The organism is Enterococcus xiangfangensis, from assembly GCF_005405365.1.
In the GTDB taxonomy this organism is placed as follows: Bacteria; Bacillota; Bacilli; order Lactobacillales; family Enterococcaceae; genus Enterococcus_A; species Enterococcus_A xiangfangensis.
The window spans coordinates 1-57,671 of sequence record NZ_BJDX01000012.1 but is presented as its reverse complement, the minus strand read 5'-3'; the positions used below and the strand labels follow the sequence as shown (position 1 = coordinate 57,671).

52 protein-coding genes, 1 tRNA gene and 1 other RNA gene (1 of these 54 running past the window's edge) are annotated in these 57,671 nt (G+C 37.7%); 17 read left to right on the top strand and 37 right to left on the bottom strand.

The window, feature by feature from the left end:
• From gnd to FFM68_RS12120, 6 genes are all read right to left on the bottom strand, one after another.
• Nucleotides 1-815: the 5' portion of an NADP-dependent phosphogluconate dehydrogenase gene (gnd, locus tag FFM68_RS12145; RefSeq protein ID WP_137619574.1), read on the bottom strand. 607 nt of this gene lie to the left of the window's left edge; only the first 815 of its 1,422 coding nucleotides appear in the window; it begins with the start codon at nt 813-815; its stop codon lies off the left edge, out of view.
• A gap of 250 nt (nt 816-1,065) precedes the next feature.
• The gene (gene rpmF / locus FFM68_RS12140; protein WP_010740070.1) at nt 1,066-1,245 is read right to left on the bottom strand and encodes a 50S ribosomal protein L32; all 180 of its coding nucleotides are present in this window, start codon (nt 1,243-1,245) and stop codon (nt 1,066-1,068) included.
• A 59-nt stretch (nt 1,246-1,304) separates the two neighbouring features.
• A complete protein-coding gene (locus tag FFM68_RS12135; RefSeq protein WP_137619573.1) occupies nt 1,305-1,856 on the bottom strand; it encodes a YceD family protein in 552 nt (183 codons plus the stop codon).
• A 206-nt stretch (nt 1,857-2,062) separates the two neighbouring features.
• Complete coding sequence (gene pyk, locus FFM68_RS12130) at nt 2,063-3,847, bottom strand: pyruvate kinase (protein ID WP_137619572.1); 1,785 nt, start codon at nt 3,845-3,847, stop codon at nt 2,063-2,065.
• Nucleotides 3,848-3,907: 60 nt separating this feature from the next.
• Complete coding sequence (gene pfkA, locus FFM68_RS12125) at nt 3,908-4,870, bottom strand: 6-phosphofructokinase (protein ID WP_137619571.1); 963 nt, start codon at nt 4,868-4,870, stop codon at nt 3,908-3,910.
• A gap of 138 nt (nt 4,871-5,008) precedes the next feature.
• On the bottom strand, nt 5,009-8,266 hold the full coding sequence (locus tag FFM68_RS12120; protein WP_137619570.1) for a DNA polymerase III subunit alpha: 3,258 nt from the start codon (nt 8,264-8,266) through the stop codon (nt 5,009-5,011).
• A 118-nt stretch (nt 8,267-8,384) separates the two neighbouring features.
• On the opposite strand from FFM68_RS12120, the gene FFM68_RS12115 reads away from it, so the two are divergent.
• Nucleotides 8,385-8,564 carry a DUF2929 family protein gene (locus FFM68_RS12115; RefSeq protein ID WP_137619569.1) on the top strand — a complete coding sequence of 60 codons (180 nt, stop codon included), beginning with the start codon at nt 8,385-8,387 and terminating at the stop codon, nt 8,562-8,564.
• A 50-nt stretch (nt 8,565-8,614) separates the two neighbouring features.
• Here the strand turns inward: FFM68_RS12115 and FFM68_RS12110 are convergent, their stop codons facing one another.
• On the bottom strand, nt 8,615-9,817 hold the full coding sequence (locus tag FFM68_RS12110; RefSeq protein WP_137619568.1) for a multidrug efflux MFS transporter: 1,203 nt from the start codon (nt 9,815-9,817) through the stop codon (nt 8,615-8,617).
• A gap of 178 nt (nt 9,818-9,995) precedes the next feature.
• Between FFM68_RS12110 and FFM68_RS12105 the strand changes: the two genes are divergently transcribed.
• Nucleotides 9,996-10,802, top strand: a complete 807-nt coding sequence (locus FFM68_RS12105; RefSeq protein WP_137619567.1) for a Cof-type HAD-IIB family hydrolase — start codon at nt 9,996-9,998, stop codon at nt 10,800-10,802.
• A 112-nt stretch (nt 10,803-10,914) separates the two neighbouring features.
• Here FFM68_RS12105 and FFM68_RS12100 read toward each other — a convergent pair whose 3' ends face one another.
• The 4 genes from FFM68_RS12100 to FFM68_RS12085 form a co-directional block, all read right to left on the bottom strand.
• On the bottom strand, nt 10,915-11,697 hold the full coding sequence (locus FFM68_RS12100; RefSeq protein WP_137619566.1) for a hypothetical protein: 783 nt from the start codon (nt 11,695-11,697) through the stop codon (nt 10,915-10,917).
• Nucleotides 11,698-11,894: 197 nt separating this feature from the next.
• Nucleotides 11,895-12,119 carry a hypothetical protein gene (locus FFM68_RS12095; protein ID WP_137619565.1) on the bottom strand — a complete coding sequence of 75 codons (225 nt, stop codon included), beginning with the start codon at nt 12,117-12,119 and terminating at the stop codon, nt 11,895-11,897.
• A 255-nt stretch (nt 12,120-12,374) separates the two neighbouring features.
• A tRNA-Ser gene (locus FFM68_RS12090) sits at nt 12,375-12,462 on the bottom strand.
• A gap of 41 nt (nt 12,463-12,503) precedes the next feature.
• Nucleotides 12,504-13,076: a TetR/AcrR family transcriptional regulator gene (locus FFM68_RS12085; protein WP_137619564.1), complete on the bottom strand. Its 573-nt coding sequence runs from the start codon at nt 13,074-13,076 to the stop codon at nt 12,504-12,506.
• A 392-nt stretch (nt 13,077-13,468) separates the two neighbouring features.
• On the opposite strand from FFM68_RS12085, the gene FFM68_RS12080 reads away from it, so the two are divergent.
• The 4 genes from FFM68_RS12080 (at nt 13,469) to FFM68_RS12065 (ending at nt 17,121) form a co-directional block, all read left to right on the top strand.
• The gene (locus FFM68_RS12080; protein ID WP_137619563.1) at nt 13,469-14,221 is read left to right on the top strand and encodes a threonine/serine exporter family protein; all 753 of its coding nucleotides are present in this window, start codon (nt 13,469-13,471) and stop codon (nt 14,219-14,221) included.
• A 73-nt stretch (nt 14,222-14,294) separates the two neighbouring features.
• Entirely contained in the window at nt 14,295-14,744 is a 450-nt protein-coding gene (locus FFM68_RS12075) for a threonine/serine exporter family protein (RefSeq protein ID WP_137619562.1), read from the top strand.
• A gap of 181 nt (nt 14,745-14,925) precedes the next feature.
• On the top strand, nt 14,926-15,525 hold the full coding sequence (locus FFM68_RS12070) for a TVP38/TMEM64 family protein (protein WP_137619561.1): 600 nt from the start codon (nt 14,926-14,928) through the stop codon (nt 15,523-15,525).
• A gap of 141 nt (nt 15,526-15,666) precedes the next feature.
• Nucleotides 15,667-17,121, top strand: a complete 1,455-nt coding sequence (locus tag FFM68_RS12065; protein WP_239585172.1) for a glycerophosphodiester phosphodiesterase family protein — start codon at nt 15,667-15,669, stop codon at nt 17,119-17,121.
• A gap of 140 nt (nt 17,122-17,261) precedes the next feature.
• On the opposite strand, the gene FFM68_RS12060 is transcribed toward FFM68_RS12065, so the two are convergent.
• The 3 genes from FFM68_RS12060 to gdhA form a co-directional block, all read right to left on the bottom strand.
• A complete protein-coding gene (locus tag FFM68_RS12060) occupies nt 17,262-17,480 on the bottom strand; it encodes a hypothetical protein (RefSeq protein ID WP_137619559.1) in 219 nt (72 codons plus the stop codon).
• A 693-nt stretch (nt 17,481-18,173) separates the two neighbouring features.
• The gene (locus FFM68_RS12055) at nt 18,174-19,520 is read right to left on the bottom strand and encodes a glucose-6-phosphate isomerase (RefSeq protein ID WP_137619558.1); all 1,347 of its coding nucleotides are present in this window, start codon (nt 19,518-19,520) and stop codon (nt 18,174-18,176) included.
• An 85-nt stretch (nt 19,521-19,605) separates the two neighbouring features.
• A complete protein-coding gene (gdhA, locus tag FFM68_RS12050) occupies nt 19,606-20,949 on the bottom strand; it encodes an NADP-specific glutamate dehydrogenase (RefSeq protein WP_137619557.1) in 1,344 nt (447 codons plus the stop codon).
• Between the two features lie 157 nt (nt 20,950-21,106).
• On the opposite strand from gdhA, the gene FFM68_RS12045 reads away from it, so the two are divergent.
• A complete protein-coding gene (locus tag FFM68_RS12045; protein WP_137619556.1) occupies nt 21,107-22,360 on the top strand; it encodes a BaiN/RdsA family NAD(P)/FAD-dependent oxidoreductase in 1,254 nt (417 codons plus the stop codon).
• Here the strand turns inward: FFM68_RS12045 and ybaK are convergent.
• The 3 genes from ybaK to FFM68_RS12030 form a co-directional block, all read right to left on the bottom strand.
• Nucleotides 22,357-22,845 (bottom strand): Cys-tRNA(Pro) deacylase, encoded by a 489-nt coding sequence (gene ybaK, locus FFM68_RS12040; RefSeq protein WP_137619555.1) that lies wholly within the window; start codon nt 22,843-22,845, stop codon nt 22,357-22,359. The two genes, FFM68_RS12045 and ybaK, sit on opposite strands and share 4 nt — an antisense overlap.
• Nucleotides 22,846-23,020: 175 nt before the next feature.
• Complete coding sequence (aroD, locus tag FFM68_RS12035; RefSeq protein WP_137619554.1) at nt 23,021-23,770, bottom strand: type I 3-dehydroquinate dehydratase; 750 nt, start codon at nt 23,768-23,770, stop codon at nt 23,021-23,023.
• Nucleotides 23,771-23,793: 23 nt separating this feature from the next.
• Nucleotides 23,794-24,963, bottom strand: coding sequence for a class I SAM-dependent rRNA methyltransferase (locus FFM68_RS12030; protein ID WP_371852025.1), 1,170 nt, complete (start codon nt 24,961-24,963; stop codon nt 23,794-23,796).
• 177 nt (nt 24,964-25,140) lie between these two features.
• Between FFM68_RS12030 and FFM68_RS12025 the strand changes: the two genes are divergently transcribed.
• From FFM68_RS12025 to FFM68_RS12015, 3 genes are all read left to right on the top strand, one after another.
• Nucleotides 25,141-27,249 (top strand): LTA synthase family protein, encoded by a 2,109-nt coding sequence (locus FFM68_RS12025; protein ID WP_137619552.1) that lies wholly within the window; start codon nt 25,141-25,143, stop codon nt 27,247-27,249.
• Nucleotides 27,250-27,370: 121 nt separating this feature from the next.
• Entirely contained in the window at nt 27,371-28,027 is a 657-nt protein-coding gene (locus tag FFM68_RS12020; protein ID WP_137619551.1) for a hypothetical protein, read from the top strand.
• Between the two features lie 134 nt (nt 28,028-28,161).
• The gene (locus FFM68_RS12015; RefSeq protein WP_137619550.1) at nt 28,162-29,601 is read left to right on the top strand and encodes an NCS2 family permease; all 1,440 of its coding nucleotides are present in this window, start codon (nt 28,162-28,164) and stop codon (nt 29,599-29,601) included.
• 51 nt (nt 29,602-29,652) lie between these two features.
• On the opposite strand, the gene FFM68_RS12010 is transcribed toward FFM68_RS12015, so the two are convergent.
• Together FFM68_RS12010 and FFM68_RS12005 are read right to left on the bottom strand one after the other, a co-directional pair.
• On the bottom strand, nt 29,653-31,122 hold the full coding sequence (locus FFM68_RS12010) for an ATP-binding protein (protein WP_137619549.1): 1,470 nt from the start codon (nt 31,120-31,122) through the stop codon (nt 29,653-29,655).
• Nucleotides 31,119-31,841 (bottom strand): winged helix-turn-helix domain-containing protein, encoded by a 723-nt coding sequence (locus tag FFM68_RS12005; RefSeq protein WP_137619548.1) that lies wholly within the window; start codon nt 31,839-31,841, stop codon nt 31,119-31,121. The genes FFM68_RS12010 and FFM68_RS12005 overlap by 4 nt, the downstream gene beginning before the upstream one ends.
• Before the next feature lie 207 nt (nt 31,842-32,048).
• On the opposite strand from FFM68_RS12005, the gene ssrA reads away from it, so the two are divergent.
• Nucleotides 32,049-32,415: a transfer-messenger RNA gene (gene ssrA / locus FFM68_RS12000) on the top strand.
• A gap of 219 nt (nt 32,416-32,634) precedes the next feature.
• On the opposite strand, the gene FFM68_RS11995 is transcribed toward ssrA, so the two are convergent.
• Nucleotides 32,635-33,078, bottom strand: coding sequence for a MarR family winged helix-turn-helix transcriptional regulator (locus FFM68_RS11995; RefSeq protein ID WP_137619547.1), 444 nt, complete (start codon nt 33,076-33,078; stop codon nt 32,635-32,637).
• Nucleotides 33,079-33,158: 80 nt separating this feature from the next.
• The gene (locus FFM68_RS11990) at nt 33,159-33,926 is read right to left on the bottom strand and encodes an SDR family oxidoreductase (RefSeq protein ID WP_137619546.1); all 768 of its coding nucleotides are present in this window, start codon (nt 33,924-33,926) and stop codon (nt 33,159-33,161) included.
• 120 nt (nt 33,927-34,046) lie between these two features.
• Here FFM68_RS11990 and FFM68_RS11985 point away from each other — a divergent pair, with 120 nt between their 5' ends.
• Entirely contained in the window at nt 34,047-34,895 is an 849-nt protein-coding gene (locus FFM68_RS11985) for an SDR family oxidoreductase (protein ID WP_137619545.1), read from the top strand.
• A gap of 716 nt (nt 34,896-35,611) precedes the next feature.
• Nucleotides 35,612-35,761: a hypothetical protein gene (locus FFM68_RS13145; RefSeq protein WP_167483493.1), complete on the top strand. Its 150-nt coding sequence runs from the start codon at nt 35,612-35,614 to the stop codon at nt 35,759-35,761.
• Nucleotides 35,762-35,830: 69 nt separating this feature from the next.
• Here FFM68_RS13145 and FFM68_RS11980 read toward each other — a convergent pair whose 3' ends face one another.
• On the bottom strand, nt 35,831-36,223 hold the full coding sequence (locus FFM68_RS11980) for a DUF1398 family protein (protein WP_137619544.1): 393 nt from the start codon (nt 36,221-36,223) through the stop codon (nt 35,831-35,833).
• 200 nt (nt 36,224-36,423) lie between these two features.
• Here FFM68_RS11980 and FFM68_RS11975 point away from each other — a divergent pair, with 200 nt between their 5' ends.
• On the top strand, nt 36,424-36,726 hold the full coding sequence (locus tag FFM68_RS11975; RefSeq protein WP_137619543.1) for a nucleoside triphosphate pyrophosphohydrolase family protein: 303 nt from the start codon (nt 36,424-36,426) through the stop codon (nt 36,724-36,726).
• Between the two features lie 259 nt (nt 36,727-36,985).
• Nucleotides 36,986-37,702, top strand: coding sequence for a DUF975 family protein (locus FFM68_RS11970; RefSeq protein ID WP_137619542.1), 717 nt, complete (start codon nt 36,986-36,988; stop codon nt 37,700-37,702).
• A 138-nt stretch (nt 37,703-37,840) separates the two neighbouring features.
• On the opposite strand, the gene FFM68_RS11965 is transcribed toward FFM68_RS11970, so the two are convergent.
• From FFM68_RS11965 to FFM68_RS11950, 3 genes are all read right to left on the bottom strand, one after another.
• The gene (locus tag FFM68_RS11965; RefSeq protein WP_137619541.1) at nt 37,841-38,179 is read right to left on the bottom strand and encodes a hypothetical protein; all 339 of its coding nucleotides are present in this window, start codon (nt 38,177-38,179) and stop codon (nt 37,841-37,843) included.
• Nucleotides 38,180-39,241: 1,062 nt separating this feature from the next.
• Nucleotides 39,242-40,102 carry an NmrA family NAD(P)-binding protein gene (locus FFM68_RS11955; protein WP_137619539.1) on the bottom strand — a complete coding sequence of 287 codons (861 nt, stop codon included), beginning with the start codon at nt 40,100-40,102 and terminating at the stop codon, nt 39,242-39,244.
• Between the two features lie 179 nt (nt 40,103-40,281).
• On the bottom strand, nt 40,282-40,860 hold the full coding sequence (locus tag FFM68_RS11950; RefSeq protein WP_137619538.1) for a TetR/AcrR family transcriptional regulator: 579 nt from the start codon (nt 40,858-40,860) through the stop codon (nt 40,282-40,284).
• 195 nt (nt 40,861-41,055) lie between these two features.
• On the opposite strand from FFM68_RS11950, the gene FFM68_RS11945 reads away from it, so the two are divergent.
• Nucleotides 41,056-43,056 carry an ABC transporter ATP-binding protein/permease gene (locus FFM68_RS11945; RefSeq protein ID WP_137619537.1) on the top strand — a complete coding sequence of 667 codons (2,001 nt, stop codon included), beginning with the start codon at nt 41,056-41,058 and terminating at the stop codon, nt 43,054-43,056.
• Between the two features lie 210 nt (nt 43,057-43,266).
• Here FFM68_RS11945 and FFM68_RS11940 read toward each other — a convergent pair whose 3' ends face one another.
• From FFM68_RS11940 to FFM68_RS11925, 4 genes are all read right to left on the bottom strand, one after another.
• The gene (locus tag FFM68_RS11940; protein WP_137619536.1) at nt 43,267-44,097 is read right to left on the bottom strand and encodes a histidinol-phosphatase HisJ family protein; all 831 of its coding nucleotides are present in this window, start codon (nt 44,095-44,097) and stop codon (nt 43,267-43,269) included.
• Nucleotides 44,098-44,112: 15 nt separating this feature from the next.
• Nucleotides 44,113-44,742: a sugar O-acetyltransferase gene (locus tag FFM68_RS11935; RefSeq protein WP_137619535.1), complete on the bottom strand. Its 630-nt coding sequence runs from the start codon at nt 44,740-44,742 to the stop codon at nt 44,113-44,115.
• A 27-nt stretch (nt 44,743-44,769) separates the two neighbouring features.
• Nucleotides 44,770-45,150 (bottom strand): VOC family protein, encoded by a 381-nt coding sequence (locus tag FFM68_RS11930; protein WP_137619534.1) that lies wholly within the window; start codon nt 45,148-45,150, stop codon nt 44,770-44,772.
• Between the two features lie 63 nt (nt 45,151-45,213).
• Entirely contained in the window at nt 45,214-46,359 is a 1,146-nt protein-coding gene (locus FFM68_RS11925; protein WP_137619533.1) for an MFS transporter, read from the bottom strand.
• A gap of 129 nt (nt 46,360-46,488) precedes the next feature.
• Between FFM68_RS11925 and FFM68_RS11920 the strand changes: the two genes are divergently transcribed.
• Complete coding sequence (locus FFM68_RS11920) at nt 46,489-47,478, top strand: ROK family protein (RefSeq protein ID WP_137619532.1); 990 nt, start codon at nt 46,489-46,491, stop codon at nt 47,476-47,478.
• A 190-nt stretch (nt 47,479-47,668) separates the two neighbouring features.
• Here the strand turns inward: FFM68_RS11920 and FFM68_RS11915 are convergent, their stop codons facing one another.
• The 8 genes from FFM68_RS11915 to FFM68_RS11880 form a co-directional block, all read right to left on the bottom strand.
• Nucleotides 47,669-48,469 (bottom strand): ABC transporter permease subunit, encoded by an 801-nt coding sequence (locus FFM68_RS11915; protein WP_137619531.1) that lies wholly within the window; start codon nt 48,467-48,469, stop codon nt 47,669-47,671.
• The gene (locus tag FFM68_RS11910) at nt 48,466-49,347 is read right to left on the bottom strand and encodes an ABC transporter ATP-binding protein (protein ID WP_137619530.1); all 882 of its coding nucleotides are present in this window, start codon (nt 49,345-49,347) and stop codon (nt 48,466-48,468) included. The genes FFM68_RS11915 and FFM68_RS11910 overlap by 4 nt, the downstream gene beginning before the upstream one ends.
• Nucleotides 49,348-49,953: 606 nt before the next feature.
• Complete coding sequence (locus tag FFM68_RS11905) at nt 49,954-51,165, bottom strand: glycosyltransferase family 4 protein (RefSeq protein WP_137619529.1); 1,212 nt, start codon at nt 51,163-51,165, stop codon at nt 49,954-49,956.
• A complete protein-coding gene (locus FFM68_RS11900) occupies nt 51,162-52,121 on the bottom strand; it encodes an ABC transporter ATP-binding protein (RefSeq protein ID WP_137619528.1) in 960 nt (319 codons plus the stop codon). The genes FFM68_RS11905 and FFM68_RS11900 overlap by 4 nt, the downstream gene beginning before the upstream one ends.
• Complete coding sequence (locus FFM68_RS11895; RefSeq protein WP_137619527.1) at nt 52,111-53,736, bottom strand: ABC transporter permease; 1,626 nt, start codon at nt 53,734-53,736, stop codon at nt 52,111-52,113. Before FFM68_RS11895 ends, FFM68_RS11900 begins: the two co-directional genes overlap by 11 nt.
• Nucleotides 53,737-53,900: 164 nt before the next feature.
• Nucleotides 53,901-54,995, bottom strand: a complete 1,095-nt coding sequence (locus FFM68_RS11890) for an ABC transporter substrate-binding protein (RefSeq protein WP_137619526.1) — start codon at nt 54,993-54,995, stop codon at nt 53,901-53,903.
• Nucleotides 54,996-55,339: 344 nt separating this feature from the next.
• Complete coding sequence (gene nox, locus FFM68_RS11885; RefSeq protein WP_137619525.1) at nt 55,340-56,674, bottom strand: H2O-forming NADH oxidase; 1,335 nt, start codon at nt 56,672-56,674, stop codon at nt 55,340-55,342.
• Nucleotides 56,675-57,191: 517 nt separating this feature from the next.
• On the bottom strand, nt 57,192-57,629 hold the full coding sequence (locus FFM68_RS11880) for a hypothetical protein (protein ID WP_167483492.1): 438 nt from the start codon (nt 57,627-57,629) through the stop codon (nt 57,192-57,194).
• Nucleotides 57,630-57,671: the final 42 nt, after the last annotated feature.

Here is a 57,671-nt window from a genome sequence, read left to right as displayed (position 1 = left end):
GCACTTTGTGACGTCCATTTACCTGTTCCTTTGTTGCCGGCAGCATCTTTGATCACGTCAACAATTGGTGCGTCCGTTCCTTCGTCATCTTTACGTGTTAAGATATCCGCTGTGATCTCGATCAAGTAGCTGTCTAGTTCCCCTTTGTTCCATTCAGAGAAGACATCTGCCATTTCTTCTACTGAAAGACCTAATAACCGTTGCATCAAGTCATAAGATTCTGCGATCAATTGCATATCGCCGTATTCAATCCCATTATGGACCATTTTCACATAGTGGCCTGCACCATTGGCACCGATATACGTGACACAAGGTTCTCCATCTTCTGCTTTAGCAGCGATTTGTTCAAAAATCGGTGCTACTAAGTCATACGCTTCTTTTTGTCCACCTGGCATCATAGAAGGACCTTCTAACGCGCCTTTTTCACCACCAGAAACACCGGTACCGATAAAGTTGATACCCGAATTAGCTAATTCTTCGTTCCGACGAATCGTATCTTTAAAGAAAGTATTTCCTCCATCAATCAAAATATCGCCTTTATCTAAGTGCGGCAGTAATGATTGGATTGTGGCATCAGTTGCCGGCCCAGCTTTCACCATCAACATGATACGGCGTGGTTTTTCGATTGTGTCAACAAATTCCTCGATTGAAAAAGTCGCTTTTAAATTGCGATCAGGATGTTCTGCGACGACCTCTTCCGTTTTTGATCCAGTCCGATTATACAAAGCCACTGAGTAGCCGCGGCTTTCGATATTCAGTGCTAAGTTTTTCCCCATCACAGCCATACCTACGACGCCGAATTGTTGTTTTGACATAATTTGTCCTCCTAGTTCATATTAATGATCTTATTTTCTGATAGAAAAATAAGGTGGATTCTCACCACGTATACACTCCCAATGATCCTATTAAAATAAAATCAGCAGAATTGATACTCTAAATATTCAATACGTTTCTCATTATATCCTAAGAAAGTAAGAATGGAAAATGAATAGTGTTTTTCTAAGAAAAAAACCTCAAGACTCCATGGTTAGTCTCGAGGTTTTGACTTTCTCTATTAAAAAGTGCTTATGCTTCTTTAGACATAACATCTTTTCCATCATAGTAGCCGCAGTTGGCACATACGTGATGGCTCTTCTTCATTTCGCCACAGTTAGGACATTCATTCAATCCTTTAATGGTCAATTTGTAGTGAGTACGACGTTTGTTCTTTTTAGCTTTTGATGTTTTTCTAGCTGGTACTGCCATTGGGTGTTACACCTCCTTGTAAAATGAAGTATCATTTTCTGATACATTTTATTCCAATCTTACTTGTCATCCTCTGATTCATTGAACAGTTCAGATAATTTCGCAAGACGAGGATCAATTGTTTCAGCTGATTCTTTTCTTTGCAAATACTCTTCTTCGCTGACAACTTCCCAATCGTTTCCTTTTGGTAAATCCGTTGTCTGCAATTCTTCTTCAGAAAAGACTTGCAATGGAATCGCTAATAAAATGTTATCTTCGATAGAATCTGTCAAGTCGATCGTATCACTGTCTAAGACAAGAATCTCTTCGTCTCGGTCGGCTTCCATTGAAGACCATTGCTCCCTTGTCATGAATACTTCGTCCACTGAAAGATCAAGCGGCAGATCAACTGGTTCTAAAGAACGAGCTGAAGGAACAGTTACAACAGTTTTCAGTTGATAATGTAAAATATATTCATTTTTCCCGACAGATAAGATTCCTGTTACAGTAACCGGAGCTACAGCTAAGATTTCATTATCACGGGCCGTTAATGCGTCATTCACATCGATCGTTTCTGAAAAGTTCAGGGTTTCTTCTTTATAGCGGCGTAATTCGCCAATCGACCATTTCATTATTCATCACCTCTAAGCAACAATCGCTATTATACAGGTGTAAAAAATCTTTGTCAATGAAATTTTCTTGACACCTGTAAAAAACGTTAGAATGCAGTTTGTTATAAAAAGTTTCAGTTTCCGTTCAAACTTAAGGCACTCTGTGGCGTACATTTGATAAAAAAAGCGAACCAATGAACTGGTCCGCTTTCCTGACAATCCAAAGGTTAGATTGCTGTTGTTTGTCCGCGGTAAACGATGCCGCGACGAGGATCGATAGTGACTAATTCACCATCAACAACAGTTGAAGTCGCTTCTTTTGCGCCAACAACTACTGGGATATCTTGAGCGATACCGACAACAGCTGCATGAGAAGTTAATCCTCCATCTTCAACGATCAAAGCAGCAGCTTTTTCGATTGCAGGCATGTAGTCTTTGTCAGTTGTTGGTACAACTAAAACCATACCGTCTTTAGCGTTTTTGATTGCTTCTTCAGCTGATTTTGCGACAACGGCATGAGCAACGACTGTTGTTTCGCCGATACCTTGAGCTTCTAATAATTTAGAACCGATCATTTGAACTTTCATTACGTTTGTTGTTCCACGTTCGCCGACAGGAACACCCGCAGTGATCAAGATCAAGTCGCCTTCTTTAGCAAAGCCTAATTCAACTGCTTTTTGAGCAGCCAAGTCAAACATTTCATCTGTTGTTGATGGTTTTTCAGCAACTGTTGGGTAAACACCCCAGTTAACCATCAAGCTGCGTTTTGTATTTTCGTCAAACGTTACAGCTAAGATGTCAGCATCTGGACGGTATTTAGAGATCATACGTGCAGTGTGACCAGATTCAGTTGCCGCAACGATTGTTTTAACACCTAAGTTTTTCGCAGCGCGAGCAACAGATAAACCGATTGTTTCTGTTACGTTTGATTTATCAAATTCGTTGATTTGGAATGAGCCTAATTCTGATAATGCAGATTCAGCTTCCATATCGATCCGAGCCATTGTGCCAACAGCTTCAACTGGGTATTTACCATTTGCAGATTCACCAGAAAGCATTGTAGCATCTGTTCCGTCAAATACGGCGTTAGCAACGTCAGAAGCTTCAGCGCGTGTTGGACGTGGGTTTTCTTGCATTGATTCTAACATTTGAGTTGCTGTAATAACTGCTTTACCAGCATAATTACATTTTTTGATGATTCGTTTTTGAACCATTGGTACTAATTCAGGAACGATTTCAACACCCATGTCCCCACGAGCAATCATGATTCCATCAGAAACTTTAATGATTTCATCGATGTTATCGATTCCTTCTTGTGATTCAATTTTAGGGAAGATATGAACGTGTGTCATATTTTTTTCTTCAAGAATTTCACGAATATCAAGAACGTCTTGTGCTTTACGAACAAAACTTGCAGCGATGAAGTTGATGTTGTTGTCTAAACCAAAACGGATATCGTCTGCATCTTTTTCAGTGATCCCTGGCAAGTTGATTGAGATACCAGGAGCATTTACGCCTTTACGAGAACCTAGCATACCTGCATTTTTAACAAGCATAACTAATTCGCGGTTTTCTGCGTCTTTTTCGATGATTTCCATATCGATCAAACCATCATCGAATAAGATGTGTCCGCCGATGTGTGCATCGTCGAATAAACCTGGGTAAGTAACAGCGATTTTTTCTTTAGTTCCTTTATGTTCAGGGTCCATTGAGATACGAGTTTTGTCGCCGACGTTAAATTCGATATAGCCTGCACGACCGTAATCTGCTTCAGTAGTGTTTTGAACAGTTGTACGGATTTCCGCACCTTTAGTATCTAAAAGAATACCTACATCTTTACCAGTTTTTTCTACTGCTTCACGAACCATGTTCATACGTGCAAGTTGTTCTTCGTGATCTCCGTGTGAGAAGTTGAAACGGAACACGTTAGCACCAGCTTCAATTAATTGAGAGATTGTTTCAACCGTGTTGCTTGCCGGTCCTAATGTACTAACGATTTTCGTTTTTTTCATTACGTAATACGCTCCATTCTTGATTGTTTTAATATATAGTATTTACTATTATTAACGAGATTAAAATGAGATTTGGTTGTTCAAATCATATAAAGATAAATCAGGTTTATGTTTGTTGTTTTCCAAAGTATCAACGATATCAGCGGCAGTGACTTTATTGTCTTCAAGGCCAATACATAATCCGCCTTTGCCTTCCATCAATAGATCAACGGCATATGAACCGAATTTACTTGCTAACACACGGTCGCGGGCACTTGGTGAACCACCACGAACAACGTGACCTAATACGCTGACACGAGTATGGAAATCGCCATATTCAGCCAATTTTTCAGCAAATTCATTTCCGCCCATCACACCTTCAGCAAGGATGATCAAGCAATGTTTTTTACCGCGGTCGCGGCCTGCACGGATTTTCTTAGCAATTCGTTCCATATCAAAATCATGTTCAGGAATGACGATTTCATCTGCTCCGCCTGCAACACCAGACCATAAAGCGATATCGCCGGCATTACGTCCCATTACTTCGATAACAAATGTACGAACGTGCGAAGTCGCTGTATCACGAATGCGGTCAATTGATTCCAACACGGTATTGATTGCTGTATCAAAACCAACCGTAAAGTCTGTTCCTGGAATATCATTATCGATCGTACCTGGGATCCCAACAGCTGGATAGCCATGTTTGGTCAACGCCATCGCACCATGATACGATCCGTCGCCGCCGATAACAACTAAACCTTCGATACCGAATTTTTTCAATTGTTCGATTCCTTTTAATTGACCTTCTTCAGTAGCAAATTCTGGGTAACGAGCTGAATATAGGAAAGTTCCGCCTCGTTGGATTTTATCACCAACATCAGCAACATCCAAACGACGAATATCACCAGCAACTAGACCAGCAAAACCATAATTGATGCCATAGACTTCCATGCCTTCAAAAATCGCTTTACGTACGACTGCACGAACAGCAGCGTTCATTCCGGGAGCGTCTCCTCCACTTGTTAAAATTCCAATGCGTTTCATTTTCTCACCTCATAAATATTCTCAAAAACATACATCGTTTAATCCATGGTACATTCTATCAAAAAAAAATCTAAAAGTCTTGGGAAGTCCCTGGGAAAAGCCCATTTTTTGAAAAAAGTTTTTGAAAGTTACAAGAAATCATCTTATTACGACATTTTGTTCCCCTAATATGTCGCTTAAAGCCGCTAAGAGGGGGTCATTAATCCCTATCCAAAACTTTTTATCCAGCGCAATCTTTCGGCGGCTTTTTTCATAATAGATTACAACTGGTACTTTTCCTGGTGACAATTGAAGAGTTTGGGCAATCTCTTTTTGGATAGCTGAAGTATCTTGATTTGCTTGGACCCGTAAGAATAGTGTTTTATCGCTGATACCCTCTTCGGCAGATTGAGCCGGTATTAAAGATTCAACTAATAGCTGCAGCGTTTGATCATAACGGCTACGTTCAACTTTCCCTTGAACCAAATAAACTTGTTCTAACTCAAGTTCATTGCGTAAGCGGCGATAATTTTGCGGAAAGATTGTTAAAGAAATTTCACCGCTTTGATCGTTCCCCGTCAAGAAAGCCATCTGCTCGCCTTTTTTCGTTCGAATCTCACGAATGTCTTTTAAATAGAAGAGAATCCTCCCCTGCTTGCCTACGACCAGTTCTGTAATCGGCTGCAGATCCTTTTGCTTCAATAGTTTTGGATAGTTTTCAGTCGGATGACCAGAGACATATAAGCCAAGATATTGCTCTTCATAATTCAAGCGTTCAGCTAATGAATAGTCCGCTATTTCCCGTTCCTTCAAACTCATCACGTCCAGTAATGTCTCACTGCCTCCGCTATATTGAACATTTTGGATTTTTCCTTCCAGTCCATCAGCTAATTCTCGTCGATTGGGATGAAGTTCGTCAAACGCTCCAATGAGGATCAGTGGTTGGATATAGTCCGTTTTTAACCAACGTGTTTCGATTCGCAATAAAAACTGATCCAATGACTCAAAAGGGCCACCTTCTTTGCGCGTTTTTAAAATATCGCCGACAAAATCACGCCGCATTCCTTTTATTGCATCTAAGCCAAAGCGAATCAACTCTTTTTCTACTAATGTAAAACTATAACTGCTGCGATTGATTGCGGGCGCTAATAATTTTACACCGGCCCGATTGGCTTCAGCGATGTATTCCCGTAATTTTTTCGGATCATTTCTCACTGACTGCATCAAAGCTGTATAAAAAGCTCCTGGATAGTGAACTTTCATATAGGCCATCTGATAGCCAACAAAACTGTATGCCACTGAATGTGACCGGTTGAAACCATAGTTAGCAAACCGTTCAATATAGTCATATACTTCTTCGGCACTCTTTTGGCTATGCCCGCGGCCAACAGCTCCAGCAACAAAATGACGCCTTTCTTCATCTAACAGATCTTTTTTCTTTTTGCTGACTGCACGCCGTAAGATATCGGCTTCCCCTAAACTAAACCCAGCCATTTGAGCGGCGACTTGCATGATTTGTTCTTGATAAACAATAAATCCATACGTTGGTGCTAAAATCTGTTGAACAGAAGGATCGGGAAAGGTTACTTGCTCTGTGCCGTTTTTACGTGCAACAAAACGATCAATGATTTGCATAGGACCTGGACGATACAACGCATTGACTGCCACGATATCTTCAAATGAAGTTGGATGCAGATTGCGCAAGACTTTGCGGATACCCGCTGATTCAAATTGAAAGACACCACTTGTTTCACCTCGTTGGAACAAAGCCAATGTTTTCGGATCATCTAATGGAACATTTTTCAAATCCAAGTCTTCGTGATAAACCCGTCGAATCGCTTGTTGTGCATTATCGATGATGGAAAGATTGCGCAGACCTAGGAAATCCATTTTTAATAATCCGATTGCTTCCACGTCAGTCATAGTAAATTGTGTCAGTAAAATATCTTCCGAACCTTTTTGGAGTGGCACGATACTCAGCAAGTTCTGATCGCTGATGACGATCCCCCCCGCATGTGTTGAAACATGGCGTGGCAAACCTTCTAAGGTCAATGCTGTTTGAAAAAGCAGTCGACTTCGTTCATCATGGCTAACTAACCGCTTCAAAGACTCCGATTTATCATAAGCTTCCTGTAACGTGATCTTCAATTGACTCGGGATCGCCTTTGACCAGCTGTTTGCCTCGCTTTGCGACAGTCCAAAGACACGACCGACATCTCGCAAGACCATTTTAGCGGCCATCGTACCGAACGTCGCGATTTGCGAGACGTGGAAATGACCATATTTTTCATGGACATAATGCAAAACTTGGTTTCGACGATTATCTGGTATATCTAAGTCAATATCGGGCATGCTATTTCGTTCGGGATTCAAAAAACGTTCAAATAGCAATTCATATTTGATTGGATCCACATCGGTAATGCTTAAGACATAAGCAACTAATGATCCTGCGGCAGATCCACGGCCAGCTCCAGAAACGATTTTGCTGCGATGAACATAATCCATGACATCCCAGACGATCAAAAAGTAATCATCAAATCCCATGTTATGGATAATCGCTAATTCACGATTCAGTCGTTGACGATATTCCTCAGTTACTTCAGAAATTCTTTCCGGCAATTTTTGCCAACAAAGTTCTTGTAAATAAGCATCGGCACTTTGTTTTGTTGGTACTGGGTAATGGGGCAACAACTTTTGGTGCAGCGGCAAATCAAATTGACACGCTTCAACTAATTGCTGAGCATTCGTCAAAGCCGCTTCGTCTGTAAATTCGGTAATCAGCTGTTCCATCTCGACTAAATAGTTCTTACCTTGCTGATTCGTCAATTCTTCTCTTGGAAGCAGGCTGCCATTTTGAATGTGATTCATGATCTTGACTGCAAAAGCTTGATCAGCTTCTAAATAGGCTACTTCATGAATAGCAATTTTTGAATAACTTGCCGGCAAATCATCCGTTTTCGTTGCTGGCGAGATTCCTAAATAAAATTCTCCAGCAATCGTTGCTTCAATCTCTGGCAAAATCACTTTGATTGAGCCGCTTAATTGATCTACAGGTAAAATAGTGATTAGATTTTGAGCATCAATTTTATAATCCGCTAGTGTCAACGGTGCTTCTGCCAACATACGTGTGCTAGATAAACGCATCAATTCTTGATAACCGGCAACATTTTTAGCATAAAATAAAATGCTCTCAACAGCTTCTCCAAAAGAAAATTCCAACGCTAGGCCGATAATCCCGATCATTTGATTGTTTCGACACGTTTGAAAAAACTCAACTGCCCCATACAACACATTCTCATCAGTAATCGCGATAGCAGAATATCCACGAGCTTTTGCTGCTGCTACGTATTCTTCAATCGTTAATGTACTTTTCAATAATGAATAGGAAGTTTTCGTATAAAGTTGTGGTAATTGCATAGTTTTCCTCCTATGTGGTTCTTTCTTTACTCTGTTTAAACTTTGGGGGCTTCTCTTTACATTTTCAAAAAGAATGCTAAACTGTACCTAAATATTATTGCGAAAAGAGGTGCTCTTGATGAAATATTTAATTACACTATTTTGGGCTTTCGCAATTGGACAAGCCGTTTGTTATTTAGGCGGCGCTCTGCAGATTGGCACATATAACTTTGAATTCTCTACGATTGTTTCGTTGATTATTGGCGTTATCGTGATCATTGCTGCGCAGTTTGTTTCACCCAAAAAAGCCAAAGCATAGAAAAAACCAGTTACTTTATTGTAACTGGTTTTTTGTTTATTTCAAATCAATTATATCTTTGTTTTTGTTACTAACAATTTGCGGAAATTGAAGAGACTTAAAATGATATTTCCAAAAACACAGGCACTAGTCACTAAAAATACTGCTGGGTACCCCATCGTATGTGCAACCGTCGAGCCAAGCATCGGACCGATCACTTGTCCAAAATTATTAAACATTTGATTATAACTGAAGATTCGGCTGACTCCTTCTGGCGGACTGATCTTGCTGATAAGCGTATTGATCGACGGCATCAACGCCCCAGTTGAAAACCCTAAGAAGAAACGCAACACCCCTAGTTGAAAGGGAGTCTTTACAAAAGCCATCGGAATGAAACAGAACAACGATAAGACTAAACCAGCTAATAAAACTTTATGATTCCCGATTCGATCGCCGATTTTCCCCAGCGTCGGTGAAGAAACGATCGCCGATATTCCAGCAACTGAAACGATAAACCCACTGACGACTAATGCATTGCTGCTATTCCCGCTTAAATCACGAATGTACAATGTTAAAATCGGACTGATGCTGGTCGCACCCACTTGTAAAATCAAAGAACTCACAAATAGTCCCACCAAAATCGGCATGTAGTTGATCCGTTTGCGCAACTCCGACATACTGATCACATCTGCTTTTTCGATAGGTTTAAAATCTTCTTTGACCATAAAGACCGTTAAAACAGTACAAATCAGTAAAATGATCCCGGTGATAATAAAAACATTTCGTAATCCAAACCATTGCGCCAACATCCCGCCGATCAACGGACCAATCAAATTTCCAGCCACACTGCCGGTCGCAAGCGTCCCCAAAGCCCAACCGCTTTTTTGTTTAGGAACTTGCGAAGCGATCATCGCCGTAGCGTTTGGAATATAACCGGACAAAACTCCCGTCATCAGCCGCATGAGCAATAGCCAATAGACATTCGGGACAAATGCCAAAGACCCCATCGTGACTGTCATACCAGCTGCTGCTCGGATCATCATCAGACGTCTTCCCTTACGATCAGCTAAATTTCCCCATAGCGGCGAAACGATTGCCGCTGCAAATGCTGTTACAGAAATTGCCAGACCTGAGAATAAATCGACCTGCGATCGAGCCGTCCCCAACTGTTCAATATAGACTGGCAAAAAAGGCATCACTAAACTGAAGCTTGCACCAGTAAAAAAACAACCGATCCAAGAAATCAATAGATTTCTTCGCCAATTGATCTTCATTCTCCGTTTCCCCTTTCTCACCATTTTCAATTCTATACTAACAGATTCTGATAAAAAAAACTTTTCTCTTCTCTCGATTCTCTTGACAAGTTCTTAATACTTTTATCTTTTTTAAGCGCTACAGTTGCGTTTTTTGATGAATATGCTAGACTAAAACAAATCGAAATGAGGAATTTTTATGAAGAAATTAATCGCAATTGATTTAGACGGGACAACGCTAAATCAAGAATCTAAAATTAGTGATAAAACGGCAAGGACTTTGCATCGCGCGATTGAGGATGGTCATTCCGTTGTGATTGCTACTGGTCGTCCCTATCGTATGAGCAAGAATTTTTATCACCAGTTGCAGCTAACGACGCCGATGATTAATTTTAACGGCGCACTTGTCCACCTTCCAGGAAAAAAATGGGCGGGAGAACAGGAAACCTCCTTCAATCGAAAAATCGTATTTGACTTGATTTCAGAAAAGAAAAATCTAAAATTAGATTTCATTGCGGCTGAAAATCGTGAAACTTTTTTTATCGACGATCTTAACTTTTTTGATCAGCATTTTTTTGCTAGTGATTTTGCGACGAATGACAATTTATTGACGGTCAACACGTTGAAAACCAATCCAACTTCTGTACTGTTGCGCAGCCAACCGGAAAATGTTGACGGTGTTTCCGAAGAATTGAAACAACAATTCGGTCACGAAGTTGAAGTCAATACATGGGGCGGGCCTAATCCGATTTTAGAAGTCGTTGCCAAGGGTATCCAAAAAGCCCATGGGTTAAAACGTGTAATCGAAAATCTTAACTTGAACAGTGAAGATATCATTGCATTCGGCGACGAACACAACGATGTAGACATGTTGAAATTCGCCGGCTGGGGTGTCGCGATGGCAAATGGTACAGATCAATTAAAATCAGTAGCTAATGCTATCACTGAAAAGCCTAATACCGAAGATGGTTTGGCTGACTATCTGACCAAATATTTAGACCTATAAAACATTGCGGCTTCGAACTATTACTGCCGTGTTTGCTAAATAAAAAAACTGAGGCATTGGATCAACTTGGATCCTTTGTCTCAGTTTTTTTAACGGTTACACACTACATTGCTTACTTCACAACGGTGTATTCATCAATCGTTTTGCCATCTTTGTCTTTTAACACTAACCAACCATTCGTCCCAGCATAATAAAGAAAGATTCCGACCTCATTCACACTTTTCAACACAATATCTTCAGTTGTAGTAAAATCTGAAATCTTGTCTGCGTGATCAGCCCGCAACTTTTCTGTAAACCGCGCGCTGAATCCCACCGAACCATCTTTATTCAGCGGCACCTCTTGCTTGAGTTTTGCGCCTGCTTTCAATACCATCTCATTGCGTTTTTGCCAAAGGACCTCACCTTTTGAATCGTTGTAATCGATATAAAAAGGAATCTCGCTGACTTTCTTATTCCAGCGATGTTGTGCCTTAGCTGGTGCTTTCTTGATTTTTTTATTTTCATAGCCGAAAGTAGTCAGAATCTCAAATAACTCCTTTTGATAACTCGCTACGATTGGAAAGTGATTGGCCGCAATTTTTTGAGCTTCAAAAAGCCCCATCGTTTTAAGCGAATTTCCGTTCCAAGCTTCTAACATTTGCTGTGCCAGTTCCTTTGGTTCAATATCCCACGGAACACTGACAGTAATCAGACTCTCAGATTCTTTTAAAACTTTCGAATCAATTTTTTGCCCATAATCAATCGCGTAAGCTTCTCGTCCCTTAAAGTATAAGAGTAACTCATCTTGGCTCAACACTGGTGCTTTTTTTAAATCCCGATAAACCACCATCGTGCCTTGCTCACCGAATCTGATTTTCGTTACCTCTTGATCAATCTCAACCATTAATTTAATCATTGGATTCCCCTCGAATCTTTTTTCCTTAGCTTATAAAAAAAGTGTTACTGAGTCGAACAATACGCCTCAGAAATTCCCTCACAGTTTTTGAAAAAAGCGGAGCATAAAAATAATTGGCTGTCTTTTATTCTTCTTCGCTAATTTTTTGTACTAGTCAAAAAGAAAGACCTTCTATTTGCACAAGAAGGTCTTTCTTTTTAATCGATGATTTTTTTTATTTTAAATGGCTGGGTATTTTTGGAAGACTCCTCTTGATCTGCTAAATCAAATAAAATAAGTGTCTCGCCGTCATCTTCCACAATTACTAATTTACCTTGTGGATCACGTTTGCCCTTAACAATCTGAGCTTCTTTGATCAATTCTTTAGGATCACGTTTAGCAGCAATCGCATTTCCTAAATTAAAAAAGACTGTCTCTTCCATCTCTATCCACTCCTTTAAAAACTTACCTTTAGTATAGCAGAACCGTAAATAAAGCCTTACTAATACGCACGGCCTTTTCACTTGTTTTTACTATTTAACTGCAAATAAATAAATCAAATCTGTATAGTATGGGAACAAAAACGACTAGGTTGCTGATGGATTTTCTAGTATTGTGTCCAGGGAACGTCAAAAATAAAACAGACGAAAAAGCACAAAAAAAACGTGGCCGAAACCACGTCACACGGTTGATAAATAAGGAAGGTACAGGATTTGAACCTGCGCGCCGGTATTAGCCGGTTCGCCGGATTTCGAGTCCGGTGCATTACCACTCTGCCAACCTTCCGCATTATTTATCTTACCTTTTTTATTTCAAATGTCAAGATTTTATAGTGTATCTAAAACAGAAGTATCTTCTTCTTCTAAAATATTGTCGATTGTACGATTAATCAAATGAACGATCTCATCTTGAGTAGGCTCAATGATTCCTGAAGACATCAACGTTGCGATCCCGGTAACACAGATCCACGTACCGACATGCAAAGCATTGATATGATTTTCAGACAGTTGGCCGTATTTAGGGTGCTCGACGATTAATTGATGGAAGTAATCGTAAGAAAAGTCATGCATTTTTTTCCCGCCACCGTATTCTTGAGCAAACAATGCGTTGTAAAGATTGCTTTGTTCTTTTGCAAAATAAACATAGTTCAAACCTAAATCAATGATCGTATCACCTGTGCGAACTTCTGGGAAAATATCGTAATATAAGTGATTGCAAATTTCATCTAATAAGGTATTTTTAAGATCACTCATGTTTTTAAACTCTAAATAAATCGGTTGTGTGCTGATTCCCATTTTTTTGGCAATATTGCGTGCTGTAAATCCTGAGAACCCTTCACTTTCGACAACTTCATAGGCAGCTTTTAGAATCTGATCCTTAGTATAAACTTTTCTTCTCATTTTAATTCCTCCCAGAATGTTATTATTTTTCTCGTCATTTTATTTTAATCAAAAACCGATTAGTTTTGCAACCCTTATCCAACATGTTATCTAAAATTACATATTTTTTTTAAAATAAAAAAAATTATTTTTATATTTTTTCTTACAAAGGGAGTGGAACCGTTTTATTATCTTATTAAGATTTAATCAACTTTTTTTAAAAATAAAAAAACCGTTATGCATGTGAAGCCGATTTTGTTTCTTTATCCTGAAAATAAAATCTCTCAAAACAAATTTTGCTGTTACTTTATTATACTTTCTCTAACAGTTGGTGACAATCTTTATTCTTTTTCTTGTCTATTTTATTTATTTTCTCTACTATAGTAATGAAATAGATAAAGGTGGTTAGCTTGATGGAACAGCAAAACTATACACAACTTGTTTTAAATACCTGTTTAAAAGCAGGAAAAATCATGATGGAGTCTGGCTCAGAAGTTTATCGTGTGGAAGACACGATGAAACGAATTGCTCTTAATGCTGGTTTTGACGATATCCAGACTTATGTGACCGCCACGGGTTTGATTATCGGCTTTCCTTCTGAGCAAAATAGCCAAGTAGTTCAGATTACTCAACAGGCGATCAATCTAGAGAAAGTGACTGCCGTCAATCTGGGCTCTCGTCAATTTGCGGATGGCGAATTGTCATTGCCGGATTTTTATCTTTACTTGGAAGAAGTCGATCAAGCAACACCCGATTTTCCTTATTTATGGAAAATCATTGCCGCTGGGATCGTCAGCAGTACATTAATGATCATCTTAAATGGTACTTGGTTTGATTTCATTCCTACATTTATTATTGGAATGATTGGTTTTGCAGTCCACACTTTTTTCGGCGGAAAATTACGGATGAATTTTCTAAATGATTTTGTCGCCGCTTTGATCATCGGCTATCTGTCACTGCTTGCAGTATCTTTTTCAGTTGCAAGAGATGTGAACAGTCTGATCATCGGTTCGATCATGCCTTTGGTTCCAGGATTAGCAATCACTAACGCCTTTCGCGATATCATGGCAGGGCATTTGATCAGTGGTGTTGCTCGAGGAACGGAAGCCTTATTCATCGCAGGTGCGATCGGCGGCGGGATCATTATTGCTTTTAACTTTTTTTAAGCAATACGCGCGGTATAATCCCTAACAATCAATTGCCATTAAAAAATCTTGATAGCAATTAAGGAGGTCACTCATGAATTTTATTGTCAACTTTCTATTCAGCATGTTTAGCACGATTGCTTTTAGCGTCATCACAAATATTCCTAGACGCGCCTTTTTAGCCTGTGGTTTCACTGGTGCTGCCGGTTGGATGACTTTTTGGATTTTGCATACTTATTTCCATCAAAATATCGGTATCTCTAATTTTTCAGGTGCTTTAATGATTGGGCTGATCAGTATCTTTTTTTCGCGGATCCGGCATATGCCAGTGATTGTTTTTAATGTCCCTAGCCTAGTTCCATTAGTTCCTGGAGGCCCGGCCTATATGGCTGTACGTCATATGATGAATCAACAGTTCACTGAATCAATGGAAGCCGTCGTTACGGTGTTAGTCACTTCTGGAGCGATCGCGATCGGTTTTATGTTCACAAATTTAATTGAACGGGCCTTAAAACGAACCCGCACCAATTTCCAAATTAAATAGCGGCTCACTAAGCAGGAACATACTTCCTGTTTTTTTTGACCCCACTATGTAAACGCAGTCATTTAATTTCTAAAAAAATTTAAAGTTTCACACAAAATTCAAAATTTACAACCTTAGACCTATGCATTTTTCAAATGAATTCGCTATACTTCATTTTAGAAAGACAAAGGAGCTGAATCTAATGAGTGTTGTTCAATCTAGAAGATTATTAAATATCATTTCGTTGACAGGAATCATCCTAACGATCAGTGCGACGATTTATTTCTATCACTTAGGGGTATTTAATGACATGAATTCATTGCGGCAACTCATCGGGCATTCACCGATTGCCGGACCACTCATTTTTATTTTGATTCAAATCGTTCAAGTGGTTATTCCAATCATCCCCGGCGGAATCAGTCTTGCAGCTGGTGTTTTGATTTTTGGTCCCTATTGGGGATTTATCTATAATTATGTTGGAATCGTAATTGGTTCTTTAATTCTTTTCTTGATGGGAAGACACTTTGGCAAACCCTTGATTATGCACCTTGTAAGTGATAAGGTATATCAAAAGTATATTCATTGCCTTGATGATCAATCTCGCTTTGAGAAAATATTCGCTTGGGCGATTTTCCTGCCTATCGCACCAGACGATGCCTTATGTTTAATGGCTAGCCTGACAAATATCTCTTTTAAAAAATACAGCGCGATTATCTTGTTAGCAAAACCTGCTTCAATCTTTTTATACAGTTGGGCTTTACTACAAGGAGGCAGCTTGTTATCTAACTTACTTATCCACTAATTTTTAGTGGATTTTTTAATTGGAGGAACTATGAAGTCGATTCGTCAACCACTCACCCATTTTTTCAGCACCTTTTCGCTAAATAATTTCTTTCTGCTTGCTTTTGGTCTCCCGTTTTTAACGGAGGGACTCCTTTTATTTTTGCGACAACGCTTTTTAGCTGACCTTTACCAGCCTTTTCACTTGTTGTTGTTTTTTGCCTTGATTCTTCTTTACAGTATTTTTTTCGCGCAAGTGCAAGCAAAGGAAAAAGCTTTGCAAAATTTCTCGTTGAAGGCAGCAATAGTTAGTTTCATTTTCTGGTTGCTGCTTTCTCCTATCTTTTTCTTTCGCTTTTATCAATTGCTGCTAGTGTGGCAACCACTGCCAGCGGATCTGCTCTCTTTCTTTTTTTTACATCGCTGGAAAATCTTGCCGGTAATCATTTTGTTCTATTTAGCCATTCTTTATCTCTTATATCGTATTATTTTGACGCCTCACTATCTCAAACAAGGATACCGTTTGAAAACAAGTCTGCTTTTTAGTTGGATGAACACAAAAAAAGGGATCATTAAGCAATTCGTTTTCTTTTTACTCATTCCTCTCGCTTTTTTTATCATCAGCTTATTGATTAAAAGTAGTTTTATCTGGTCGACTCAGTTATTAAGCGACTCAAATACAGCGATGATTTTATTGTTGTTGCATCGCGTGATCCAGAATATACTGCGGACACTTTTTTTCCTTTACTTAGCTACGAATCCAGCTACTGCCGATACTGACACTCAAACACCCGTCTCGAAAATTTGGTTGGGCTTAACAGTCATCGCTTGCCTTAGCCTTTATTTCCTACACTATACCCAGGTCACCCAGGGGCAGCGTGCCGTAACTCCTTTGGCGATCTCTCATCGAGGCGTTTCTAATCACAATGGCGTTCAAAACTCAGTTGAGGCGCTGAAAAAGACAAATAAAACAATGCAACCTGATCTCATCGAAATAGACGTTCAAGAAACAGCTGATCATCAGCTAGTTGTGATCCACGACGAAGATTTAAAAACACTTGCTAATAAAGATTTACGAATTGATGAAACAGCTTGGAAAGACTTAAAAGGACTCCCCTTAAAAGAAAATAGCTATGTTAGTAAAATTCCACTATTTTCCGATTATTTAGCAACTGCGAATCGATTGAAGCAGCCATTATTGATTGAATTAAAAGTTACTGCCAAAACAAAAGCGACGATTATTCACCAACTACTTCCTTTAAAAGAACAGCTAGCTGGTCATCAATTACAAAGTATGGATCTAGATACCGCCAATCACATGAAAAAAATTTTTCCGACATTGGCAGTGGGCTATATCTTACCTTTTGATCTATTGGGCGCTCCAAAAACCTCATTAGATTTCATCAATATCGAAGCAAAAACAGCAAATGGTGATTTGATCCAATACTTGCGCCAGCAAAAACAAAAAATTTACGTTTGGTCGATCAACTCAAAACAGCAAGCCGCAGTTTTTCGCTTTCAACGAGTAAACGGCTTATTATCTGATGATCTAACTGTCCTTTCAGGTCATTTAGATGATATACGGTCTCAGACTGCCAGCATTTTACAATTTGATTAAAAGCCCAGCAACGATCCGTTAAAAGAGATCGGTGCTGGGCTTTTATTTTTTGTTAGATTCAATATATGATTTCTAGGAAGGACGTTTCCCTTTTTCCATTTTATAAACTAAAAGAAGCGAATTTTTTCCTTCATTATTTATTACGCGGTACATTCGACTTCAATACACGAAAGAACATCTTCATACTTCACTAACAATCGATTCTGCAATTCGATGACGGTCGCACGATCTGCTTGATTACAGTTGAGTACATTAATAAGAATCGTATTGTTGTAAAGTTGTTCAACGATCCCCACAACTTCTTTTTTTATTCCAATTGCTCGACATTCATAAGCAAGACCAATTTCAATAGTTTCCATAATAATCCCCCTTTATTTCTACGTTTTTATAATAACATAATGACTGCAAATTGAAAACGTTTTTATTTGTTTTTTTAGCTATAAATAAGGACTAATATATTGTTTTTAGAAAATTTCGAAAACACCGACGCAAACAACTACGGTTATTTTTAATCTTTTATTCATTTTATATTTATTCATTTTCGGTTTTTTTATTCTCTTTTGATTATATTTTTATCATTAATTGAATCAACTAACAGATATTCTACCTATACCAATAAAACAGTATTTCTTATTCGTGCACACGTCTATTAGGTTGCGCAAACAAAAGGGATAAAAAAACTCTCAGCTATTTTAAACTGAAAGTTTTTTATACTATATTAAACAATTATTTAATAGTTATAGCTTTTCTGATCCAGCGTATAAAAATTGATTTATCACTATATATTTAGTCAAAAGATGAATTATAGCTACTTAAAAAAATGAAATGATTGCCGCTAAAAACGCCATATAACTGACTAAGGGGATAACAAAAAATAATAGAACCAATAAAACCAGCACGATTTCATCCTTTTAGTTCATCAGGGATACTATTATTCGACTGTTCATCCATTTGTAGTTCTCTTCTTAATTACTAAAAAACCCCTAAGTTAGATTTTTAGTCTAATTTAGGGGCACACTTTCATTTAAGTGCTTAATTAATTACATTTTATTTTATAGACGATCGTTCAATTCTTTTGCTAAGTCTTCGAATCCTGGTTTTCCAAGTAAAGCGAACATATTTTTCTTGTAAGCTTCTACACCTGGTTGGTTGAATGGGTTTACGCCCAATAAGTAACCAGAAATACCTACAGCAATTTCAAAGAAGTACATTGCATAACCCAAAGTATAAGCATCCATTGTTGGGATGTTCAATACAAAGTTAGGCACTCCACCATCTGTGTGCGCTAATAATGTTCCTTGGTAGGCTTTAGAGTTAACGAAATCTACATCTTTGCCTTCTAAGTAACCTAAACCGTCTAAGTCAGATTCTTGTGAAGGAATCGCAACAGATTTACGAGGTTTCTCAACTTTTACGATTGTTTCGAAAATATTGCGACGGCCTTCTTGGATATATTGTCCAAATGAATGCAAGTCAGTTGAGAAGTTGGCACTTGATGGGTAAATTCCTTTCAAGTCTTTCCCTTCTGATTCGCCGTACAATTGTTTCCACCATTCGTTAAAATATTGCATACCTGGTTCATAGTTAACTAAAATTTCAGTTACTTTACCCTTACGGTATAAAATATTACGAAGTGCTGCGTATTGATACGCTTCGTTTTCGTCTAAGTTCTCGCTTGAATAAGCTTCACGGGCATCTGCTGCACCTTTCATCAGTGCATCGATGTCTGCGCCGCTGGCTGCGATTGGCAATAAACCAACTGCTGTAAGAACTGAGAAACGTCCGCCAACATCATCAGGGATAACAAAAGTTTCCCAACCTGCTGCATCTGCTTCGACTTTTACCGCTCCGCGAGCTTTATCTGTTGTTGCATAGATTCGTTTGTTTGCTTCTTCTTGACCATATTTTTTGATCAATAGTTCTTTGAAGACACGGAAGGCGATTGCTGGTTCAGTTGTCGTTCCTGATTTAGAAATCACGTTAACTGAAAAATCACGGTCACCGATCACTTCGATCAAATCAGCGATATATGTTGAGCTGATTGAATTTCCTGCGAAGAATACTTGTGGTGCTTTGCGGTCTTCTTTATCCAAGACATTAAAGAAACTTTGATGTAAAAATTCGATTGCTGCACGGGCTCCAAGGTATGAACCACCGATTCCGATTACCACTAATACTTCAGAATCAGATTGAATTTTTTCGGCTGCTTTTTTGATACGAGCAAATTCGTCTTTGTCGTAGTTTACTGGAAGATCGATCCAGCCAAGAAAATCATTTCCTGCGCCAGTCCCTTTGCGTAATGATTTGTGAGCTAATGCTACTTCAGATTTGATGTAGTCCATTTCATGTTCGCTCACGAACGGTGCTACTTTCGAATAATCGAAATGAATGTGTGCCATTGTTTTTCCTCCTTGAAAGTCACTTCATACAATCTATACTTTACGTTTCTTTTAATATTTTTTCAAGTTTAAACCTTTTAAAAAATTAAACTGTTCCTTGAGCCGCCATTGCAGCAGCAACTTTTGCGAAGCCTGCAATGTTTGCTCCAGCTGCAAAATTGTCTTTTTCAGCATATTTTTCTGCTGTATCACGGCAAGTTTCATAAATATTTTTCATGATTCCATCTAATTTGCTGTCGACTTCTTCAGCTGACCAGGCCAAACGTTGTGAATTTTGGCTCATTTCTAACGCTGAGACTGCAACTCCGCCAGCATTTGCTGCTTTCCCTGGTCCATAAAGTACGCCATTTTCATGATACAATTTGACTGCCTCGTTTGTACTTGGCATATTTGCGCCTTCAGCGACTACTTTCACACCATTTTTGACTAAGATCTCAGCTTTTTTATCATCGATCTCATTTTGAGTCGCACATGGTAATGCGATGTCCGCCGCTGTTTCAAGATCCCAAACAGAACCTTCATGGTATTCTGCAGATGGGCGTTCTTTTGCATATTCAGTTAAACGAGCTCGACGAACTTCTTTGATTTCTTTTAGAAGCTCAACATCAATTCCATTTTCATCGTAAATATAACCATTTGAATCAGAACAAGTTAGAGCAGTTGCGCCTAATGCTTGTGCTTTTTCGATTGCGTAGATTGCTACATTCCCGCTACCTGAAACAATCACTTTTTTGCCTTCGAAAGAATCTTTGCGATCTTCTAATAAATGTTTGACAAAGTAAACTGCACCATAACCAGTAGCTTCTGTCCGTACTAGACTTCCGTTGAAGCCTAATGGTTTACCTGTCAATACACCCATATCGTATTCACGCAACCGTTTGTATTGACCAAATAGGTACCCAATCTCACGACCGCCGACACCAATGTCGCCTGCTGGTACATCTAAATTCGGTCCAATATGTCTAGCTAATTCAGTCATGAAACTTTGGCAATAACGCATAATTTCAGCATCAGACTTACCTTTTGGATCAAAATCAGAACCGCCTTTTCCGCCGCCGATTGGAAGACCAGTTAAACTATTTTTGAAGATTTGTTCGAAGCCTAAAAATTTCAAGATACTTAGGTTCACACTTGGATGGAAACGCAATCCACCTTTATATGGCCCAATCGCTGAATTAAATTGTACTCGATAGCCGCGATTCACTTGCCAGTTGCCTTTATCATCTTGCCAAGGGACACGAAATTGAATCAAACGTTCCGGTTCTAGGATCATGCCTAAAATATTTTTCTCCACGTATTCTGGATGTTCCTCTAGAAAAGGAATGACTGTTGGTAAAAATTCTTCCACCGCTTGTAAAAATTCTTCTTGATTAGGATCTTTTTTCACCAGTTCTTTTTGAATCTGCTCTACATATTGTTTTACTTCCATCAAATTCCTCCTCACATTTAATACACATATTTTACATCATTTTCTAATAAAAGTGAAAATTTTTTTGTATTTCATTACAAATTGAATGCCAATCGTTCGTATTTACAGTATGATTAGACCGACTTATAAGTAAATTCGTGGATAAGGAGAAAATAAAATGAAGAAATTTGATGTAATCGTGGTTGGTGGAGGACCATCTGGAATGATGGCGGCGATTACCGCAGCACTGAATGGTGCCAAGGTCGCTTTATTTGAAAAAAATAAACGGTTAGGAAAAAAGTTGCTCATGACAGGCGGCGGTCGCTGCAATGTCACAAACAATCGGCCAGTTGATGACTTGATCACTCACATTCCTGGCAATGGTCGGTTTTTATATAGTACCTTCTCACAATTTGACAACCAAGATGTTATGCGCTTTTTCAGTGAGCGAGGAGTTGCTTTAAAAGAAGAAGATCACGGACGTATCTTTCCAGTTTCTGATAAATCGGCAACGATCGTGAACACATTAAAAGAGGAGCTGGAAAAATTAGCTGTTACCCTTTTCTTTAAAGAACCGATTGAAAAAATTATTACCGATGGCACAGTCATTCAAGGGGTCCGAACTGCAGAAGGCGATTATTCTGCAAAAAGTGTCATAATAACAACTGGCGGAATCACTTATCCTTCGACTGGATCACAAGGCGACGGCTATCGCTTTGCTAAATCCCTTGGACATCATGTCACTCCTTTGTATCCGACAGAATCACCGATTTTTTTAACAGATGATTTTATTGCGGATAAAATTTTGCAGGGTCTTTCTTTGCAAGATGTTAAATTAACTGTTGTCGATGAAAAAAATAAAACAATTGCTAGTCACGAAATGGACTTGCTCTTTACTCATTTTGGAATCTCCGGCCCAGCGGCTTTGCGCTGTTCAAGTTTTGTCAATCAATTGTTGCGCACTCAAAAAACAGCAACTTTAGTGTTAGATTGTTTTCCGAATAAAACCGATCGTGAATTATTGACAGAAATCACTGACTATTCAGCAACTTCGACTAAACAATTAAAAAATGCTTTAACTGGCTTCTTACCAGAACGATTGTTGCTGTACTTCTTATCAAAAGTTGGGATCAGCGACCAAACTTATAATCAAACGTCCAAAGAACAATTAGATGCCTTTGTTTCCTACTGTAAAAACTGGTCATTGACTGCGAATAAAACATTTGGTTTGGAAAAGTCATTTGTGACTGGTGGCGGTGTCGAACTAAAAGAGGTCAATCCGAAAGAATTGGCTAGCAAAAAAATCCCCGGACTTTACTTTGCCGGGGAAGTACTAGATGTCAATGGATATACAGGCGGTTATAATATTACTACTGCTTTTTGTACCGGCTATGTTGCGGGCACACACGCTGCCTACCATACGTTTTCTTAATCTTGCGTCAACTCCGTAAATCGTCCCCGCGTCAATTCTACAATGGCGTTGGGGGCGATTTCCATTTGCAGTCCTCTTTTGCCTGCTGAAATCGCAATCTGTTCAAAGTTTTTTGCTGAATCATCCACAAAAGTCGGGAAAAGCTTTTTCATCCCAATCGGTGAACACCCGCCGCGAATATAACCTGTCGTGGCTTCCAAGTCTTTCAAATGAAGCATCTCAACTTTTTTATTGCCGCTGGCTTTCGCGATTTTTTTCAAATCTAGTTCGTGGTCGCTAGGAATAACCGCTACAACTGGACCGGTTTTATTGCCTACTGCAACTAATGTTTTAAAAATCCTTGCAGCCTCGATCCCAACTTGTTCAGAAACATGTCCTGCACCTAAATCATCGTCGCTCCATGAATATTCATGTTCACTATAAGCAATCTTTTTTTGTTCGACTAAACGAATCGCATTGGTCTTTTGAATTTTTTTCTTAGCCAAATCAATCCCTCACTTCATGTATTTTCTAAAGTCTAGCAAAAAAAATGATCCAAAACAAATCAGATAAACTCTACGTTTAGACAAGAAAATCACTTATCAACCAAATAAAGAGTACCTACTAAAAAATTCCTTAGTCGATACTCTTGCATAGGCTATTTAGTTTCACTGATTAATTTTATTTCAACTCATTGATCATCATAGCTAATTTTTCCGCTTCGATTTGAGCATCCGGATAAGACTGACCGGCTAGACAACCATAGGTCATACAAGACCCGTCTAATGATCCACTGATTTGTGAAAATTTACCTAATCGGCCTAATGAGACCGAAATAATCGGTAACGAAACAAAGGTTTGAGCTTTCATTGCGATCTCCATTTGACGCAAGACATCTGCTTCATTTTGCGGTTGAACGACAATTTTTGCAATATCTGCTCCGCAGTGTTCTGTTAAATTCAAACGAAATAAAATGACAGCATCTTCTGGTGTTTCTTCAAAATTGTAATAACTTAAGATTACCCGCACATCCAACGATTGCATCCATTTGATAAAAGATGTTGATAATTGGTCGATGATTGAAACTTCCACATCAGCCAAATCAATCGCGCGTGAAGAAACAGCAAATTCATTGATATGCCGATATTGATTTAAGGAGAGCTCGATCTTCCCGCCTGCTTCAGCCATCCGCAAATTGAAAATCAATGGAATATTCCGAATTTCATCACGTAATGCTAGCAGCGTGGTATTTAACTTTTCATCATCTAAAATATCTTCATAATAATCCGCACGCCATTCGATCACTTCAGCAACTCTTTTCGCTTGAATGGCTTGTTCGATGATTTCATCAAACGTCGTTCCGACAATCGGCACACAGATCTTAGGCTTTCCCGCATCAAAACGGACATCTCTTACTTGAATATCCATCATAATTTCTCACACCTCAGTTTCTTCTATTTTTTTACCGTATAAAACAATACTTTCAAGTAATTGCTTTCTTCAAAGTCGCTAGCTGGAAAGTCTGCTGGTAAACGATAACTTTCTACTAATTGATAATCTACTTTCTTATTTTGCAACGCGGTTTCGATCGCGTACTTGAACTTTTTAATTGAAAGGTTCGCTGCATTTGTTGACGCGATGATCAGCCCGTCATCAGCCAAAATATCGACACTGTCTTCAATCAATCGTCCGTAATCTTTGGCGACTGAGAACGTCTTTTTCTTATTGCGGGCAAAACTTGGAGGATCCAAGATAATCACATCATAAGTTAAATTCTTTCTTCCCGCATAGCGGAAATAGTCAAACGTATCCATCACAATGATTTTTTGTTGCTCTAATGGCAATCCATTCACTTCAAATTGTTCTTGCGTTTTAGCTAAACTGCGCTGTGCCAAGTCCACACTGGTCGTCTCTAGCGCACCGCCGTATGCTGCAGCGACTGAAAACGCTCCTGTATAACTGAACATATTCAGGATCTTTTTCCCAGCAGCCAATCCTTCAGTCAGCCGTCCACGGACCTCTTTTTGATCCAAGAAAATACCGGTCATGTATCCTTCATCCAAGTATACGGCATAGGAAACCCCGTTTTCCATCACTATCAACGGTTCTTCCGGTTTTTCACCAGCCAACCAACGACTTTCTAGCAACTCACTTTTAAAACGTATCTTTTCAACGAGCCCTTTTGCAGTTGGAAAAACTTGTAGCAGACTAGCCACGATCATCTTTTGAAAATGATAAATGGTCTGATTGTACCAAGAGATCACCAAATAATCTGCGTAGTAATCAATCGTCATTCCACCAAAACCATCACCTTCGCCATTGAACAAACGAAAAGCTGTCGTCGTCTCATCTGAAAAAAAGACTTGACGTTTTTGAATCGCCTGTTGAAATTTTTGAGCTAAAAAATCTTGATTGATCCCTCGCCTTGTCTGATCAATCACCCAGCCAAACCCTTTATTCTGCTTGCCTAAATAACCAGTCGCGACATACTTATGTTTATTATCAACAAACTCCACCCATTCTAAGGGAATTTTTTTGATACTTTGTTTTAAATCTTCTTCTTGAATCAATGGATTTCCTTGGCGAATCCGTTTGATTCCATAATTAGTCAATTCTATTTTCACACTCATCCCCGCTTTCTTCTATAGTATATCAAAAAAAAATAGTATTTTTCGCTTATAAAGTTTTCTTTAAGCCTGATTGCTCTTGATTTAATAAGAATTGACGAGGTTGGCGGAAGCGAGTAAACTGATAACGAGTGAACGTTTCGCAGTTTATCTGCGTCAGAAAGGAAGTTTCCATTGAAAAAACTAAAAGCTCCTGCATTTTTGAATAAACGCCTTGGCTTCTATGCGTTATTGACATTCTTATTGTGGGCAAAAAGTGTTTTTGCATATTTATTTGAATTCAATTTAGGGATTGAAAGTCTGACTCAGTATTTCATCCTGTTTATTAATCCAATTGCATCGACAATGTTTTTATTATCGATTGCTTTATACGTACGCCGATCAAAGGCCTCTTATCTAACGATGATGATCATCTACGGATTAGCAAGTTTCTTACTATTTGCCAATGTAGTTTATTATCGTGAATTTACCGATTTTATTACTGTGAATACTTTCTTAGGAGCCGGCAAAGTGGCCAGTGGTTTAGGCGAAAGTGCGATTCGGCTGTTTCGTCCTTACGATATTTTATATTTGATCGATATCGTGATCTTACCGTTGCTATTATGGCGCAAACGTATCAAAGCAGAAGAACGGCCTGTTCGTGCTCGGATGGCTTTTGCCATGACGGCTCTTGCAGTCATGATTTTCTCAGGCAATCTTTTCTTAGCTGAAGCGGATCGTCCAGAATTACTGACACGGACTTTTTCTCGTGACTACTTGATCAAATACCTTGGGGTGAATGCCTTCACTGTTTACGACGGCATTCAAACGTATAAAACAAACCAAGTTCGAGCTGAAGCAAGTCCAAATGATTTAAAAGAAGTTGAGTCTTACGTAAAAGAACATTATGCTGCACCAAACAGCGAGTACTATGGTATCGCTAAAGGCCGCAACGTTATTACGATCCATTTAGAAAGCCTGCAACAATTTGTGATCGACTATAAGTTAAAAGATGAAAATGGACAAGAACATGAAGTAACCCCATTTTTAAATAGTATTTTCCATAGCAACAGTACCTTTGCCTTTGATAATTTCTTCCACCAAGTAAAAGCTGGAAAAACTTCGGACGCAGAAACATTGATGGAAAACTCATTATTTGGTTTAAATCAAGGTTCTTTATTCTCGCAGTTAGGCGGAAAAAACACCTTCCAAGCAGCTCCAGATATTTTGAAACAAACAGCCGGCTATACGAGCGCAGCATTCCACGGAAATTCAGGGAATTTCTGGAATCGTACTGAGACTTATAAGAATCTTGGGTATGACTATTTCTTTGATTCTTCTTACTATGATGTGAATGATGAAAATTCATTCCAATACGGCTTGCACGACAAACCGTTCTTCCAACAATCAGTTCAATATTTAGAACGTCTGCAACAGCCGTTCTATTCAAAATTTATCGCCGTTTCAAATCACTATCCATACAGTGAATTTAAAAATGACGAAGCTGGATTCCCAATGGCCAATACGAACGATGAAACAATCAACGGATACTTTGCTACAGCAAATTATCTCGACAAAGCGGTTGAAGAATTCTTCAATTACTTGAAAGCTTCGGGTTTATATGATAATTCGATCATTGTTATGTACGGTGACCATTATGGTATCTCTAATTCAAGAAACCCTGATCTAGCACCACTGCTTGGAAAATCAAAAGAAACATGGTCAAACTTTGACAATGCTCAAATGCAGCGTGTTCCTTATATGGTTCATATTCCTGGTCAAGATAAAGGCGGAATCAACCATACTTATGGCGGTGAAGTTGATGCCTTGCCTACTCTCTTGCACCTTTTAGGTACTGATACAAGCAAGTATATTCAATTAGGTCAAGATTTATTGTCAGAAGATAACGATCAAATCGTTGCGTTCCGTGATGGAGACTATGTCACACCTAATTACACGTATTACAGTGGAAACTTATACGATAATCAAAGTGGATTGCCAGTAGCTGAACCAGATGAAGCTCTGCAAAAACAAGCAGACGCTTGGAAAGATGCTGTTTCTACTCAGCTAAGCACTTCCGATAATATCAATAACGGTGACCTTCTCCGCTTCTATTCAGCTAGTGGATTGAAACCGATTGATGCTTCGCAATTTGATTACAAAGATGGGTTTAACAAACTAGTAAAAGCTGAAAATAAACTGGGGGATAAATCGACCAGCGTATTTTATCAAAATGGTAAGAAATCCACTCAAGAGCTGTACAAGACTCAAACGTACAAGCAGTATCAAGAACAAAGCCAATAATCAGATTCCAATCGGCACTCTTCACAAAACTGTGAAGAGTGTTTTTTCATTTATTTCTTCGGATAGAATTCATATTTCTTTCAAATTAGGCTTTTATACTTAGTATAAGAGGTGGGAATCTATGGAACTTATTTCAACGACACTTTCGACGATCAAACAACATCGTATCCAATTTTCGATTTCTTGGGCGATCTATCTCGTCGTGCTTTTTATTTTGACGAGTTTGGACATGTTAAAACTCGTCTTGAAACAAGTCGCTTCCTCCAATCAGATCCAATTGTTCACTAGCAAAGAAACAGAACAACTCCAAAAATATTTTTTTGATCGATTATCAATTAGTGCCGTCGGTTGTTTCATCTTATTGCTGATATTTTTCGGAGTCAGGATTCATCAGCAAAAAAAAAGGACGGTTCCAACAAAACAGTTCATCTACTCAACAGGTCTCGAATGTTTTTTGAGCATATTGATCGCAAGTATCTGTTTAATTTTATTTTTCACTGTTTTCGAGCCGGTTTACGAATCGATTTTGCAATTCTTTTACCGTCAAGGTTTAAGTCAGCTGAAGGAATTGCCAAACTTTGTTCTGAGTAATGGAACAAGCGGAATTGCTTATTCACTTCATTCGCCGCTCTCCTCCGAATTATCTTCGACCACGCTTTTGGATTTATTTTTGGGTTCGCTAGTTAAAGCTATTTTCTATATTTCCCTCTGTTTATGCTTGTCAACGATTATTTTTTGTCTGTTAGATTCACTTAAAAAATCGAGGAATGTTCATTAAACACGAACATTCCTCGATTTATTTATCGTTTTATCTAACAAACGCTTGAAAGTCGATTATTCCTTCCTTATACTTATAAAGTATTCGGTTTTTACCGATATAATGAACTTATTTCTAAGGAGCGTTTACTTATAATGGATAAATTCTTTAAATTAAAAGAACAAGGAACCACTATCTCCACCGAAGTAATGGCAGGAATCACAACATTCTTTGCCATGAGTTACATTTTGTTCGTTAATCCAAGTATTTTATCAGCATCAGGAATGCCGTTTCAAGCGGTCTTTCTCGCAACAATCATCGCCTCTGTCATCGGGACCTTGGTCATGGGAGTATTTGCAAATGTTCCCTATGCACAAGCACCTGGTATGGGATTAAACGCATTTTTCACTTACACGGTTGTATTCGGATTAGGTTATTCTTGGCAACAAGCTTTAGCAATGGTATTCATTTGTGGAATCATCAATATTTTGATTACTGTTACGAAAATTCGTAAATTGATCATTCATGCAATTCCTGAAAGTATGCAGCACGCAATCGGCGGCGGGATCGGGATCTTTGTTGCTTATGTAGGGATCAAAAATGCTGGTTTACTTTCATTTACTGCAGACTCCTCTGCAATCACCAGCAGCGTAGTTGAAGCCGGCAAAGCGACCAACGTTTCAATCAACAGCGGAATTGTTCCTGCTTTGGCAAACTTTAATAATGCACCAATTTTATTGGCGGTGATTGGTTTAGCCATTACCACTATTCTAGTCGTTAAAAATGTTCGCGGTGCGATCTTGATCGGTATTGTGATCACAACCTTATTAGGAATCCCAATGGGTGTTGTCCAACTAGGTTCGATCGATTGGCATGCAAATTCATTAGGCAGCTCGATCCAAGAACTTGGTACAACATTTGGGGCAGCCTTTGGTTCTGAAGGTATGGGATCATTGTTTGCCGATTCAGCCAAATTACCACAAGTTCTTATGACTATCTTAGCTTTCAGTTTATCTGATACTTTCGATACGATTGGAACTTTTATCGGGACTGGTCGTCGAACAGGAATCTTCTCGAAAGAAGATGAAAATGCCTTGGCCAATGACTCCCGCGGGTTCAAAACAAAAATGGACAAAGCATTATTCGCTGATGCGATCGCTACATCCATTGGTGCAATTTTTGGAACATCTAATACGACCACTTACGTCGAATCGGCTGCTGGTATCGGAGCCGGCGGACGGACAGGTCTTACCTCAGTTGTTGTAGCTATTTTATTTGCATTAAGCAGTTTATTTTCTCCACTGATTGCGATCGTACCTGCACAGGCTACTGCGCCGGCATTGATTTTGGTCGGTGTTATGATGTTAGCATCATTTGCTGATATCAATTGGTTAGATTTAGAAGAAGCCGTTCCCGCTTTCTTCGCCAGCATCTTTATGGGACTTTGCTACAGTATTTCTTATGGGATCGCAGCTGGATTTATTTTCTATACAATCGTCAAAGTTGTCAAAGGAAAATCTAAAGAGATCTCTCCGATTCTTTGGATCGTTGATCTTTTGTTCATCTTGAACTTTATTATCTTGGCCATTTTATAAAATAATCGTTCATAGTTAAAGAGCCGTGACAAATTCTGTCACGGCTCTTTTTTATTCTTCAGTTTTTTCTGGTTTGTCAGATTTGTCGGGAAATACGACTGTGAATGTCGTCCCTTTTTCTAACTGGCTAGCAACCTTGATTGTACCTCCATGTAAATGAACCAATTCTTCTACGATCGATAGACCTAAACCTGACTCGCCATATTTTGTATTTTTTCGTGATGGATCTGCTTTGTAATAACGATCCCAAATATTTTTCACTTGTTCTTCAGTCATGCCGATTCCAGTATCCGATATGGCAATCTCTGTTGCCTGCTCCAATTTCTTAATCGCAATCGTAATCGTTCCGTCTTTTGTAAACTGGATCGCATTTTGTACTAGATTGACCATGATTTGGACAAAACGATCATAATCAGCATAGACATTGATTGGATCTTTTGTTTGCAAAGTTAATTGATTTCCTGACGCTTCTGCTTTTGCTTGCAATTGAGTGACTAGTGTGGCGACGGCTTCAGTTGCATTGAACGTTTGCAACACGATACTTATTTGATTGGTCCGGATTTTTTCATAGTCCAGATTTTCATTGACCAAACGAATCAAGCGTGACGTTTCATTTTGCATCAATTTAATTGCCTTTTCCTTTTGATTTTCTGGAATTGCGTTATACTGCAGTCCTTCTAACAACCCATTGATCGTCGTCAAAGGCGTTCGCATCTCATGAGAAGCATCCGCCATAAATTGTTTACGTCGTTCTTCTTGCCGTTCGATTTCTTCTTGCGACTCTTTCAATGAGACCGTCATCTGATTAAAATCATTGGCTAAATCATCAAACTCATCCCGATTTCGATTAGGAACGACTACATCGAAATTCCCCGCCGCAACTTCTTTAGTCGCTGAACGCATTCGATTGATCCGTCTTACTTGCTGCATCGCAAAGAAATAACTTACGATGATCGCGACAAGTGACGCGATGATGAAAGCTTTAAATAAGTCGGTGACGATCAAATTAACACTCGTTTCCACATTCAATGCCGGTTGACTGACAAGCAATACACCGAAGAACTCACCATCTGTGAAAAAAGGGACCATCGCATAAGAAGTCGTTTTCTTCTGGCCCATCACGTTTTTCGAATTGGTTTCTTTTTGCTGCTGTCCTTCTTTTAACGCTCGCCACTGTGCATCACTGACTAGATCCTGATTGATCTTTCCTGATTGCTCAGGATATTGAACCGTTCTGTCTTTATTGATAAAGACAAAGGAAACGTCTTGCTGGTTTAAACTCGACTCGGTCACACCGATTGCAAATTGGAAAATCTCATTGCTCGACATCCCCTCAAAGCGAATATCCCTACTTAGCGATAGATTGTTTTTTTCCATTGATTGAGCATAACCAAGCAGTGTTTTGTAATTATTATCTTCAAGCGTCTTACGAGTAAACTGTGTAAAAGACACTCCTAACGTCAGGAGAATCAAGAGAATCAATCCACCAAATGCTAGTAATTGTTGATACAGGTATTTCATTGACCAACCTCGGTATCGTCAAATTTGTAGCCTACACCCCAAACAGTTTGAATAACTTGCGCACCGACTTTCTCGATTTTTTGACGTAATTTCTTGATATGAGCATCCACCGTTCGTTCATCACCAAAATATTGATAATCCCAAACTAACTCCAGTAACTGTTCACGGGTAAATACTTGCCGCGGTTTTTTCGCCATCGTATACAATAAATCAAACTCTTTAGGCGTCAAACCATCGATCGGTTTGCCGGCTAGATAGGCTTCGCGGGTTTTTAGATTCATCTTGAAATGATCCGTCTGGATATCAAAGCTTTCATCATTTGTTTCTGTATCTTTTTGTGGTTCAGCAGTCAACTCGCTGCGGCGATGCAGAGCCTTGATCCGAGCAATCAAAGTCAACGGTGAAAATGGTTTTGTGACATAATCATCAGCGCCCATCTCTAGCCCAATGACTTGATCACTTTCAGAATCTCTTGCCGTCAACATGATAATCGGTACTGTTTTAGAAACTTTACGAATCTGACGTCCGACTTCCATCCCGTCCATACTTGGCAGATTCAAGTCTAGTGTGATCATATCCCACTTTTCAGGATCTGCTTTAAAAGTCTCCAATCCTTCTTTGCCATCATATTTAAATTCCGCTTCCCAGCCTTCATTCAAAAAAAACATCTGCATCATTTCAGAAACAGATTCATTGTCTTCAATCATTAAAATTTTCATACTTTCCCCCCTGATATCATCTAATTCTCATTATAAGTATACTCTATTTCATTTTTTTCAACCATTACCTTACTCATATCTTCATCAACAATTTGTTTTTTCTTCAATCTTTCCGACATTTAGTATGAATTCTTAAATTAGTTATTACTTCTTTGCATTTTTTATAACAGGATGCTATACTCATCTTTGCAACAAAATATTTATTAGGGGGCCGTTACGGATTCGACAGGCATAGTTTGAGCTTGAATTGCGCTTCGTAGGTTACGTCTACGCAAAAACGTTACAGTTAAACATAACTGCAAAACAAAACAACAACTCTTACGCTTTAGCTGCCTAAAAACAGTTAGCGTAGATCCTCTCGGTATCGCCCATGTGCTCGAGTAAGGGTCCTATTCTAAGTGGGATACGTTTCAACTTTCCGTCTGTAAGTTGAAAAAGAGCTCATCAGACTAGCAATGTTCGCGGCCTGTCATGCGGCAGAGAACAAAGCGAAATTTAAATAGTATGACTATGAGCGTAGATTTTTAGGTGTCGATATGTTTGGACGCGGGTTCGACTCCCGCCGGCTCCATTTCATAGTTTTTGATGGTTTTCAAAAACGACTAAACCCTTGATTTGATAAGGATTTAGTCGTTTTTTATTTTCAGTGATTTTCGCTAAAAATATCAAATGGCATTTAATTTTGCATTCGGAAAAGAGAAAAGCAAGAAGACTTCTATGGCTAATTAAGCGATAGAAAGCTTCTTGCCTTTCTCTTTCTTGATACTTTTTTAAATAATTGTATCCCTTGCTGTTAATTTTTTTCAGGATTTTTTTGATCCAACTTATCTAATCGCTGCTCCATTTCTTCGAGCAGCTGAACCATCTGGCTATCACTTTGGTCTGGTAATAAATACTGATTCAAGTCTTCTACTTTTTCTTTGATCGACAATGCAGTTTCTTTTCCCAACGGAGTTAGTTTCAACAAAGCGCTGCGTTTGTCGTCTGAACTCAATTTATCGATATAGCCATTTTTCACTAGTGTATTAATCGCTCGAGTAATCGTACTTTGATTTAATTTAACTAAAGCAGAAAAATTGCTCTGAGTAATTTCTGGATAATCCAACAACTTCAATAAATAAAAATAATTGGTCGAGTTAATATGTGGTGAGTCAAACAGTTGATTTACATGAATCGTGATCGCCTGATTCAACAATGCCACTCGTTGGATCAAACCGTCTTCTTTTGTAAAAGTCATAATAGGTTACTCCTTTGTTCATGAAATAAACGGCTCCCATCACTACTTCATGATGGAAGCCGTACCTATTTATTATAACCTTACGCGTTTAAAAATGTTGGATTTTCTTTGAACATATCCCAAGTATTCTGGGTTGCTTGTTGATTAAATTCTTTCGTTGCGTTGAATTGTTCTTCTGATGTCCCGTAAGTAATATGAAATTGATCGTCTTCGATTTGCGCTACCACCGCTGGAATAAATTCATTTACTGCTACCCCATACGAATGTTCTGACGATCCACCGAGTTCAGTATTTACAGCTGGCGGAAAAATCTCAAATATTTTAACGGCAGTATCTTGTAATTGTAACCGTAAAGTTTCTGTGAATCCATGCAGACCTGTTTTGCCAGAGGTATAAAATGGTACCCAAGCACCTGGAGTAAGAACTAAACCAGAAGAAACATTGATGATCGCTGCTTCTTTTTTCGCCAAAAGATGATTCATTACTAAAATAGATAAATGCATTGGCGCTTCAAAATTAATGGCTAATTCTTGATGATAAAATGACCAATCTTTATCCGCGTTCTTCAAATTGATCCAGCGTTGAATCCCAGCATTGTTTATAAAGACATCATACTCAGGAAATTCCTCTTCTAATTTTCCAACTAGTTTCACCCGTTCTTCTGCATTGCTCAAATCTGCTTGTATTGCTTTTAAGGCCGGGGCACTTTCCAAAGCTTCTTTGATATTTTTTTCACTATAATCTACCACTAAGACCTCGTTGCCTGCTTCTAACAATTTTTTTGCAAGGTTAAAGCCAATTCCTGTTGTACCACCAGTAATCACCACATGCTTGTTTACTAATTCCATGATGAAACCTCCTTCTTGTTACTACATGATAACACTTTCATAAATATAAGTAAATGCATTTGCATGTTTATCGTGAAAGATGTTACAATCAACTTGCAAAATAAAAAGGAGGTCTACCCTATGATTTTAGTCACATCAGCAGCAGGCAATACTGGTCGAATCATCGTTCAACGGTTAGTCGATGCAGGATTCGATGTTTTGGCAACAGACATTGACCCAAAGGTAAAAGATTTAAATGGAATCAAAGATGCGATGGTAGGAGATTTAACTGATCTATCTTTCATCAACGCCCTCATGGAAAAAGCGACAAAAGTAGTTTATATCCCACCATTATTTTTGGCTCAAGAAGCTTTAATTGGTAAACGTATGATTGATTCAGCACAAGAACACGGCATTGAATATTTCCTATTTGTTTCTGTCATCCATCCAATTTTATCGACTTTACTACAACACACTGCTAAGCGTGAGGTAGAAGAATATTTGGTTTATAAAGGAATGGAAACTCAATTACCGTATACTATTTTACAACCGATGCATTACATGCATAACTTCAATCCAAAAGTTGTGGCTGAATCTGACAAGTATTCCATTTTCTACAATATTGATACAAAAGTTGGTTATGTGGCAACAGAGGATGTGGCAGATGTTGTCATCAAAATCTTCTCAGAAGGCAAAAAACATGACAAAGCAACGTATGAATTAGTTGGTACTCCTGCCTATTCACCAAATGATCTGATCGACATGTTCAATGACGTCACTGGAAAAAAAGCAGTTACAGAATACGTAGATGCAGAAACTTTCTTAAAACAAATCCAGGCAAATGATTTATTCTTCCAAGCAGCGGTCAAACAACTAGCCTATACGTATTCTACGTGGGGATTAGATGGCAATTCAAATGTGTTAACATGGCTACTCGGCCATGAACCAACAACTTTCAAAGATTATGTGAAGAAAAGTCTGGCTAAATAAAAAATATTCAACTCATACAAAACTATTATTATCGAGTCTTTTTAGTAAAAAACAATTTGAAGAAATGTTTATATATGTGGTGTGCTCTGTACACCACGTATTTTTTGTTTTCAAGGGTCAGTAATTGTTGTAAACTAATCTGTGATCATAAATTATACATATTTCAATAATTAAAGATGATCTATTCAAACAGTTTAGTTTTATTGTTTCTCCTATTTTAAGGACTTTATGGATCTATTCATCTTACTCAAGCACATCGAACAATAGTACCTCAAACAAAAATTTCGTTAGACAGGAATACCACACTTAAAGCTAGTAACGCATTTATAAAAAAAACGTCAAAAAACCATCGTTATAGAATGAGCTATACTAAGTATGATTCACAAGATTTTGAAACTATAGGTGAAAATATAGCTTTATATCAAAAGCAAAGCTATATAAAATTTAGCGGTATCTCTTTCCTACAGAGATAGAAATTCTACTTAAAATACCAAAAGATTATGAAGGAACTCTTCATATTTAAAACCGAAAGTTGAGAATCAATAGTAACAAACGTACATGCCAATCATTTGGTTACTTAAACTTCCAGTGATATAATCATCTAATCTATCGAAGTTAGTCCATTCAAGATACCCGCATAATCCAGCGAAGTTAATCAAATAGCCTATAAGTTGTTAAACTCGTCAGAAATAAAAATAGCTAGTGGTGTAGTTATTTTGAATTTACAAGATGGACTTATCGATAAAATAGATACAAATTCTGATAATGGTAGTATTTCAGTAGCTAAGGAACTAAAAGAAAATTCCTTATCAGCTTTCCCTTCTTTAAAAATCACAACAAAATTTGGAGCAATAAAAGTAAAATGATTTGTATCTTTCAATTTTGAAGAAAGAAGAATAACCCATCTACTCATTTTCAATGGTAGATGGGTTACTCTATAATCCTGGAATCGGTTCTTGTAATTGAATTTGGTTTTCTCGATCAAAATAAGAAACCATTTTTTTATTTAAATCTGTTGACCAGTAAAGAATCCCTGCCTTTCCGGCTAGTTCACAAAATTGTTCAAAAGTAATTACGCCCGACTGAGCTTGACGCACGGCTTGCTTAATACCCGTGCTATCCCCCTTTGGATCAACCGGTTTAGCAACACCATTCATTTTTAGATCGATGGAACTCTTTTGATCGAAATATCGATATATTCCTTCTTCTACCAGGTATTCATAACGAATTACACCTAGTTTTTGGAATTTTTTCATTAGTTCAGCGAATCCACCAGCATTTTTTTCTTCTTTAACTGCTTGTTCAATGGCTTGAAAATCTAATGTCATTCAACTTCTCCCCTATCTTCACAAAATGATACATCCACTATAGCGAGAAAATTTCCAACATGCAATTAGTTATTGCGCGTCCTAAAATAGTTTAGAGAAATATTATCGTTAGTCCATTCTATGCCACGTGTAAGCAACTTTACAAATAGATTTATTAATGCTAGGCTCCTTGTACGAATCAAGGAGGATTAAGAAACCATATGGATATTAAAGAACTGATCGATAAAAGCAATAAAATCAGAGCACGCTATCACGAATTAGAAGTTCAAAATCATGGAGAGATCTGGTCTGTTCAAGAAGATTTACTAGCTCTTTCAAATGACATCGGAAATCTAGATCGCCTTGTGCTGACAAAACTGGGACGGTATTATGATGAAACACCCTATACACTAGAGCATAAACTCGCAGAAAATATTTGGTGGTTGATTGAACTATCCACAAGATTAGAGATTGATATCGAAACCGAATTGGAAAAGTTTATCAAGGAAAAGGAATCTCTTTAACAAAGAATGACTGATTTTGAAAATAGTGGTCTGAACACGTACTCAGTTTTTTATTAACGCAAAAGCTCTGCAAAATTTGCTGGTAAAGAACAAGTTTTTTTATAAATCAAAATGATCTAGTCAACTATTTTTTGTTTATTTTACTTTTTAATGAGCTTTATTGGCTGATTATGCTAAAATTAGTTCAAAAGTTAGATATTTTTGTTTAGCTGAAATATATGCTCGATGGAACTATTTATTGCAAAGGAAGTGAATTGCTATGAAAAATACAGCTGAATTAAAGGCTGAAGCAAAAGAAATATTGCGAGGAAAATGGGGCAAAGCAGTTGTTTTAAACCTTATTCCGACACTATTAGGTGTAGCGGTAGTTATTGTTATCATACTCTCAGGACTGATCGGTTTTTACCTCCATGGATCGGATGGTGGGATGTTTTCTTCCGTTTCTGAGCAACAACAAACTACCACGAACAGTTGGGGAACAAATATTGTTTCTTCAATTATTAGTGCATTGTTTTTAAGCGGGATTTCTTGGACCTATCTCGATTTATTACGCGGAGTGCGCGATCAAATTGATCCGTTTAAAGATGCCTTTCGCGGATTTCAAGGAAAATTTATCGGTGGTGTCATTTTATTAGCCCTGCTAACTAGCATCTTTACAACATTATGGTCACTATTACTAGTCATTCCGGGAATTGTAAAACATTATTCCTATTCTCAAAGTTATTTTATTTATTACGATCAAATCGAACAAACGGGTGAAAAACCTAAAATACTCGACACGATCACAGCAAGCCGCCGCCTAATGGATGGCCATAAAGGCCGACTGTTTTGGTTAGATATCACTTTTATTGGGTGGTATCTCCTAACTATACCTACATTAGGAATCGCCTATTTATGGGTAGGTCCTTATGTTTCGGCTACTAAAGCCGCTTTTTACAACGACCTGCAAAATAACTTAAGAGAAGAATCTATCTAAATAATTTACTCTAGGTTAAAAAATCAATCACAAGTGCATAAAAGTCAGCCACCTTTTTCTGATGGCTGATTTTTGTGTTTTTAAAATCTTAAGGGTAGTCCAAAATCCATGAAAAAAACACCCGATTTAAACAGTACGTTAGATTTTAGTTGTATTGAAGAACGTAAGGATAGTGTCTTTTATTTTTTTTGTATCCTTAACGTAAACATCTTGATACGGAATTGAAAGTCCATTTTTTCTGATCATATCAGCGATGAATCGTGAATCCTTGTCGTTGAAAACAACAATATCTGCAGCAGGGATCTGATTGGTTGTCACATCATAACTAATGAACTCTAAGTCAATATCTGGCAACAATTCCTCTTTTATTTCCTCTTGAAATTTTTTTATCCTCCAGCCAGCTAGGTTGAAAGCATAGCCAAATGGCGCTCCCCCATCATCAACATTAATAGAGAATATCCAAACTGCCTTTTTCATAAATTTCCTCTCCTTTTTTTGCTGCTAATTTCTCGAAAGAAGCAATTCATATGATCCACAAACTATCTTTATTTCGATGAAAATAGACACATCCTTCATAATTTTTCATTATTGTTTTCTATTTTTATTCGTCCAAACAATTGTTGAGCCAATGACTCCATATGTCACTGCATACCAAACTATCGCCTTGAGATATGCCTTTATATTAAAAGGTTGTAAAAATAGTAGCTCCATTAAAAGTAGAAATAAGCTAAAAAAAAATAATGCTACCTAGAACTCTTTTGTATGTTGCTGGCCCTTTAAACATTCTTTTCCTTCTCTCTACAACTATCTCTGTCAAATCAATTATACCCCGGTTCCCTTTTGACCGCTAGACAGTCACAGATTTTACTAATTGAATATCTCGCTTGCTTTAATGACTAGATTTCGAAAAGATTGCATTTTCTATGTCTATATCTTCTAAGGTCAATTCTTGATAAAAAATGGCGAGATTTTTTTCGATTATGTAAAACCAAGTCAGCTTGAGAAACATTTGTTCCAACATCAAAACTGATTATTGAAAGATCCCGCTTTGATTTACTTCTTTGATCAGCTTCAGCATTAATCCAAAATTAGTTTTTTCAATGAGCCTTGATTTACTTCAGATTGATTGTAACCCAATTTTTTTGAGCGTATACTAGTAGAAAAGGAGACGATTACATGCGTTATATGTTTGGTACTATTTTTTTCCTACTGTCTGTGTGGCAATTTTGGATGACTAAACGTTCCTTTACTTATCTGAAACAAAATGGGAATAAAAATACGTCGCCATTTGTAATGTTTGGACAATGGAGTAGTTTAGCGATGGCTATAATCTTCCTTTTCGCTTCAATCAGCTGTTTTTTTGTTGATTATTCAAACTTTATTTAACAAGTCCCCCATCTTTTTGATTTTTACTCAATAGACAAATACAAAGAACTCCTTTCGATAGAATGAACGGTCGCTAGCCGCTTACACTATCAAAAGGAGTTCTTATTGTTTACGCAAAGAAACACGTGATATCTTCATTCAATACGATGATTTTTATTTGTGATAATGCAATGTGAGAAAATCAATCATTGAAATTGGATCATGCCCCGTTATCTTTTCAAAATCATCCGTTACTAAATCCATCAATCCCATCGCACCTGCTTGGTACATGGAGCCCAATTCAGCTCCATCCCCGTCAGACGCATAGATTTCAGCAAATTCTGCCACTGAAACTGGTGCATAACCAATTGGTTTCCCCGTAACTTCTGTCATAATTTTGCCTAGTTCAACCATTGTATAATGTTGTTTTTGAGTCACTGTATAAACCTGACCGTTATTACGCAGTTCAGGCTTCACTGCTAATTGGGCAATCGCTTCAGCACTATCTTCTTGTGCGATAAAGGATAAAGCTTCATTTCCCACTGGATAAATCAAGTTCTTACGTTCGATCAATTCAGGTAAATAGGGAACCAAAGGATCTGCGTACAACGAATTTTTGATTACTGCATAGTTCAATCCAGAGGCTGCTAAACGGCGTGGTACATAACCGTAATAAGCGGACATCGTAAATGGATTATTTTCTTGATCGGCATAAAAACTTACAAAAATAATCTCATTTACATCTGCTTCTTTCATTGCGGTCAGCGTATTTTCAAATTCTGTTACTCGTTGCAGCACATCATAAGTTTTGCTGGGAATATAGATTAAAACATCGGTTCCTTTGAAAGTGGTCGTCATCGTATCAGTATCTAAATAATCAATTTCGACTACTTCAACTCCTTGCTCTGCGAGTCCTGTTGCTTTAGCTGGTGTATGGACAGCAGCCCGAATGTTATTTGCACCGACCAACTTAATCATATCTTGCAGTACGATACTTCCTAAATGTCCAGTAGCTCCTGTAATTGTATATTTCATCAGTTAGACCCTCCGTTACTCATTATCTGTTTACAATAGTTATCCTTAGATAGTTCTGTATATGACGCTATAGCATATCTTTGCATATTGCTGTTTTTCCTAAATAATAGGACTCCTGATACAGCATGAATCTGAAAGTATTACTAACAAACACATTCTATTTTTTGAATAAAATCATTTCATCTATTACTTTGGTTACCTGATAGTCCATACATGAATAATTTCTCAAATTGTGGGATTAATTTAGGATCACTGATATGTGTAGAAACATATTCTGTAAACATATTAGCAAATAAACTTATCGCTTCATCTGAGACATCGCTATTTATCACACCTGACTTCCGACCTGACTTAATCATTAATTGCCAAAATCTATCGTTCCATTCTTTAGCATATGTTTGAACAGCTTTAGATTCACTAAACGCTCGCATAAACTCCTCATTAACTTCTGGTGTCAAAGTTAGCCTAAGCTGTTTAGATCTCAATTCAAATTTTTTAAATTTCAATAGAAAATCAAGCGTCTCATCCTCGGCAATTGCTTGTAATTCTTGAGAATTTTCTTTAAAGAACTGAAGGGCTACTTCCTCAGCTAACTCCTCTTTGCTTTTGAAATATTTGTACATTGTAACAAATGAGATTCCTGATAATTCACTTACCTCTTTAACACTTGTTTTTTGGATGCCATTTTTGATCATTAATTGATATGCCGCATCAATAATTTTTTTGCGATTAAGTTCTTTTTTCAAATCACGTTTCATGAACTCACCTCTTACGTTTAGTTAGCTTGGATATCTTTTGTTTAATCCTAGCACAAAATAAGAAATTACACAAAAAAATTAAACATAAAAAAATATATTTAACTTTTCGTTGACAAAAGTCCTCTCTCGGAGTAAGCTCATACCCATAAATAAATTAAATATTTTTTTTAATATTAAACTTTTTGGAGGGGTTTTATGTCATTCTTAAAACTAAGCAACATTCATAAATCATATTTTCTAGGTAAAGAGGAATTTCCAGTCCTAAAAGGAATCGATTTAGATTTTGAATTAGGAGAATTTGTTTCCATCCTCGGTGAATCTGGTGGTGGTAAATCGACGCTAATGAACATTATCGGCGGCCTTGATCGTGAATTTGAGGGAGAAGTTCTCGTTGATGGTAAACCACTGGATCACAAAGATGAAAAATCTTTAGATGCATATCGTCGCGACACAATCGGTTATATTTATCAAGCTTATAACTTAATCAGTCACCTTAGTGTCTTAGATAATGTGTTGATTTCATTAGATATGACGACTCTAAATAAAGAAGAGAGAGAAAAAAGAGCGTTAAATTTATTGAAAAGAGTTGGATTACAAGATCAAGCAAAAAAATATCCAAATCAATTATCCGGTGGTCAGAAACAGCGTGTTGCCATTGCACGTGCTTTAGCCAGTGATCCTAAAGTAATTATTGCTGATGAACCAACTGGCGCTTTAGATTCTCAAAATACTACAGAAGTTCTTCAAATTTTAAATGAGATTGCGGCTGAAGGTCGTTTAGTGATTACGGTAACCCACTCGCAAGCAGTTGCGGATACCGGAACACGAATCGTCCACTTATCCGATGGAAAGATCGATGACAACAAACGTATTCGTGATGCTTATCAGCCACAAGCGACACCCTCACCAATCAAATCGAGGCTCTTACCAGCGTCTGTTAGTATCAAAACTGCTATTAAGCACCTTAAATTTAACTTTTGGCGAAACTCTTTAATTGTTATTGGAACGGCGATTGGCCTTTTTGCGGTCATCCTGTTCTCCGGCTTAGGAAATGGGATCAGCGGCTACATCAATCAGCAAGTAACTGATATGGCTAATCCACAAGTTATTACCGTTGCTCGCTATCAGAAAAAAACAACAGCGGCTCCTACTCCGGGTGGGGATGATAATCCAATGGCAGCGGCTTTAACAAGTTCATCAATAACTAAAAAACCAACTTTTAGTACCGATCAAATTAATCAAATTAATGAACTTAAACATGTAAACTCTGTTCAAGAAAGTTATACTGCTAGTAATGTTATGGTGAAAAATGGTGAAAAATCAGCTACGATTTCTTCCCTTTCAAACTGGACAAAAGCCTCGACTGAATCATCGATTGACGTGGGTCACAAACCTAGTAAAGGTGAAATCATCCTTGATAAAGAGGCTGTTGCTAAAAAGATTACTGATGACAATTATAAAGATTTAATCGGCAAAACCGTTGGTCTTAGCTATACAGCACTTGATGATTCAGGTAAGAAAGTAACTGTTGCTTTTTCAGCAAAAGTTGCTGGGATTGGTAGTAATAGTGCCGGTATGCAAGGAATCAACATCATTAATACGACCACACTTACTGACGCAATGTCTGCTGCAAATATCGACACAACACCAACCTCATTGGCCGTTAAAATCGATCATTTAGACAATGTTAAAGCAGTCAATAAAAAGATCAACAAAATCAAGGCTGATGATAAACGTTTGTATAGTTCTTCTTCGATCGCAAGTATGATCGACACAATCCAAACATACGTTAGTTTAGCTTCGACAGTCCTAGCTGTCATTGCTGGTATTTCATTAATTGTTTCCGCGTTAATGATTATTGTAACAATGTACATGTCCGTTAGCGCACGAACCAAAGAAATCGGTATCCTTCGTGCACTTGGTGAAAGCAAGCGTGATATTCGTAGATTATTTATCAGTGAATCTTTGGTTATCGGGATCGTAAGTGCTGTTTTAGGTACAGGCTTGGCCTTTGGGATCGGTGCAATCGCAAATGCAGTATTGCAGCCAATTGCGGCATACAGTTTCGTCCAAATTAGTTTTACTAATGTTCTTTCTACCTTCATAATCGCTTTGGTGATCTCTTTAATCGCTGCATTACTACCTTCACGACACGCCGCATCCCTTAATCCAATAGATGCGTTGAGTGCAGACTAAATCCCATAAAATCTGCAAATAGCTTACCGATTGTTTCTTGTTAGTAAGCTATTTGCTTTTAATAGATTTCTATCTGGAAATAGCAGAAAAATTATTGCGAGTACTCAAGATGACTAAATTACATACAAAAAAGTCAGCTTATCGAAGTCTGACTTTTTGCATATAATTCGATTTGTGATACTTACTTACTAACGGTTCCTCTAGTGTTATTTACAATCTATGATAAATCGGTTCCATTTTTTCAAAAGTACAAAAATGAGTGAACCCTATTTCTTTTAAAATTTTCTTTGATTCATTGATATGAAATGCCAAATGATCCGATTCATGGCTATCACTGCCAATTGTGATTATTTTTCCTCCAAGCTGATAATACAACTTCAATATTTCTACTGATGGTGTTAAACCATTAATTTCATACCGCGTAGAAGAGGTATTTACTTCGATCCCTCTTCCATTTTCTATTACAACTTTTAAGATTTTTTCTATTTTATTTTTACAATATGAAAAAGCATCTGTTTCTTTGTCTAGATAGCGTCTGATAAGATCCATATGGGCCAAAACACTATAATCATTATAAGAAGAAACTACCTCATACAGTTCATCATAATAAATATCGTAGCATTCTTCATGCGTACGCCCTTTTTGAAAATCGCCTGTCCAAAATTCTTTATCGTCGATCTGATGGATAGATAAAAGAATAAAATCAAAGTTATAAGTATCAAAGAGCTTTTGGAATTTTGAAATAGTATGCCGCTGCATGCCAAATTCCAAACCCATTTTAATTGAAATTTGAGTGGAATACTTTTTTGTCAATCGTTGGATTTCAGCAAAGTATCGCTGGTAGTGAACATTTCGAACAACTTTGTTTTCCTTAACTAGATAAGTTTCTCCTTCTTGCCAATCATTTTTTACTCCATAATCGACATGATCAGTAAAACAAATTTCATCTAATCCTTTTTCAATCGCATCTTTAATGACATCTTCCATTAAATACCAAGAATCATCACTATAATCGCTATGAACATGATAATCCGCGTACATTAGCCATGCTCCCTTCTAAAGTACTTTATTTTTAGCCTCAAAATATTTCTTTTCTTCTATACTCCATTTTTTTCTATCGAGTTCTCCCAAGGTTCTAATTATTTTAGCTGGATTCCCGCCAACGAGTGTGTCTCTTGGAACGTCTTTTGTTACTACTGAACCAGCTGCAACAATAGAATTTTCTCCTACCGTTACCCCTGGTAAAATAAGAGCGCTTCCTCCAATCCACACATTATCTTCAATTGTAATCGATAACCCAAATTCTAATTCTTTATTTCGAATTTCAGCATCAGTTGGATGTCCGGCTGTATAAAGGCATACTCGCGGTCCGAGCATGACATTGTTGCCAATGATGATTTTGTTCACATCTAGAAAAACACAATCCATATTGGCGTAAAAATTATTTCCCACCTCCGTATGGCGACCGTAATCCACATATAACGGAGGATGGACATAGACAGTTTCTCCAGTTTTTCCAAATAACTTTTTCTCTAAATCAATGATTTCATCGACTTTATCAATAGGGAGTTGGTTGATTTGTTGTACCAATTTTTTCCCTTGCATCGAACTATTTTTAGGCGAAATATCTGGTGCACAATATAATTCTCCTGCTAACATTCTTTCATAATCAAAATCTCTACTCATTTCTTCAAGTCTCCTATTAACTGTCTTTTAGTCTGTTGTAATCTCAATTAGATTTCCTTCTGGATCTTGAATGACTGCTTCATAATACCCATCTCCTGTTGTACGCGGGCCATTTAGCAAAGGATACCCAGCCGAAAGAATGGTTTTTATAAAGGTATCGACATCTGCTTTAGTTCCTACTGAAATCGCCAAATGGGTATAACCAGCGGTATCCACCGAACGATCTGATAAAAACGGCTTGCTTGTTAATTCCAAACGACTACCAGATTCAAAAATTAGAAAATAAGAACAAAATTTAGTCTTAGGATTAACATACAGCTCTGTACTTTTTACATTAAAATATTTTTCGTAAAACGTCTTCATTTTCTCGATATCTCTTGTCCAAAGTGCGATGTGTTCAATTTTCATTGTGATTTCTCCTTAATATTTTTTCTCTTAAATTAAAAATAACCGGAATAAAGTTTGTATCGTTTAATTTTTCTTTGGTGCTTTCTTTAACAAGTAGCTTAAAAAAATCACTACCCCAATAAAAAATAATGAAGCAATTATTAAACTAAAGGTAACAGATACATTGTCTTCTCTACTAAATAAGCCCGTAAAAAAATTCCAACATAGCGGGGCTAAATACATACTAAGTATCGTTGTTGAAGAGATCAGCGAGTTTACTTTGATGATTTGATCTTCTTCAGCTAGAGAATTTGCTTTCAAAATTATCGATGGTCCAGTAAACGAATATATAAAATTAAAAAGGATACTAAAAAGAGAAATAAACAGAAAATTAGCGCTTAATAAAATACCCCAAACACAGATTGCAGCTCCAATGTAGCTTATTGGTAATAAAAACCGCTTTATTCGATCAAAGAAAAAACTAAAACTTAGCCCCGCACACATTCCTGCAATATTCATTAGACTCAAAAGCATCCCTGATTTACTACTTGAAGAAATACTATTTTCAACTAAATATGCGGGAAGTTTTAATTGAACGCCCCAAATAATCAGAAAAGTGAGAAAACACAAAATTATATATAGAGTGACTGTTTTATTTAAGGGTCTTACTTTTTTACTTTCTGCTTTTTTAATTGTTACATTAGGGACTTTAGATAAGATCAGCAACGCGATTACAGCCAGCGAACTATAGACAAAAAACGTCCATCGCCAACCAAAACTCGCAAGCCAACCTGCTATGAATAATAAAATCGCATTTCCTAACGCAGAAATCCCCATTTGAATCCCTAAAAGTTTTGTTCGTTCTCTCCCACTATAAAATAAACTAATCAATGAGATAGCATGGGGTGAATATAACCCAATACCTATTCCCAAAATGATTCGCAAACAAAGAAACAGATAATAATTACTCACAAAAAATGGCAATATTCCTGAAATAGCACCAAGAAAGAGACCAGCAATTATTGTAGGCTTGATTCCAATTTTTCTAACGATAAAATTATTCAATAAAATTGTGACTAACGCACTTAAACTGGAGATCGTAACCAATGACTCAACACTTGTTAAACTTTGATTTGGATAAGCCACCGCTAAAAGAGGTATAACCGAAGCTATGATAGAAGCCGCACCCGTTACAGAAGATAACGATACTATTCCAATTTTTTTGATCATCGTGTCTTCCTTTCCCAACACTTTATTAACAAAGTTTATTAACTAGATTGATTATACCTTTATTAATTAAATTAATAAAGTGTTTTTTCTAACTGGCTTTCTGCTATTATTATACTAGGAGGAGTTAACATGAAAGCTTTTAACCAACGAGATATAAAATCACACAACCAACAACTATTGATCAATTTATTAAAAATGAATCCTCAGCCGATGACAAAAAAGGAACTTTCAGAACAGTCCGAATTAAGTGTCGTTACAATCAACAAACTGCTGCCAGAAATTGTAGCAGCAAACCAACTCATCGAATTAGATAAAACAATAGAAACGGGTGGAAGACAAGCAAGTGCCTACATCTTTAACGCAAATAGAAAATTGATTCTTATTAATCAATTTATTGAAAAAGACGATCAGATGACTATTATTTTTTATGTCAGTAATTTGCTAGGTGAGATTGTTTTTGAAAAAAGGACAGCTCTACTAACTTTAGCCGATTTTCTCGAAACGATTTCAGCCTTGAAAAAGAAATTCCCCAAAATATCATTTGCGATAACAGGAATTCCAGGAGTTGAGATCGATCAGACGTTAAAAATCATGGATATCGAGTCTTTCAAAGATATCAACTTAAATGAAAAAATCGAGGCACTCATTCAGTGTCCTTCATATGTAGAAAATGATATTAATGCTGCTACCTTTGGCTTTTGTCCAAATGATGCTGAAATCATCTGCGGGATTTATTTTCCCAATAACTTTCCACCTGGATCATCGCTAATCATTCACAATAAAATTTTTAAAGGACAAAATAACCTAAGCGGAGAAATAAAACACTTACCTCATTTACAACAAAAGCAATTTCCAGTTAGTGAAAATGAGATAAATATACTTATCCTTGAGACTGTCCAATCTGTCTTAGCCATGCACGACCCGCAAAAAGTGCTGCTATTTATGAACGATCATTGGAAAAACCAGTTTAATCAACTGGCAGTTGAGCACGAACTATCTAAAATTTTCCATTACTCAGCTCTTCCACTAATAGATAGTTCGCAAAATTTTGAGTCCAACTACCTCAAAGGATTAATAAGAATTGGAATTGAAGAGATCGATAAATCCGATTTTTCTTAATGACGACTACTTATTAGGACAAAAAAGACAAATCACAGCCAAATTTTACTGTATTTGTCTTTTGCATCCTGAATTTTTTTTCACTCAATTTTGATTTCCTCAAGTTGTTTGTTTCTTAATATTTATCTATCTATTTTTTAAAAATAGAATAGCTAGAAAATTCCCTACTGCTCTAGGGCTCATGGTATTTTTAGCTGTTAATATCCTTGCGGCGGTAATATTGCCAAGTGATGATCAACAATATTGCACAACTGATTAAAAAAAGCAGCAAGTACATGCCTTGAATTTTCCTTTCAATCACCAGATCTTTAGTATTAAAATAACTAAATGGTGTCAAAAAGCGAAAAAAGGCTAACCTTTCTTGCAAAGCCGGTACTAGACTAACAATATACATCACTAAAATACTCCCCAAAACAAGGGATAAACTCGTTTTGATCGAAGCTGTGAATCCCGAGATAAAAAAGCCGGCACAAGCAAAGAAAAGATGCAAAAGCCAAGTCCCTAACGTCAACCAAAGAAAACTGCTGATGCTAAAATCTGTGAGTTGAACAAGGCGCAGTAAAACAAAATTGCTGATAGCAAATACTCCATTAAATAGCGTGACTAAAACAATGACGCTGGCAAATTTTTCGATCAGTATATTGCTTCTACTAATTGGTTTCGCCAACAAAAACTCGCTAGTCTGATCGCTTTCTTCTTTTGTGAGCATTGCAGCTCCTAAGATGCCCGCAAAGGCACTTCCTAAAATAGCGGTCAGTAAATACGAGCGACTAGCATAAAAATGCAACACGTCTGTCATCTCAAGCACATCCAAATTCAGTGCCTGAATAAATTCTTGCGGATATTGGGCTAAAAAAGCTTCCGTTGATTGTGCCAATTCTGCCGTTGCTTGAAAGCTGGTCAATAACAATCCATTACAGGCAATCAGCACAACCAGCCAAATCAACATTGAGCGATAATTTTGCCTCAATTCTTGAACAAAAAGCGTCATTTCACTTCCCGCCCTTCATAATACTGCAGGACGACTTCTTCAAGCGACAGCTCCGTGATCTTCAAATCAAGCAGATCCGACTGATTAATTTTTGATAAAAGAAACGGCAACTCACCCTCATATAAAAAACTCGCTGCATTTTCTGTTTGTTGGAAGTCCATTTTATTCAGTGTAGAAAAATCTGGCAGCTTTCGATACTTCACGTAAATTCGTTTGAAACGACTGCTTATCAATTGCGCCGTCTTTTCGACTTTCAACAACTGTCCTTTTTGAATGATCGCCACTCGATCACAAATTCGTTCGACTTCACTCATCACATGGGAAGAAAACAGGACCGTTACGCCTTTTGCTTTTTCCTCTGCCAATAAATCAAAAAATTGATTCTGAATAAAAGGATCCAATCCACTGGTTGGCTCATCAAAAATCAAAACTTTGGGTTCATGTTGCAACGCTTGAATAATCCCAACTTTTTTCTTATTGCCACTGGACAGCGTCTTGATTTTTCTTGTAAGATCCAAGTCCAATCTCTCTGCCAACTCTGTCATTTTATTGACACAATCCTTCCGATAAAAACTCGCTGAATACCGCAACAATCCCTCTGCCGTCATCTGCTTATAGTAGTTGACCGTTGCTGGCGTGTACCCCACCAGCTGCTTGACCTCTCGACTTCTCATAAAACAATCTTTGCCGTCAATCTGCGCCGTTCCTCCCGTAGGAAAGAGCATCGCCAACAATAATCGGATTGTCGTAGATTTCCCCGCGCCATTCGGACCAATAAAACCAAAGATCTCCCCTGCTTCTATCGCTAAAGTAACATCTTGGATCCCTCGTTGTTTTCCATACATTTTTGTCAGCTGCTGCGTCTGAATCATTGCCATTCATTACACCTCGATTCCAATTTTAGAAAGCGCTACCTAATTAGAATATACGTGTCCTACAGGAATTTTGTCAAATCAGACTGATGTTTTAATTTATTTTCATCCTAATTAGACAAAAAAATATTGGCAGAAAATCGATCTTAATTTTCCACCAACACAAAATATTTTGAAATCTATTCTAAGATTCCTCTTATTTGATATAACTAATTTTAAAAAAATAGCAGTCTAATTCGGAGTATCTTTAATTGAATCTAAAATTTCCAAAAGTATTTTCGCTGCTCCACCATCAAGTTTTCACTGGCATATCACAGCTCGACTCGCGGCATATCACGAGTGTGGGTTTCTAGCACCTTTTCGGATTTCAGAAAGTGGCATAGTTAGATAGTCCCTCGCTAACTTAAATACTTGTCCCATTTTCATCCCAACAAAATAATCTGATTTGGCTTGTTGAGGTTTTTTCAAATTTAAAATAGCGCTGATATTTATCTAACTCTATTTCCGAGCGTAACGTGTGTAATCAGTAATAAGGTTTTCAGCCGTCGCTGTAACTGGCATCGGAATTGCTTCTTTTATTCTACTAATCCTTTTTATCTTTGGAATTGAAATCTATTTAATTGTGCTTAATTTCTCTTCTACTTTTTCAATTAGTTGCGGCCAACTGCTTTCCAATATAGCTTCTTCTACTACTTTAGTAATCTTCTTCCCAGCTTTAATGTTCTGCAACTGTGTTTCTAAAGCGACTTCCAAATCATGATAATATTTCGGCAGATCTTCTTCGTATGGTTCGTCTTGATTTCGCACTCGCGGCAATGGGACATAAGAGATCACGCCGCTGTCGTTTACCACCGAACCTAACTGTTCTTTTAATGCTGGAATGTCTGTTATTACTACGCGCATATCGCAAGCCAAGGCCTCGATAGCCACTAATCCCAGCCCTTCATAATAAGACGGGAGCACAAACAAATCGCCTTTGCGAAATTCATCTGCCAGTAGTTGCTGATTGGCAACATTATAAAGCATGATTTGCGGATTATCTAAATAAGGCGCTAGACGTTCTTTAGCTTCCCCCGCTGCATTCCCGATTAAATGCAACCGAACTTCCGGATGTCGTTTAGTCAGGTCAGTAAAGACTTGCGTCAATGCAAATACGCCTTTTGCTTCAGAAATTTTTCCGGCATATAGAATATCTATCCCATCCTTTTCAGCTTTTTTTGCTGGCGGATAAAAAATCTCCGGATCGAATCCTCCACCTAGAACAAAGATTTTATCCTTTGGCACTTCATACAGCTGATGGATATCGTCGATTTGTAAGTGGCTCAAAGCAAATACTTGATCCAACTTAGAAAGGTTTTGTACATATTTTTTAAACAAGTACGGATGCTGACGTGCTTGACGGATATCTGTTCCATGGCAAAATGCAAATACCGGCAATTGAGGAATTTCTTCTCGCACTAAAGCCGTCAAAAACCATAAGTGATGACAAAAAATTACTTCAGGCTGAAAATCGGTTACCGCCTGATGAATTTTTTTACGAAAAATATTCTGCCATTGCGCAATCATTTCTTCCGTCATTTCCCCATAAACAGTACTTTCATACGGCATCACATCACTCATTCCCGGCAGCGGAAAATCACATTCTTTATTAGGAAATACGACAGGATATTGATTCTCTTTTGGGATCAATTCATAACTGAATTCGCCGAACATCCCATAAATACACGCCTGCTCATGCTCTTGCAGACCTTTAATCACATTAGAAAAATACACTCCGCTGCCAGTCTTCGCTGGCAACTGTGCCTGTATATGCAAAATTTTCATTTTAATGATTCTCCTTTTTCGAAGTTAATATGTTTTGGTACAAAACTCACTGCAACTTTACTGCCTATTTCTAATGGTGCTCCTTGATTCAAGCGGGTAACTTTCAATATCTGCCCGTCAACCAATTGCACTTGATATTCATAAGTCGCACCTTGAAATAAACTATCGATTATTACACCAGAACCTGTCTCATCCGGCACAATCGTTACTTCCTCAGGTCGTACATAATTTTCCTCATCCAGTGAATTGCTTTCACCAATAAACTCTAATGGAAAAGCTCCACTCGGTGTGTTGTAGATTTCTGGTCCCGTCCCCCATTGCTGGATTACACCTTGATCCAATAATAAAATCCGTTCAGCAATGGCAAAGGCTTCTGCTTGATCATGTGTGACAAAAATCATCGTCATCTGCAATTCTTTTTGGATCCGGCGAATTTCCTTCCGCAGATCTACTCGCAGTTTCTCATCCAAATTAGACAGCGGCTCATCCAGCAACAGCAGCTTAGGTTCCACGATCAAACTTCTCCCTAATGCCACACGTTGTTGCTGACCACCGCTAAGCGATTGGATCGGTGCTTTTTCGTATCCTGTCAATCGCAATAATTTTAACATGTCTCGGCCTTTGGTTTGTTTTTCAGCTCTAGTCAATTTCTGAAACTTCAATCCATACAATAAGTTTTCCATCACATTCAGATGGGGAAACAAACTATAGGATTGAAAAACGGTAGTAATGTCTCGTTCTTCCGGCAACTGCTCAGTAATCTCTTGCTCTTCTAACACTATTCGACCGTTAGAAATTTTTTCAAAACCGTTTAAGCAACTTAAAAGAGTACTTTTGCCACAACCACTAGGGCCGAGAATGACCAGCATCTCCCCTTGAGAAACGGTAAAGGAAACTTGCTTCAGAATTTGTTTAGTACCATAGAATTTATCTAAATCGCGGACTTCAAGAAACATGAAATCGCCGCCTTTCGCTTAATTTTAATCCACCGTAGATCACTCCTGCTACTGCCAGACAGATAAAAATAATCAGCCAGGCTAGAACCGATGCAATTCCGTATTTTCCTCGCTGAACGACATCAAACATCACCAAGGTCAACATTTTTTGTCCAGGAGTTATCAAAAAAATAATCGAACCAATCGTTGTCATTGTACTAATAAAACCATTAATAAAAGTCAAAGCAAACCCTTGCTTACTCATCGGAAAAAAGACATCTTGCCACTCATTGATCGTGAAACCACCCAGATCATGAACTGTCTTATAATAGGTATCATCAATTTGACTGGAAGCAGCTCTAGCGGCTTTCGTTGCAAATGCCAACTGCTTAAAGGTAACATTTAGTACCACAATCAAAGCCGTACCTGTCATTTTTAAAGGACCACTAGAGAATGCATATAGATAACCCAATCCAAAAAAAGTTCCTGGAAGTAAATAAGGCAATGTTCCAACTAATTCCACCCATCGCATCACCTTAGAACCTTTTACCTGACTAAAATAAATAATCAGAAAGCTCAAAAGACTACCCACAAATCCGGCAATCAAAGAATAAACAATAGTTCGAAGAACAATCCCGTCGATATAATCGCGGCTCTCTAAAATCGGTCGCAGAGACAAAAATAATTTCCCGCCCCGTTTTACTGTAACAGCATTGATTGCAATCGCCATGTATTGAGCAGTCATAAAGAAGATAAACAAAATTGAAATCACACTACTGCCATAGAAACTAAAACCTTTTCGCGGCAGACTCAAATTTCCTTGTTCCAAGCCATGATTTTGTTGCGCTATCTTTTTTTCATATTTTGTATAAAAATAAAAGAAGAACAGTGCTGGGATACATAATGTTAGATTGATCAATGCTGCTTTATGGATGTCACCTTGACTGATAACCGCAAAATAACCCTCGCTAGCTAGCACTCGGTAATTTCCGCCGATGATCGTAGGCGTTTGAAAGTCTGCTAGGCTGCGGATAAAACTTATCAATGCCACCACAATCAGCCCCGGCTTCAATAAAGGTAAAAACATGTCCTTAATGATCGCATCGGGTGTAGCTCCCAATGAGCGGGCACTTTTAATAATAGTAGGATCAATATTTTTTACCATTCCCATCAACACTAAGGTATTCAGTGATGCATAACTCATGGTTTGCATCATGATGATTCCCTGTGGTCCGTAGGGATTGTAAGTCAAATGCAGTAAATCGTGAGTGATCAACCCTCGCATTCCAAACAATGTAATATACGCTAGCGCTGTCACAAAAGGTGGCGATACCATTGTAATCAGAAATACTAAACGCATTACTCGTTGCAGTTTTTTACCAAGGAAAATGAAACAAACCGTTAGGCAAATAACAAAAAATAATGAGAAAATTGTAGTCAATCCTGCAACAAACAGAGAGTTTTTCAGCAATTGCCAGTTCTCTCCCAGATAACTAATAAGGCCGCCTTCTTCGACTATCAATCCTTCGTAGAAAATTACTATGTATGGGTATAAAATAAATAACCCTACAGAACCAATCAATGCTAGGTAGACACCTTTTTCGATAATCAGACTTTGTAATTTTCGTCTACTCACGCTTTCTCCTCTTTCCAGTCTGTTCTTTCAAAGTCAGACACATCCAGTTTGATACTAATTTATGTATAGTATATAGAAAAAAGAACTAAGCTAATTGATAAATTCAGCTCAGCTCTTCTTATCGTTTTACTTGTTTCAATCAGAAAGTTTAGCGTTTACTATCTTTATTGGGCTTTATCGGCAGTCATATCTGCCCATTTATCTAAAATAGTTTGACGATCCGAGCCGAAAGTAGTCAGGTCTTCTTTGATTAAATCTTTTTTCTCTAATCCGAGATCCAAACCTTTCACGCCGTCTACAATAATTTGATTAGTATCTTTACCGTCGATTTCTGCTAATTGCTGCATATTTTCTGGTTTCAACATAAAGTCGATGAACGCTTCTGCCATTTCTTTTCCCGGAGCATCCTTAAAGACTGCCACGCCTTCTGGAACCCAAGGAATTCCGTCAGAAGGATAAACGACTGATAAATTATTTTCTTCGGCTGCGTCAAAGGTAGATTGATCGACCGGTACTAAACCGATAGCAAATTCTCCAGAAGCTGTTTTTTCCTGTGGGTCTTTTCCTCGTTTACCGTAAAATTGAATATTCTCATTCACTTTTTCCCAGTATTCCCAGCCCTTATCGGTACCATCTTTATCTAAAATACCTTTTACAATTGCATACATTGTTCCAGAAATTGCTGGATCACTCATGATTACTTCATCTTTGTATTTTGAATCTGCTAAGTCAGCCCAAGTTTCAGGTGCTTCAATGTCTTTTTCTTTGAGAATTTCATCGTTGACCAATAAACCGCCCACCGTTAAGCCTTTTGATAACCAGTAGCCATCGGGATCACGATAGTCTTCATCGATAGTTTTAACTACATCCGATTGATATTGTTCCAACAAACCATCCGTTTTAGCTTGCATAAAAGCATCTAAACCGCCGCCAAACCATAAATCAGCCATTGGCTCACTTTTATCCGCCTTCATCCGCGACAAAACTTCTCCACTAGACATAGATAGAAACTCTACCTTTGCACCAGTTTCTTCACTGAATTTGTCAAACAAGGCTTTATAAGCGTCCGAAGTCGTTACCACATTTAAAGTTTTACCGCTAAAATCAGTCGTTTCAACTGTCTCACTACTAGCTGTTTCCTCCACTTTACTTTCAGAATTTGATGCACTGGATTCATCAGTACTACTGCCGCAGCCGGCAAACAACAGGACACCACATACCAACGTTGCTAAAATACCTAGTTTCTTCGATTTTTTCATTTTTCCGCCCCTTTGATCAGTTTTTAACAAATATAATTTATACTATTATCTTAATAACAAGCAAAGCAAAACCAAGAAAAGATTTTCGTGCCACGTTTGCTTAATTAAGATTAACGGTCTTCCTTAATACTATTTCATCTATCATATAGAAAAGAAAAAAGCCTCCGAAAATCTGGACAGCCTCAATTAAAATGGATTTTTATAAAAATATTTCTTCCATTAGTAATAACTATACCCTTCGTAGGCAAAGTTTGCAACCGCTTAAATAATATTCATTTCTTATTACTACAACAAATAAAGAGCATAATCGTAATTATGCTCTTACTATACTACGTTATTCAGGTCTACTCAGCAGACAATGCAGCCATTGTAATGTAGTTATATGGTTGGTTGAAATGTGGTAAGAAGAAAATATCCAATAGTTTTAATTCATCGATTGTTACATGTTTTGCGATTGCTAATGAGAACATATGGATTCCCATTGAAATATCTTCTCTTGAAGAAAGTTGTGCTCCTACGATTCGGCGACTGCTTGCTTCATAGACGATCCGAATCTTGACTGTATCGTTTTCTCCTTTGATGAAACCTGGTTTTTGCAAGTCTTCAAAGTCTGTATATTTCACATCTACCCCATTTTTCTCAGCGGCTGTTACAGATAGACCGGTTGAAACTAAGTTTAATCCCCAGATTGAGATCCCGTTTGATCCTTGGACCCCCGCTGCTTCTAATGGTGTGCCGCCAACATTATGACCAGCTACGATTCCAGAACGTACTGCGTTAGAAGCAAGTGCGATATAAGTCATTTTTTCTAATGCATTGGAATAGATCGTCGCACAATCTCCTACTGCGTAAACATCTGGATCACTTGTTTGTTGATGACGGTCAACTAAGTAAGCACCGTTTTGGAACAGTTCTAAATGATCTTTGGCCAGTTCAGCATTCGGACCAAATCCAATGGCATTGATGACCATATCTACTTGATATTCACCGGAATCAGCAACGATAGCATTGACACGATCGCTTCCTTTATATTCTTTCACCAAATCACCAAAATGAGTTTCAATTCCGTGGTCTGCTAAATTTTTATCCATTTCATCAGTAAACCATTTATCATAATAACTTGGCAATGAACGGTCTGCTGCGTCAAATAGCAAGACCTCTTTTCCGCGGCGTTTAGCGGCTTCTGCAATTTCAACACCGATATAACCGGCACCGATGACTGCTACTTTTTTTACACTATCTTTTGAAATTTCTGCATCAACTGCTTGCCCTTCTTGGAATAATTTCAAGAAATGGATGCCGTCCAAATCATGTCCCGGAACTTTTGGAGCAATTGGCCGCGAACCAGTTGCCAAAATCAATTTATCATAAGATTCAATGAACGCTTTGCCGTCCTTTTGAACACAATGAACTTTTTTTTCTGAAAAGTCGATCCGATCAACCGATGTTTCCATATAGATTTTAGCGCCTTTAGCTTCAAAATCTGCTTTATTTGTATAAAATAATCCTTGGTAGTCATCGATTTGGCGGCCGACCCATAAAGCTGTTCCGCAGCCTAGATAACTTAGATTAGAGTTACGGTCAATCATTACAACCTCTTGATCCGGATAATTATCCAGCAATGTATTTGCTGCTGCAATCCCCGCATGATTTGTTCCAATAATAACTGTCTTTGTCATAATTTTTCCTCCTGCTCCTCTAAAACCCTTTTCAATTATTCTTTATATAAAAGCACATATGCTTAATGGATATTTATTGGTAAAATAAACTTTTCAAAATCGTAAATAGATCAATCCCACTAACTTTGATTGTTTTTTCACAAGTCGCTATAGACTTAAACTCACTCCGTCAGGCTATCCTAGTAACGCAATAAAATAATTTTTTTATCATTGCATTGATCTGCTTGCTAATTACTTTCAGTTAGCTGAATGAGAGCTAAACGTATGAAATTTTCTAATCACCATTTAGATAGAAAAGTTATTAAAATCCCCCGTATGCATATTAAGCGCTTTCTTAAAGTGAATAATACTCTTGATTATAACGATTGTAAAGTAGTTTAGCTCAGGTTATTAAAATTGGTGAATCAATTAAATTTTTTTCTTTATTTTGCTGTAAATACAGGATTCTTTCGGGCAGCGGCTTATTTTCTTTTTATACAAATAAAGAGGAAACGGTTCTGATCCGTCTCCTCAAAATTTATTGCTCTCTTTTATCTAGTCGCGCCTGCAAGACTTTTAGTTCACGAAGCTCGACTGTATTTTGATTGATTTTAGCAAATGCCTGCGCATCGGCAACATATTCTCGGATCACTTCGAGCGCTTTATTTTGGACCAAGGCATTTTTAGTTAATTGAAACATCAATCTAGCAAGATAATACGTTACATGATTGTCAGAGCAGATCATTACACCCTGTTCTAGCGATGCATCGCTAACATTATAACCTTTGATACTCACATAAAAAGTTCCGCAGTAAAATAAAACATTCGACACTCGCCAAATATCTACAGAAGTCTCGATGAGGTAATGACAAACATCACTGACTGCTTTATCAAGGAAATACTCTGCCTTTTTTCGGCTGATAGCGCTTAACATATTGTAAAAAAAGAGGCCGTGACATAAGTCATAGTCCTTCATAGGAAAAAATTGGCTTCCATAAATCATTTAGTGATTTATGGA

Excerpts from the sequence above, each read along its gene's own strand:
- rpmF (WP_010740070.1), bottom strand. The coding sequence starts at position 1,245 with ATGGCAGTACCAGCTAGAAAAACATCAAAAGCTAAAAAGAACAAACGT.
- FFM68_RS12135 (WP_137619573.1), bottom strand. The coding sequence starts at position 1,856 with ATGAAATGGTCGATTGGCGAATTACGCCGCTATAAAGAAGAAACCCTG.
- pyk (WP_137619572.1), bottom strand. The coding sequence starts at position 3,847 with ATGAAAAAAACGAAAATCGTTAGTACATTAGGACCGGCAAGCAACACG.
- pfkA (WP_137619571.1), bottom strand. The coding sequence starts at position 4,870 with ATGAAACGCATTGGAATTTTAACAAGTGGAGGAGACGCTCCCGGAATG.
- FFM68_RS12120 (WP_137619570.1), bottom strand. The coding sequence starts at position 8,266 with ATGCAATTACCACAACTTTATACGAAAACTTCCTATTCATTATTGAAA.
- FFM68_RS12115 (WP_137619569.1), top strand. The coding sequence starts at position 8,385 with ATGAAATATTTAATTACACTATTTTGGGCTTTCGCAATTGGACAAGCC.
- FFM68_RS12110 (WP_137619568.1), bottom strand. The coding sequence starts at position 9,817 with ATGAAGATCAATTGGCGAAGAAATCTATTGATTTCTTGGATCGGTTGT.
- FFM68_RS12105 (WP_137619567.1), top strand. The coding sequence starts at position 9,996 with ATGAAGAAATTAATCGCAATTGATTTAGACGGGACAACGCTAAATCAA.
- FFM68_RS12100 (WP_137619566.1), bottom strand. The coding sequence starts at position 11,697 with ATGATTAAATTAATGGTTGAGATTGATCAAGAGGTAACGAAAATCAGA.
- FFM68_RS12095 (WP_137619565.1), bottom strand. The coding sequence starts at position 12,119 with ATGGAAGAGACAGTCTTTTTTAATTTAGGAAATGCGATTGCTGCTAAA.
- FFM68_RS12085 (WP_137619564.1), bottom strand. The coding sequence starts at position 13,076 with ATGAGAAGAAAAGTTTATACTAAGGATCAGATTCTAAAAGCTGCCTAT.
- FFM68_RS12080 (WP_137619563.1), top strand. The coding sequence starts at position 13,469 with ATGGAACAGCAAAACTATACACAACTTGTTTTAAATACCTGTTTAAAA.
- FFM68_RS12075 (WP_137619562.1), top strand. The coding sequence starts at position 14,295 with ATGAATTTTATTGTCAACTTTCTATTCAGCATGTTTAGCACGATTGCT.
- FFM68_RS12070 (WP_137619561.1), top strand. The coding sequence starts at position 14,926 with ATGAGTGTTGTTCAATCTAGAAGATTATTAAATATCATTTCGTTGACA.
- FFM68_RS12060 (WP_137619559.1), bottom strand. The coding sequence starts at position 17,480 with ATGGAAACTATTGAAATTGGTCTTGCTTATGAATGTCGAGCAATTGGA.
- FFM68_RS12055 (WP_137619558.1), bottom strand. The coding sequence starts at position 19,520 with ATGGCACACATTCATTTCGATTATTCGAAAGTAGCACCGTTCGTGAGC.
- gdhA (WP_137619557.1), bottom strand. The coding sequence starts at position 20,949 with ATGGAAGTAAAACAATATGTAGAGCAGATTCAAAAAGAACTGGTGAAA.
- FFM68_RS12045 (WP_137619556.1), top strand. The coding sequence starts at position 21,107 with ATGAAGAAATTTGATGTAATCGTGGTTGGTGGAGGACCATCTGGAATG.
- aroD (WP_137619554.1), bottom strand. The coding sequence starts at position 23,770 with ATGATGGATATTCAAGTAAGAGATGTCCGTTTTGATGCGGGAAAGCCT.
- FFM68_RS12020 (WP_137619551.1), top strand. The coding sequence starts at position 27,371 with ATGGAACTTATTTCAACGACACTTTCGACGATCAAACAACATCGTATC.
- FFM68_RS12015 (WP_137619550.1), top strand. The coding sequence starts at position 28,162 with ATGGATAAATTCTTTAAATTAAAAGAACAAGGAACCACTATCTCCACC.
- FFM68_RS12010 (WP_137619549.1), bottom strand. The coding sequence starts at position 31,122 with ATGAAATACCTGTATCAACAATTACTAGCATTTGGTGGATTGATTCTC.
- FFM68_RS12005 (WP_137619548.1), bottom strand. The coding sequence starts at position 31,841 with ATGAAAATTTTAATGATTGAAGACAATGAATCTGTTTCTGAAATGATG.
- FFM68_RS11995 (WP_137619547.1), bottom strand. The coding sequence starts at position 33,078 with ATGACTTTTACAAAAGAAGACGGTTTGATCCAACGAGTGGCATTGTTG.
- FFM68_RS11990 (WP_137619546.1), bottom strand. The coding sequence starts at position 33,926 with ATGGAATTAGTAAACAAGCATGTGGTGATTACTGGTGGTACAACAGGA.
- FFM68_RS11985 (WP_137619545.1), top strand. The coding sequence starts at position 34,047 with ATGATTTTAGTCACATCAGCAGCAGGCAATACTGGTCGAATCATCGTT.
- FFM68_RS11980 (WP_137619544.1), bottom strand. The coding sequence starts at position 36,223 with ATGACATTAGATTTTCAAGCCATTGAACAAGCAGTTAAAGAAGAAAAA.
- FFM68_RS11975 (WP_137619543.1), top strand. The coding sequence starts at position 36,424 with ATGGATATTAAAGAACTGATCGATAAAAGCAATAAAATCAGAGCACGC.
- FFM68_RS11970 (WP_137619542.1), top strand. The coding sequence starts at position 36,986 with ATGAAAAATACAGCTGAATTAAAGGCTGAAGCAAAAGAAATATTGCGA.
- FFM68_RS11965 (WP_137619541.1), bottom strand. The coding sequence starts at position 38,179 with ATGAAAAAGGCAGTTTGGATATTCTCTATTAATGTTGATGATGGGGGA.
- FFM68_RS11955 (WP_137619539.1), bottom strand. The coding sequence starts at position 40,102 with ATGAAATATACAATTACAGGAGCTACTGGACATTTAGGAAGTATCGTA.
- FFM68_RS11950 (WP_137619538.1), bottom strand. The coding sequence starts at position 40,860 with ATGAAACGTGATTTGAAAAAAGAACTTAATCGCAAAAAAATTATTGAT.
- FFM68_RS11945 (WP_137619537.1), top strand. The coding sequence starts at position 41,056 with ATGTCATTCTTAAAACTAAGCAACATTCATAAATCATATTTTCTAGGT.
- FFM68_RS11940 (WP_137619536.1), bottom strand. The coding sequence starts at position 44,097 with ATGTACGCGGATTATCATGTTCATAGCGATTATAGTGATGATTCTTGG.
- FFM68_RS11935 (WP_137619535.1), bottom strand. The coding sequence starts at position 44,742 with ATGAGTAGAGATTTTGATTATGAAAGAATGTTAGCAGGAGAATTATAT.
- FFM68_RS11930 (WP_137619534.1), bottom strand. The coding sequence starts at position 45,150 with ATGAAAATTGAACACATCGCACTTTGGACAAGAGATATCGAGAAAATG.
- FFM68_RS11925 (WP_137619533.1), bottom strand. The coding sequence starts at position 46,359 with ATGATCAAAAAAATTGGAATAGTATCGTTATCTTCTGTAACGGGTGCG.
- FFM68_RS11920 (WP_137619532.1), top strand. The coding sequence starts at position 46,489 with ATGAAAGCTTTTAACCAACGAGATATAAAATCACACAACCAACAACTA.
- FFM68_RS11915 (WP_137619531.1), bottom strand. The coding sequence starts at position 48,469 with ATGACGCTTTTTGTTCAAGAATTGAGGCAAAATTATCGCTCAATGTTG.
- FFM68_RS11910 (WP_137619530.1), bottom strand. The coding sequence starts at position 49,347 with ATGGCAATGATTCAGACGCAGCAGCTGACAAAAATGTATGGAAAACAA.
- FFM68_RS11905 (WP_137619529.1), bottom strand. The coding sequence starts at position 51,165 with ATGAAAATTTTGCATATACAGGCACAGTTGCCAGCGAAGACTGGCAGC.
- FFM68_RS11900 (WP_137619528.1), bottom strand. The coding sequence starts at position 52,121 with ATGTTTCTTGAAGTCCGCGATTTAGATAAATTCTATGGTACTAAACAA.
- FFM68_RS11890 (WP_137619526.1), bottom strand. The coding sequence starts at position 54,995 with ATGAAAAAATCGAAGAAACTAGGTATTTTAGCAACGTTGGTATGTGGT.
- nox (WP_137619525.1), bottom strand. The coding sequence starts at position 56,674 with ATGACAAAGACAGTTATTATTGGAACAAATCATGCGGGGATTGCAGCA.
- FFM68_RS11880 (WP_167483492.1), bottom strand. The coding sequence starts at position 57,629 with ATGAAGGACTATGACTTATGTCACGGCCTCTTTTTTTACAATATGTTA.